Here is a 40,769-nt window from a genome sequence, read left to right as displayed (position 1 = left end):
TACGCTGACGGCAGATGAAGTGACAGCGGGTAAAGCCGAAGTGACTATTCCGGCAGATAAAGTGACGGCTGACGGTAACTATTCTGTTACGGCTGAAATCACCGATCCTGCGGGTAATACCAGTGGAAAAGGTCAGCCAACCGACTTTACGGTCGACACTCAAATTCCAGGCGACACTGACGGTGACGGCGTGGTAGATACTACTCCGGTGGTGACTATTCCAGAAGCAGCTGATGGCGTGAATGCCGACGAGCTAAAAGATGGCGTACAAACCGAAGTGACCGTGCCAGCAGGCAGTGCGGAAGGGGATAAACTCACCCTGACGATCACCAAACCTGATGGTAGCACTGACACTGTTGAACATACGCTGACGGCAGATGAAGTCACTGCGGGTAAAGCCGAAGTGACTATCCCTGCGGATAAAGCAACTCCGGATGGCAATTATTCTGTGAAAGCAGAAATTACCGATCCTGCGGGCAACACGAGTGGTGAGGGTAAGGCAACAGACTTTATGGTCGATACAGTTGCACCATCAGCACCAGTATTAAATGCGGAAGATAATGGTTCTGTTTCCGTTGAACTGCCGGGGGATGCAAATAAAGGTGATACCGTAGAAATTACCTTTGAGGATGAAAATGGTGATAAACAGACTGTAACAATGGAGAAAGGGGATAATGGCTGGACATCTAGTGATCCTAATTTGATCCCAGACAGTCAGGGTAATAACACTACTATTCCATCTGATAATGTAAAAGATAACAGTGAAGTGACCGCAGTTGCTAAAGATCCAAGTGGTAATGAAAGTGATCCGGCAACAGCAACATCTAAAACAGATGTGTTACCGACAGTGAGTATCAGTGTTGATACAACATCAACGGATAGCAAAGGGGATAAGATTAGTGCAGATGCCTCTGTTTCCGGTGAAGTAACTGAAGTTCCTGCAACCGTTGAAGACACAGATGGTACTACCGGATTAGTGTATACCGTTGCTTTGGATTCTGTTGCAGCACAAGATGTGACTGTGACAATAACCTTAACAAATGGTGTGGGTCATGCCAGTGCGCCAGATTATTCAACGCTTGCAGGTTCTCAGCACGACGGAAAAATTGTCCTGCATGGTGACACAGGCAAAGTAACGTATGATGGTGCATCAACAGTAACGGTTGTTATTCCTGCTGGCTCTAAGAGTGTTTCATTTATGGTTGATCCAACAATGGAAGCTAACCAAAATGCATTTAATGCCGAGGGTATGGAAAAAGTGGTTGCAACCATTACGGGAACATCTGACAACGCTACAGCCGCAACAGATATAGTAAATAATGCGGGTGCTTCAGCAACGGGTGTTATTTATGATGGTAACCCGATTTCATTACGTAATCTGGATGGTGATTTTACGCTGAAATATTCGTTATCCTCATCTAAAGCGGGAACAAACGATTTTGGATATACCATCGGTGTTAACAGCGGTGATGCTGATCCTATGTTAACAACTGATTATAACGATACAATTTATGTTGGTTATTATCAGGATGGTAGCGAAACTTCATCATACAGCAATGTGGCTAACTCTTCAGATAATGGACCTGATGGTACAAAAACAGATGGTAATCAAAGTATTACAACTGTTGATTTAGGGGCTGGTGATGATCTGATGGTGGTTCGCGGTAATATGTTAGCCAATACCCGAGTCTATGCTGGTGAAGGTAATGATACTTTTACTATGGATGGTATGAATACGGCGTTGCGTGTTATGTATGCTGGCAGTTATCTCTTTATGGAATCTGGTGATGACACCGTTACGATTAAACGTACAGGGGTAACAAATGCTGGCCAAATCTATCTTGGCTCAGGCAGTGATACTTTTACCCAAGGTGATGCTAATTCTCAAAATAATACTGAATTATCTGGTTTATTAGATCTGGGGAGTGGTACTCAAGCTAAGTCAAATCTGCCAAAAGAGTATCTTTCTGTTTATCAGGATGGTGGCAATTTCAGTCTGGGTAATGACAATAATATTGACGCGGTTACGGATGTTAATACTGTCACTATTTATGGTTCTGTATCTGGTGAAATTCTAGGTGGATACGGTAGTGATAATATCACTATCACTAAAAACCTAACTGGTAATGTTTCTGTTGGTGATAATGCTGATACCTTAACTGCTGGGTGGATTTATGGTGGTGCTACTGTTTCTATGGGGGACGGCAATGATACTGTTACCGTTACTGAGGGAGCATATAACACAACTATTTCACTAGGGGCAGGAGATGATGTATTTGATTCCACTGGTGCAACTTTAGGTTCAGCTGCGACGACCATTGATGGTGGTGACGGGAATGACACAATCAAAATAGGCACTATTTCAAATGGTAAAATAACCATTGATGCGGGTGCTGGTGATGATATCGTTGTTCTGACAAAAGACTATGATCCTAAACCTATTGGTAATCAGGGTTATATTAATGGTGGAGAAGGTAGTGATACTCTGGTTCTGACAGGGACTATTTCTGTCAATCTGGCGACAGGGAAAGATGAAGGTATTGCTGGCTTCGAGAAAGTTGATATGACTGTTGGCAGTGATCTGAAAGTAGATAATGCATCTCAAACCGTCAAATTAACAGCATCGGATGTATTGGGAATGAATGCAAATTCAACGATTTATATTTCCGGTGATGCTAATGATAAAGTTGATTTAGGGGCTGACGGAGTTAACACCTTAGGGACATTTACCGCTACAGCCACAACAACTAAAGCAACTGCATTAGATGGCACTGAGCATACTTATACGCTTTACAGTAGTGCAAGTGGTGCTAATGTCTATATCGATAATAATATTATTGATAATGGAGGTGTTTTCTAATTATCTGTTTTAATTAAATCTAAGGCTGCTCGTTCGAGCAGCCTTATTATCCAATCATAAATTTCTATATTTAGATTGTATTTTTTATTAGAGGTAATATCTGTGTTTTCTATAAATAAACTCAAAATAATAACGTTTGTTATTTTTGGAGGCGTATTATTTAATTCACATGCGAATTCTTTAAAATATATATTAAATAACTCATTAAATAATGCGCCCGAATTATTAGAAGCTAAAGCCGATATAGATATAGCGGTTGCAAGAGTTAATCAGGCTAGGGCTCAACATTTTCCCGTAATAAGCGTCACTGGAAATAAATTATTAGGACAATATCATCGTGATGAAAGTGATTATGATAATAATAGTTTTACTCCAGGACTAAGAGGAGAATTAAATCTCTATTCTTTTGGTGGAATAGAAAATGATGTTGAACGTAATGAAAAAGAACAGCTCTATTATCAATTTAAATATAGCGAAACGAAAGAAAATGTCGCTTACACCATATCAGATCTCTATTTAAAAGCATTGTTAGCCAAAGAATCTATTGCGGTAAAGAAAAAAAGCTTAGATAGGCATAATAGAATTATCTCTGAATTAAATGTGATAGCCCGTAATGATGAAGGGCGTATTTCTGAATATGTTCAGGCAGAAGCAAGAAAAATATTAGTAGAGCAAGATATTAACTATTATGAAAAAGAATTAATGACAACGCTGAGTACGTTATCAAAATATACAGGGTTTCCGGTTGGAGAGAGTGATCTTGTCAATCCTTTTGATGGAATGACAGTCAGTGATATGTATAGAGAATTCACTGCGGAAAATAATAATCAAAATCCGGCCTATCTTGTGAGCCAAGCCGATATAGACGCTAAAAAAATGGGCGTTAAAGTTGAAAATAAAAAACAATTACCAAGAATTAATTTAACTGGAAATATGACTAAAGATGATCGTCAGATAGGTATTGATGTGACATGGGATATTATTAATTTTTCATCATTATATTCTGTTGATGAAAAAGTAAGTCAGTTAAATGCGGCTCAACAGAGAATGGATAGGGTTATTCGAGACATTGAAGAAGCAAGACGTTTATCGGTAATTAATATCCAAAAAAGTACTCAAAAATTAAAGATATTAGATGCACAAATTTTATCATCGACAAAAGTAGTCGATTTTTATCAATTACAATTTAATGTTGCACGCCGTTCTTTGTTAGATGTTTTGAATGCAGAAAAAGAGTTATCTGATGTTGAATTATCTTACGCCACAACATTGGGCGATCTCAGACACGGGATGCTTGATTATTTGTATGCACAAGGAACACTTTCTCGCTGGGCACTTAATTCACTCACACACTAATAAATTAAGGTAAATATTGTAGTTATGAAATTGATCATAGAAGGTCTTTCTCTTACAACTCAGTTATTAGGCACACATTTATCCGTGGCTACACTAACTGCGCATACAATCCGTACCGCAAAGATGGGAATTGATTTTTCATCACTGATTGAATATCTGAAGAGTGAAGGATTTGAAAATACATTATCACAACGTTTATTAGATGATATTCCCTCTCTGGCTATGCCAGTATTATTATTATTAAAAAATGAAGAGAGTGCCGTTTTAACAGAAATTTCATTTGATGAAACTGGGCAACGTAAATATAAAATTCAGCAAGTCGATGGTTTATCTGTTTGGTTAACTCAATCAGAATTAAATGAAAAGTATTTAGGTTATTGTTGGTTTATTAAGCCTCGTATCGCAACAGATGTACGTTCAGAATTGCCCGAATATACGATGCCTAAGGCATGGTTTTTTAAAGTTATTTGGCGCTTTAAAAAATATTATTATCAAATTATTCTCGCCACTTTTGTGATTAATTTTCTAGCACTTGTTAGTTCATTATATGTCATGAATGTTTATGACAGAGTGATACCAAATAAGTCATATCAAACTCTCTGGGTTTTAAGTATTGGTGTAATTCTTGCAATATTATTTGAATTTACAGCAAAGATGATCCGAGGACGGTTAACTGATATTGCTGGTAAAAAAGCTGACCTAATTATCAGCTCGGCTTTATTTAGAAAGGTTACCAATCTTAAATTACAGGAAAGACCTATATCATCTGGTTCCTATGTTAATAATTTACGAGATTTCGAATCTGTCCGTGATTTTATGACGAGTGCGAGTTTATTAACATTAGTAGATATGCCTTTTTTAATTTTATTTGTATCTGTAATTGCGCTTGTTGGGGGCAATTTAGCTTTTGTACCACTTACGATAATTCCACTGGTTATTATTGTTGGGCTTTTAGCTCAAATACCTTTATCAAAATATATTAATGAATCGATGAAGGAATCATCTCAAAGACAAGGATTAGCAGTAGAAGCTATTGAAGGTATAGAAACGTTAAAAACGAATAATGCAATGAGTTGGGCACAAAAGCGTTGGGATTATTACACGGCAAAAACAGCTTCTTCATCAATGAAAGTTAAAAATATCAGTAATTTTGTTATTTATTTTGCTGTTATGATGCAACAGTTAAATACGATATTTTTAGTTATTATCGGTACTTATTTAATTCATAGTGATGATCCCGCAAATAAAATTACGATGGGGGCTTTAATTGCAACAGTTATTTTATCCGGTAGAGCATTATCACCATTAGGGCAAATTGCGGGTTTAGCTATACGTTTTCAACAGGCTTGGGTCGCATTAAAAGGTGTAAACGGCATCGTTGAAAGACCTTCAGAACGTGAACCTGATAGGAAATATATTACGTTAAAACAAATGAATGGAAATATAAAATTCCAAAATGTTTCATTTGCTTATAATCAAGATAGTAGCAGTGTAGTGAAAAATTTATCATTTGAAATAAAGCCGGGTGAAAAAGTTGGAATACTTGGGCGTATTGGCAGTGGTAAATCAACGACTTTAAAATTAGCAGCTGGGTTATATCCGACGGAACAAGGGAACATCACACTAGATGATGTCGATATTCGCCAAATAGATCCTCATTATTTGCGTAATCAGGTGTTGTTATTAGAGCAGGAACCAAGGCTATTTTTAGGTAGCTTAAGAGAGAATCTTGATTTAGCTCGTATGGATGGTTTTTCTAGTGATCAAGATTTGATTGTAGCACTAAAGCGATTTGGTTTAGATAAAGTCATTAAAAAGCATCCAAGAGGCTTAGATATGTCCTTGGGGGAGAATGGGTTAGGTCTTTCTGGTGGGCAAAAACAAATTGTTGCTTTGGCTAGAATGACGATGAGAAATCCAAAAGTTGTCTTACTTGATGAACCAACAACGGGACTTGATCAATATTCAGAAATTCAGGCATTAAATGCCATTTCAGCATGGTGTCGCACAAGAACATTATTAGTTGTTACTCATCGACCTCAGGTTCTGAGTATCGTCAACCGAATAATTGTTGTTGATAACGGTAAAGTTGTGATGGATGGCCATAGAGATGCGGTTTTACAGCAGTTAGCTAAAAATGAAAAAGAAAAACAAATGACTGTTCACTCAAAAGCCAAAATAGATAAGTAAGATTGAGAACGTTGAAATGAATGAATTAAATAAAAAACAAGTGACGCCTCCAAGTCATTCTAAAGAAGCTTTTTCTAATAAGGATTTAGCACTTCTAAATGACTTACATGCAGCACTTCAGCACGAAAAACATCATAAGAGCTTTATGATGATCACAATGTTGCTGATTTTTTTGATTATTTTTGTTATTTGGGCATGGAACAGTAGTCTTGAAGAAGTTACTCGTGGGCAGGGTAGTATTATTCCCAGCAGCCGGGAACAGATCATTCAGACACTGGATGCCGGAATATTAAAAAGCATGGAAGTCAAGGAAGGGGATATTGTTGAAAAAGGACAGGTATTGCTGACTCTGGATGATACCCGTTCCTCGGCTATTTTGAGAGAGAGTGAAGCGAAAGTTGATAATCTTGAAGCCATCCGAGCAAGACTTAAAGCGGAGGCATATTCTACTGAACTAAAATTCCCTGAGGGATTAGCCGCTGATTTAGTGGCGCGTGAAACAACGGTATACAATATACGTAAAGAGGCGCTGGGATCAGGGGTAAATAATTTACAAAAAAGCAAAGCTTTATTAGACAGAGAGATCGCAATAACAAGACCTATTGTTGCACAAGGTGCGATGTCTGCCGTGGAATTGTTGCGAATGGAGCGACAGTCAGCCGATATTCAATCTCAGATAAATGAAAAGAAAAATAAATATCTAACGGAAGCAAGTGCTGAATTAGTTAAAACGGAAGCAGAATTAGCTCAGGCAAGGGAAAATATGGCAGGGCGTGCTGATCCGGTCGAACGAGCATTAATACGGGCTCCATTAAGAGGTATAGTCAAAAATATACGTATTAATACTGTTGGCGGAGTAATTTCAGCAGGGCAGGATATTATGGAAATTGTCCCATTGGAAGACCAACTATTAGTTGAGGCTTATATCAGCCCGAGAGATGTTGCTTATGTCCGTACAGGAATGCCTGCATTAGTCAAACTAACTGCTTATGATTACGCTATTTATGGTGGATTGGAAGGTATTGTTACTTTAGTTAGCCCAGATACATTGCATGATCAAAAGAGACCTAGTGATTTAAAACTCAATCAAGATGAAGCTTTTTATCGTGTGTTAGTCACTACACAGAGTAGTCATCTTACTGACAAAAACGGAAAGGAATTACCTGTCATTCCAGGGATGATTGCTGGTGTGGATATTAAGACGGGTGAAAAAACAGTATTTCAATATTTGATTAAGCCAATAACTAGGATGAAACAAGCATTACAAGAAAGATAATTCTATTTTTAATATTATGCAGTCTTGTTCATATAATAAGGCTGCATTAGAAATAATATTTTAAGAGAACAAGAAAAGTCATAATGCAATAAAGGGATTGTCTCGTTTGAAAAGAGATATTGAAAATTATGAAGAGTAGAAAGCAAAAAACCAGCCCTAAGGCTGGTTTTTCTAAAGATGGTGCCCGAACTCGGAATCGAACCAAGGACACGGGGATTTTCAATCCCCTGCTCTACCGACTGAGCTATTCGGGCTAACGAGGCGCATTAAACCGTATTCAGCGTGATGCGTCAACGTCTTTTTAATAAAAAATGCAAAAATAAGTTTGTTTGCTTTCTTTTTACTCTATTCGAGTTTAAATTTTCATCATAAGCTATTTTTTAGTAAAAAATGCTTAAATAACAATCAGTAAAGATATTCACTTTTTTGCATATCAAAGAGAAAACCTTCTCTTTTTTTGATGATTAAATTTGTTTTTTGCTACTCTACAGATAGAAATTGAGTACAAACAAAAAAACAGATCATTTGTCTCGTTTTCTAACGCTTACAACTAACTTAATGCACCATTTTTTCGGCATTGAGCAATCTTAAGAATATCTTCTGCCAATAATTTTGCTGTAATAATATCATCAGCATGATGATTCACCATTAAACGGCTTAAACAGCCTTCTAAGATGAGCTCCATCTGTTTGGCAACTAACTCGCTATCTTCGATATCAAGCTCGCGTAGTAGCGTTCTAGAGTAATCAAATGAGCTTTGTTTTTGACGTTGGCTTAATTGGTGGATTTGAGAGTGCTCATCAGGATATGCGCTACAAGCAGCAACAAATAAACAACCTGGGAATCGGTTTTTTTCTAAACGCATAGCGAGTTGATCGTAACGTGCCAGTAGTTTTTGTTCGATAGTGAGTTCTTCATCTAACATTACTTGGCGTTGCCAAATATCAATTTGCTGTCCGTGGTGGCGAAGACAATCAAAAATCAATGCATCTCTATCAGGCCAGAAAGGGTGAAGATCAGATTCGTTGATACCCGAATCTTGAAGAAGCTCAGGTAAGGTTGCAGCTAAGCCGTATTGCTCTAATTGGATAAGTACGTGGTCTAATAACGCTTCACGTTGCACGGAAATCTCCTTAAATCACGTTGTCGCGAGAACATCATAATTAGCAGACTTTAGCTAAAAATGAAAGCGAGGAGCGATAAGCTAAAATGAAAATACCCCATCTTGCGACAGGGTATTTTCTTATTTTTTATTTCTTTTAAGTGCTAAGCACTTTTTTGCAATGTTTTAATTTTTTACTTCAAACTACAAAATCATACCGCCGAAGAGGAAACCAAATCCGACAGCTAATACCACACCAATAGTACCTGGGATAAAGAATGGGTGGTTGAAGACTAATTTACCGATACGAGTTGTACCTGTGTCATCCATTTGAACTGCTGCAACCAATGTTGGGTAAGTTGGCAGAATGAACAGACCAGAAACCGCAGAGAAAGAAGCAATTGCAGTTAATGGAGTTACACCTAATGCTAAAGCCATTGGCATTAACGCTTTCGCTGTTGCTGCTTGAGAATATAACAGAGCAGAACAGAAGAAGAAGATAACTGCTAATAACCAAGGATGGCCAGTGATTAAGTCACCCGCAGTCAGTTTGATCCAATCGATGTTACTTGAAACGAAAGTATCACCTAACCATGCAACACCCAGAATACAGATACATGCACTCATACCTGCTTTAAAGGTGCTTGAGTTTAGGATGTTGTCAGTTTTCACTTTACAGAAAACTGTGATTAAGGTTGCAACACTCAGCATGATGATAAGAATGGCGTTAGTGGTGTTCATTAACGGTTCTTTCACGATACCTAAGCTTGGGCTGTTGATAATTGCATAAGTTACAACACAGACAACACCCAGTAAGAACAGCATTACAGATGATTTAGCACCTGATAATGTTTCTCTACGTTCTTGGCTACCACGTAATTCAACCAGACCTTGTTCTAAACGCTCACGATAGACAGCATCATCAGACAGTTTTGAGTTAAATACCCAAGACACGATAAATGACATCAGAATGATAGCAAGGAAAGTTGCTGGTAATAAGATAGACAGCAGAGTGATATAACTTACAGTGTTACCTTCACCCACCATTGCAGGGTTTTCCATGACAGAAGCCATGTAAACAACAGCCGCAGAGATAGGAGATGCAGTAATACCGATTTGAGCTGCAACAACACCGGTTGATAAAGGACGGCAAGGTTTGATGCCTTGTTCTTTTGCAACTTCAGCGATAACTGGCAGTGTTGCTAAAGAGATGTTCCCTGTACCTGCAAATAGAGTTAAGAAATAAGTCACAATAGGCGCAAGAATTGTGATGTATTTTGGATTGCGTCTTAACAGTTTTTCAGTTTGGCCAACAAGATAATCCAAACCACCAGCAACCTGCATCGCAGAGATTGCGGCAATAACAGCCATAATGATGGAGATAACATCAAAAGGGATTGAACCAGGTTTAACACCGATAGCAGCTAAAACTAAAACCCCTAAACCACCGGCAAACCCGATACCAATTCCCCCAAGTCTCGCACCGAGGAAAATGGCCAGCAGAACGATAATCAATTCTACGGCTAACATAGCGTTTACTCCTTGAGATAATTAAAAAAATGAGAAAGATAAGTTAAATTTTTGTTTTTACAATCAAGTAAAAAGGCACGTCCCTTAAAGAGTCCGTGCCTTGTATTTTTAAGAGCTCATTCTTATGTTTAACATGGTTATGTTATGAAACATAATTATTAATCATCAAAGCGTTTTGCTTTGTAAGCCGGGTTTTTTAAGTTCTCAACAGAGAAGATATCATCCAGTTGTTCTTCGGTTAATAAACCACGTTCTAGAACAACTTCACGTACACTCTTACCTGTTTCTGCACAAATCTTACCAACGATGTCGCCGTTATGGTGACCAATGAATGGGTTCAGATAAGTAACGATACCGATTGAGTTAAATACGAAGTGTTCACAGATTTCTTTGTTCGCAGTGATACCATCAACACATTTTTCTACTAAGTTACGGCAAGCGTTGCTTAACAGAGAAATTGATTCGAACATTGCTTGACCAATTGCAGGTTCCATTACGTTTAATTGTAATTGACCAGCTTCAGCTGCCATAGTGACACAAGTGTCATTACCGATAACTTTAAAGCAAGCTTGGTTAACAACTTCTGGAATAACTGGGTTTACTTTAGCTGGCATGATTGAAGAACCTGCTTGTAGTTCTGGAAGATTGATTTCTTTCAGACCTGCACGAGGACCAGAGGACAGTAAACGTAAGTCATTACAGATTTTAGACATTTTCACAGCTAAGCGTTTTAATGCACCGTGAACCATGACATAAGCACCACAGTCAGAAGTTGCTTCAATTAAGTCTTCTGCTGGAACACAAGCTAAACCAGTTACTTCTGCTAATTTTTTAACAGACAGTTCTTGGTAACCAGGCGCTGTATTCAGACCAGTACCGATAGCTGTTGCACCTAAGTTCATTTCTAACAGTAACTCAGCAGTGCGTTTCAGGTTTTTGATTTCTTCTTTCATCAGTACAGAGAAAGCGTGGAATTCTTGACCTAAAGTCATTGGTACAGCATCTTGTAATTGAGTACGACCCATTTTCAGGATGTCTTTGAACTCAACTGCTTTTCTATCAAAACCTGCTTTCAGCAGTTCGATAGATTCTGTTAATTTGATAATAGAGTTATAAACCGCTACACGGAAACCACAAGGATAAGCGTCGTTTGTTGATTGGCTCTTATTGACGTGGTCATTTGGGTTCAGGTATTGGTATTCACCTTTTTGATGGCCCATTAATTCCAGACCGATGTTTGCGATAACTTCATTGGTATTCATATTTAATGAAGTACCTGCACCGCCTTGGAATACATCAACTGGGAATTGATCCATGTGTTTACCTGTTTCTAATACTACGTCACAGGCTTTGATAATCGTATCAGCGATTTCACGAGGAATAGTGTGAAGCTCTTTGTTTGCTAATGCAGCAGCTTTTTTCACCATTACCATACCGCGAATGAATTCTGGAACATCATTGATGGTACGATCACTGATGTAGAAGTTTTCAATTGCACGTAAAGTGTGGACGCCGTAGTAAGCATCAGCAGGAACTTCTCTTTTACCTAACAGGTCTTCTTCGATACGAGTTTTATTTGACATGAGAACCTTCTTATTAAAATTTTAACTGTCTAGTTATGCGCTTGTTAATAAAATATATCGTTAACGGTTAATAATGTAATATAACTTACCGTTTTGCTTGGTACTGACACGATCATATTCGGGTTGTGAACAAATACCTTTAAGCTGGATCACTTTATACGTAAATAACCTCTAAATATTTTCTTTTTGTGATCTATCTCATGGATTTTGCAGTTCTACTTCTCTTTTTAACGCCCCTTGAAAAGGAGTGTTAGGCTCCCCATTATTATGTAGATAAACTAAGAAAAAGCGAGTTCGTAAACCATCACCTTAGATGTAGTTCACACTCCTTTCTATTAATAATATGAATCTTTTTTTATAAAAAGGAGAACCAAGTGCGTTGGCTCCCATTAATTGTTATCTGCCTTCTTATCTATATAGAAGCCGTTATTTTCGTCAATGTGGCATCTTCTATTGGCGTTCTTACAACACTATTCCTTGTGGTGCTGACTTCTTGTGTTGGTGTCTCACTGGTAAAAAATCAGGGCGTAAAAAATATTGCTTCAATGCAACAAAAACTTGCAGTGGGTGAAGTGCCAGCAGCAGAAATGGTGAAAAGCGTTTCATTAATACTGGCAGGTATTTTACTGTTGATCCCAGGCTTTTTTACAGATTTCTTGGGCTTGCTGTTGTTATTACCACCATTGCAAGCACTATTAGTGACGAAACTGATCTCTCGAATTCAAATTTATTCAGCAGGTCATGGTCAAAGTGGATTTTCTTCTAATCAGAATGGATCAACCTTTGAAGGCGAGTTTCAGCGTAAAGAGGATTCTCCGAGTAACCAACTGAATAATAAGACGGAAGATCAGGATAACGACCATTTTTCTGACAAAAAATAATTAGCCCAAAGCATAATCAACTGAAATGGGGAAAATTTGAAAAAAAATCACACTTCTCCCCTTGAAGTTTTACTGGATGCCCCCACCTGTATCGTCATGGTACTGGTTCATCTTGGGCACTGGTATCAACCTTAATCCTGATATGGACTTTTTTATAGGAGCACTATTAATGAAGATTCGTCCATTACATGACCGTGTTATTGTTAAACGTAAAGAAGTCGAAGCTAAATCAGCAGGCGGTATCGTACTGACTGGCACTGCGGCGGGTAAATCAACTCGTGGCGAAATTTTAGCCGTAGGTCAAGGCCGTATTATGGAAAACGGCGACGTTAAACCACTGGATGTTAAAGTTGGCGATATCGTAATTTTTAACGACGGTTATGGCGTTAAAACAGAAAAAATTGATAACGAAGACGTGCTTATCATGTCTGAAAGCGACATTTTAGCAATTGTAGAAGAATAATTTTTCTCTTTTAAGATCTTCTTAAACTGAACGAATTCAAAGGAAATATACGATGGCAGCTAAAGACGTCAAATTCGGTGTAGATGCTCGTAATAAAATGTTACGTGGTGTTAATGTTCTTGCAGATGCAGTTAAAGTAACTTTAGGTCCTAAAGGTCGTAATGTTGTTTTAGATAAATCTTTCGGCGCACCTGTTATTACTAAAGATGGTGTATCTGTTGCTCGCGAAATTGAACTCGAAGATAAATTCGAGAACATGGGCGCACAGATGGTGAAAGAAGTTGCTTCTAAAGCCAATGATGCGGCAGGTGATGGTACTACAACTGCAACAGTATTAGCACAATCAATCATTGCCGAAGGCTTAAAAGCAGTTGCCGCTGGCATGAACCCTATGGATCTGAAACGCGGTATCGACAAAGCTGTTCTTGCAGCAGTCGAAGAACTGAAAAAACTGTCTGTTCCATGTTCAGATACTAAGGCGATTGCTCAAGTTGGTACAATTTCTGCTAACTCTGATGAAACCGTTGGTACTCTGATCGCGCAAGCGATGGATAAAGTGGGTAAAGAAGGTGTTATCACCGTTGAAGAAGGTACTGGCTTAGAAGACGAGCTAGACGTTGTTGAAGGTATGCAGTTTGACCGTGGTTATCTGTCTCCTTACTTCATCAACAAACCTGAAACGGGTACAGCAGAATTAGAAAACCCATTCATTCTGTTAGTTGATAAAAAAGTTTCTAACATCCGTGAATTACTGCCTGTCTTAGAAGGTGTTGCTAAAGCTAACAAACCTCTGCTTATCATTGCAGAAGACGTTGAAGGTGAAGCACTGGCAACATTAGTTGTGAACAACATGCGTGGTATCGTTAAAGTTGCTGCTGTTAAAGCACCTGGCTTTGGTGATCGTCGTAAAGCAATGTTGCAAGATATCGCAACATTAACTAACGGTGCTGTGATTTCTGAAGAAATCGGCATGGAGTTAGAAAAAGCAACATTAGAAGACTTAGGTCAAGCAAAACGTGTTGTTATCAACAAAGATACAACCACTATTATTGATGGTTTAGGTGATCAAGACGCTATCAGCGGTCGTGTATCTCAAATCCGTCAACAAATCGAAGATGCAACTTCAGATTATGACCGTGAAAAATTACAAGAACGCGTTGCTAAATTAGCTGGCGGTGTTGCAGTAATTAAAGTAGGTGCAGCAACTGAAGTTGAAATGAAAGAAAAACGTGCTCGTGTTGACGATGCTCTGCATGCAACTCGTGCAGCGGTTGAAGAAGGCGTTGTTGCGGGTGGTGGTACTGCGCTGGTTCGTGTTGCTAACGCTCTGCGTGATATGGTTGGTGATAACGAAGAACAAACAGTGGGTATCCGCGTTGCATTACGTGCAATGGAATCTCCAATGCGTCAAATCGTTGCTAACGCAGGTGAAGAGCCATCTGTTGTTGTAAACAACGTGAAAGCGGGTGAAGGTAACTACGGTTATAACGCGGCAACTGATGTTTACGGCGATATGATTGATATGGGTATCTTAGATCCAACTAAAGTTACTCGTTCTGCACTGCAATTTGCAGCATCTATCGCAGGTCTGATGATCACAACAGAAGCAATGATCACAGATTCACCTAAAGATGACAAAATGGATTTAGGTGGCGCTGGCGGTATGGGCGGCATGGGTGGAATGGGCGGCATGATGTAATTCATCAGCTTACCGTTTTACAGAGAAAACCCGAGCTTAGGCTCGGGTTTTTTTATGTCTAAATACGATCGAGATTTGAAAATCACTATTGTAAATTAATACTTAGTGGGCAAAGAATTTCGAAAACCTTCAAAAAAATATTTGATATTTTCTCGTCAAATCCGATATTGGGCACGAATTGTCACTTCTGGAGTTTGGATCAGATCCTGTATATCTTATTATTAGTATACATAATATCCCCTTTTTGGGGGGGTATTTGTTAACATAATTCGCATATCATACCTTTAGTACACAAAATCACCCCTTATAAAGGGTGGTTTCGTTTGAGGTAACACTATGGATTTAATAACCGCTGTTAATACTTTTGAAAAATTTGCTAATCAAGGCAGAAATATTTTTCTCACCAGAGATTTAGAAATACTCTTTCCTGATGAGTCCCAAAAGACACTGCAAAAATCAGTCGATCGATTGGTCTCTGCTAATGTGTTGAAGCGAGCGTCAAAAGGTGTATACATCTATTCGCATGGCTCGTTAGGACCTTATCCTTTGGAGCGCTTAGCCGAAAATATTAGACGAGGCCATTACAACTATGTCAGCCTTGAATCAGCTTTGTCTCAGTATGGTGTTATTTCACAGATTCCCATCGATAGATTAACCATTATGTCAACGGGGCGTTCAGGTGAGTTTAAAACCCCTTGGGGAGTTATTGAAATTACTCATACGAAAAAGAAACCGTTTGAAATCATCAATACAACCATAAAAGGAAGAGGGCCGATGAGGATCGCGACGAAGGAAACGGCTGTTAAAGACTTGATACGGGTTGGTAGAAACACACACCTCATTCAACCAGAGGAACTTTATAATGACTGACCTCGTTGATTTTAACAAATTGGTTGATGATATTGTCATGCAAAAAGGCTATGTCTCCAATAGACCTGTCGTAGAAAAGGAATTGTTTTACTATGACATTATTTTTGCTTTATCTTCGGCAGGTCTTTTAAAGAGTCTTACATTTCAAGGTGGTACATCACTCAGGCTTTGCTATAACTCAAACAGGTTTAGTGAAGATCTGGATTTTGCTGGTGGTCGTGACTTTTGTTCAGAGCAGATGCTTGAAATTAAAGGCTGCATTGAAAAGTATGTTGGTGAACGTTATGGATTAGAGGTCGTTGTTAAAGAACCTAAAGAATTGAGAAAGGAGCCGGAATACGCTGATGTTAAAGTTGATAAATGGCAAATTTCAGTGACGACCAATCAGGGTAAAAATGATTTGCCGAAACAGAAAATCAAAATAGAAATAGCCAATATCCCAGCGTACACACAAAGTATAAAAACACTTGTTTCAAACTATGAGCAGCTCCCAAGTGGATACTCTGATCTCATTATTCGCGTGGAAGAACTCACAGAAATTATGGCTGATAAATTGGTATCTTTCCCAGCAACGACAAGTCATATTCGATATCGAGATATGTGGGATTTGGTATGGTTACATCAGCAAGGTGCAAAACCTGACGCTGAATTGGTCATGAAAAAGATTGCTGATTATAAACTGAATGATGAATTTGAAGGGGTGTTACAGGAAAAGATTGGCTCTTTACCCATACTGGTGAAAAGTGCCAGATTTGAAGGTGAAATGAAACGCTTTTTACCCGTATCCGTAGTAGAGAGAACCATCAATCAGCCGGATTTTCTGATATTTCTACAATCAACCCTTCACGAATTGCTGATTACTATCCAAACAGATATCTATGGTAGCAAAGAGCCGAAATCAGAGAAAAAATTTGAAATGTAGATAACAATTTAAGCCCAGATCTAGATAATGAAGTGACCCTAATGACTAAGGTCACTTCGTAGACTCGGGTCTTTTTATGCCGTTTTATTTCAGAATTATCAGATAATTCATTTTATATATAATTAGAAACAACTTATTTCTTTACAATTAGGCAACAGATCGTTTTTACTGCACCGCTTAAAAAATATTAAATAAATTGGGGTGCTCACCATGTCTGTCGTCGCAATTGTACTTATCTTTCTTTTTGCCGTGATTGTGAGTGTGTTTATCTCACGATTACTGTCAGAAAAAATTCCTTTGCCATTAATCCAAATTGCGGTTGGCGCATGTTTGTCGATCTTTGGCTTTGAAGTGGCGTTTGATCCACATCTTTTCTTGTTCCTCTTTATTCCTCCATTGCTGTTTTTAGATGGTTGGCGTATTCCCAAAGAGGCGTTGTTCCAAGAGATTAAACCGATTATGTCGTTAGCGATCGGTTTAGTTGTTGTTACCGTAATTGGGATGGGCTTTTTTATTCATTGGCTTATTCCTTCTATTTCGCTTGCGATTGCTTTTGCATTAGCCGCGATTTTATCGCCAACCGATCCTGTTTCTGTGTCTGCAATGACAGTCAATTCGCCACTTCCTTCACGTATGACACATATTTTAGAAGGCGAGTCGTTGCTTAATGACGCTACAGGCTTAGTCTGTTTTAGCTTTGCGGTCGCAGCAGCATTAACAGGTTCTTTTTCTATTGCTTCAGCAACGGGGCAATTTTTATTAGTTGCTTTAGGTGGTGCTACGATTGGTTTGATTGTGGCTGGCGTGATTGGGCGATTAAATCAGTTTTTGGTTAAACGTACTGGTGAAGATCCAGCTATCCAAATCTTGATCAGCTTATTGATGCCGTTTATTGCTTATTTATTAGCGGAGCATTTCCATGTATCTGGGATCTTAGCAGCGGTTGTTGCTGGTATTGCAATGCACTACGAAAAAATCGTGGGTCGTATGCAAGCAGCGACACGTATGCAAAGTAAAGCGGTTTGGGATACGGTTCAGGTTGCACTTAATGGCATGATTTTTATTCTATTAGGCGAACAACTTCCTGCAATGTGGAAAATTTTACCTGAAGTGACGCAATCGGCGGGTGCAACTAATCCTTGGGCAGTTGTAGGTTATATTATCGTTATTACAATCGGACTTGCTGTACTGCGTTTTTCGTGGGTATGGGTATCGATGTCGCTGACGGTATTCCGTTCTCCTAATAAACGTTTATCTCGTCATGATCTGCGCTTAATGGCGATTATGGCAACAGCGGGTGTTAGAGGTGCGATTACACTAGCAGGTATCTTAACCCTTCCTTTATTAATGACAGATGGTTCACCTTTCCCAACACGAGATCTCGCCATCTTTATTTCCATGGGCGTTATTCTCTGTTCATTATTGATAGCCACAATTGCATTGCCGATTTTAACTAAAGGGCTATCAGAAGATTTACCTTATGAAAATGATGAAATTCGTACGCGTTTGGCGTTAAACGAAGCGGCGATTGCGCATATTAATGAGCTAATGAACCAACCTTGTGAAGATCTTGATGAGATGTCACTACGCAATGAGGCAGGTTCACATTTATTAGAAATTTATAGCCGTCGTCTTGATAGTGAAGACAGTGTGCAAGAAGGGGCGCTTGATCTGAAACGCTTGTTTAGCATGGAGCGTCAGTTGTCTCGCAGTGCATTAAAAATAGAGCGCGATACATTACAGCAGTTACGTAAATCACGTCATATTAGCGAACATATTTTTCATCGTTTACGCCATGAATTAGATTTAAAAGAAGAAGCGTTGAATCATCATTTGAGTTAATTTGTTCAATATTATCTTCAGATAGCGGTTTGCTGTCTGAAGATTTTTAAAAAAATGAACTAATTGTGTGTTCATTCTCGCACTGTGTAGGCTGAAAATAGGTCAGATCGTTTTAAAAGCATAAAAGCGGTGTAGAATAGGGGCATTATTGCTTTGTCTATCTCAAAGCCGAATTTGTACGTTAAAATAAGTTTGAAGCGAAAATAATATCTTAAGGCTATTGGCTAATGTGAGATAGTGATGATGATTTATTTTTGCGCATAAGAGAGATGACAAGGTATATTGTTGTCATTACTAAACGGACACTCACATAAATGAGGGGATCATGCGAATTAAATTGTTATTGGGAGCTGCTGCTGCGTTGTTACTAGCAGGCTGTTCTGCAACAAACACATTAAGCACTGCGGGCTCACAGGTACAAATCACTGATACGCAACCAGGCAGTGAATGCCAATTATTAGGAACAGTGACAGGTGTTCAAAATAACTGGTTATCAGGTTCCCGTACTGAAAGCCAATCACTGCGAGGTGCTGCTAACGATCTACGTAATAAAGCAGCCGCAATGGGTGGTAACGTTATTTTTAATGTTGGTACTGGCGCAGGTAGCTTTGTTGATAGCTTTGCACCATTAGATAGCAAAATGAGTGGACAAGTTTATAAATGCCAATAAGGGCATTTTATTTATTCACTATTTATTAGTCTGCTAATAGATAAAAAGCTGTAGTCACTTCATCTATTTGAATTGAGCTACAGCTTTTTTGTTTTTGTGATATGGATTATTGCTGGCGTAATCCAAGATCTAACAACGTCTTACTAGGTTCACCACCAATTTCACGCGTGAGTTTAGGTACCATATAACCTGAAACTAAGCTCATTAGTGCTTTCATGATCTCTCTTGCTTCACTGTCTGGCACCATAAAGTGAGCAGCACCTTGCACTTTATCTAGAACATGTAAGTAATACGGCATAACGCCGGCATCAAATAGTGTGCGACTTAAATCCGCAAGGACTTCAGCACTGTCATTGACACCTCGTAATAACACACCTTGATTCAATAAAGTGACGTTGGCATTTTTTAGCTTTGAACAAGCTTCTCTCAATGCGTCATCAATCTCATTGGCGTGATTGATGTGCAATACCATGATATTTTGCAAACGTGATTGTTGCAGGCGTTTGCATAGCGTATCCGTAATACGTGCAGGGATAACCACAGGTAAGCGAGAGTGGATACGTAAGCGCTTAAGATGAGGAATAGCCTCTAATTGTGTTATCAACCAATCAAGCTCATCATCTTTCGCCATAAGGGGATCTCCCCCTGAGAAGATGATTTCATCGAGTTTTGAGTTATTTTTGATATACTCAATTGCTTTTTGCCAATTCGCTTTGTTTCCTTTGTTATCTTCGTAAGGAAAATGACGACGAAAACAGTAGCGGCAATTGACAGCGCAACCACCTTTGACCAGAAGCAATGCACGATTCTGATATTTATGTAATAAACCTGGCACCGCATTTTGTTGCTCATCTAACGGATCCGTAGAAAATCCTGGTGTTATGGTAAATTCAGCATTTGCAGTTAATACTTGTAAAAGTAATGGATCGTTAGGATCGCCTTTTTTCATGCGTGCAACGAATTCACGGGGAACCCGTAGCGGAAAAAGCCGTCGCGCCTGAGCCCCTTTTTGGAGATCAGCGTGATGTTCCAACGCTAAAAGTTGGAGTAATTCAACAGGATCACTGATTGCCTGCGCGAGTTGTGTTAACCAGACTTCTCTGGTGGGGTGATTATGAGTTACAATGTGTGCCATTTTTTGGCTATGCCATTTTAAATTAAAAAAGTTAGAGGATATTCATGGCTTCTTATAATACCAACGATTTTCGTTCAGGTCTTAAAATCATGTTAGATGGCGAGCCAGCCGTCATTACTGAATGTGAATTTGTTAAACCAGGTAAAGGTCAGGCATTTGCTCGTGTGCGTCTGCGTAAACTGATTTCTAACAAATTACTGGAAAAAACATTTAAATCTACTGATTCAGCAGATGGTGCTGATGTCATGGATATCAACTTAACTTACCTGTACAACGACGGTGAGTTCTGGCATTTCATGAACAACGAAACCTTCGAACAATTAGCAGCAGACGAGAAAGCTGTTGGCGAAAATGCTAAATGGCTGATTGACCAAGCTGAGTGTATCGTAACACTGTGGGATGGTCGTCCTATCGCTGTTGTTCCACCAAACTTTGTTGAATTAGAAATCGTTGATACTGATCCAGGCCTGAAAGGTGACACCGCAGGTACAGGTGGTAAACCAGCAACATTAAGCACTGGTGCGGTTGTTAAAGTTCCACTGTTTGTACAAATCGGTGAAGTTATCAAAGTTGATACTCGTTCAGGTGAATACGTATCGCGCGTAAAATAATCGCATAGATTATTTTACTGAGCGAAACGATAAGCACAATAAATAATTACCGCAGATAATGTTAAATATCTGCGGTATTTTTTTATTTTAATTTATAAATATTGATTAATAGGTAGTATTTTCTTTCTAAAAATTTGAGTGATTTGTATTACTGCATTATTTAATTTTATGTGTTATTATTTTGTTTCTAACTTATTTACCCCTTCATTATTCCTGATGCCAAAATAGAATGTGATATTCAATATTGGAATTGGTAAAAAATAACCATTTTTTTAAAATAAGCGTGTAGGTTGTTTTGGTAAAGACAATCCACAGCAATATTTATTTAAGTTATTTTGACTTTCCTTTAAGAGATATTGAAGAGTATAGATAAAAACATTAATCCTGTAATATTATTGATCTTTATTTTATATTTTAGTTGTACTAGGGAAACCCTTTCAATATAGACATTTACTTTGATATATCTCTTTTATTTTTTTCTTCTTTTCTTTTATTCTGTGATTAATATTAACTAAATTAGGTTTTTTAAATAAAATCTCATTTCTTTTCATCTCTCTTTTATTATTAATTTTCTATCCCTAAATAACGATAATTGAATCATTAACTAGATTATTATTTAGTTTAAAATAATCATTTTCGGTTAATGCTTTTAACTCTGAAATAAAATAATTGCTAACACTAAATAAAAACTCTATCAAATATTATGGTATTTGAGTAATAACGCCAATTAAGCAGAAAAAATCGATTTTTATCTGTCTCATTTCATTTCTTACACTCTAGTTAAGTGTCAACGTCATTATTGTCGATACGTCATTCTTAGTTCCTTCTTGTGTTTCTATCTTAATGATTTTTATCATAAATAAATTAAATCCTCTCTTGGCATGAAATATGCTTTATCTAAAGAAAAATTGACGACAGTAATGCTGTTAAACGTTTTTCTCGGAGGATGTGGCGAATGAATCGCTTTGTAATTGCAGAGCCACAACGATGCATAGGGTGTAATACCTGTATGGCAGCTTGCTCAGAAGTTCACCAAGCTGTGGGTTTACAGGCGCATCCGCGTCTTACAGTGGTAAAAGTGGAGGATCAGACAGCACCGATGCTTTGTCGGCACTGTGAGGATGCTCCTTGTGCTCGCGTGTGCCCAGTCAATGCCATCACTCATGAAGATAATATGATCTTTCTTAATGAGAGCCTGTGTATTGGCTGTAAGTTGTGTGGTCTAGTTTGTCCTTTTGGTGCAATTACACCATCAGGTAGTAAACCCGTTAACTTACCGGCTGTTTTTGAACACTTTGTGCCTGAAGAAATGTTGGCAGATGTGCCAGCAAGTCTTCCAACAACCAACCCATTCCTTGCATGGAATGCAGGTATCCGCGCAATCGCAGTGAAATGTGATTTATGTGCTTTCTCTGATGAAGGCCCTGCTTGTGTCAACGTATGTCCAACCGATGCATTGCATTTAGTTGAAGAAGACAAACTTGAAGAGCAGATGAAAACGCGTCGCTTAGGCTCTGTGATGGAACCCATTACGAATCTTGACGATTTATCTACTTTGACACAGGAGCGGAAGTAATATGGAACCTCTTCAGTTACTGCTGTGGTCAGTCATCCTGTATGTTGTTGGTGGCGTTATTGCACTGTTTTTAAAAAAACAGGAAGGGTTGGCAATCCTTATTTCAGGGATCAGCGCAATCATTGGTGGTGTCTTAGGTATTTTAAGTGCATTACCGGTTATTTTTGGTGGTGAAATCGCTACTTTTACCGCCGCAGGGCCTTTCGATTTTGCCGCCTTTGTGGTGCGCATGGATATGTTAGGCGCCTTTATGGTGTTCGTCATTTCATTACTGGTCAGCGTGTGTGCGCTTTATTCTCTTGCTTATGTGCAAGAATATAAAGGACGCGGCGCTTGGAGCATGGGATTCTTTATGAATCTGTTTATTGCTTCTATGGTTGGCTTAGTGGTGATGGATAATGCGTTCTACTTTATTATCCTGTTCGAAATGATGTCACTGGCTTCTTGGTTCTTAGTTATTGCTGACCAAGATGACGAATCTATTCACGCAGGTTTACTCTACTTCTTTATTGCTCACGCAGGCTCCGTGTTAATCATGATTGCCTTCTTCTTGATGTGGCGTGAAAGTGGTAGCCTTGATTTTGATTCATTCCGTCAACTCTCTCTTTCTCCTGCGATGGCCTCTGTGGTGTTCTTACTGGGCTTCTTTGGTTTTGGTGCCAAAGCCGGTATGTTGCCATTACACAGTTGGTTACCAAAAGCTCACCCCGCAGCACCTTCTCATGCATCGGCATTAATGTCAGGTGTAATGGTTAAAATTGGTATCTTCGGGATAATTAAAGTCGGTATCGATTTGTTGGGTGCTACTGAAATGTGGTGGGGAATTGTCGTCCTCGCATTCGGTGCGGTTTCTTCTGTATTGGGTGTTATGTACGCATTAGCAGAACACGATTTAAAACGTTTACTTGCATGGCATACCGTTGAAAATATCGGCATCATTTTAATGGGTGTTGGTGTCGGTATGGTAGGAATGGCAACAGATCATCCTGTTATTGCCGCACTTGGCCTGTTAGGTGCTTTATATCACTTATTAAACCATGCGGTGTTTAAAGGATTATTATTCCTCGGAGCTGGCGCCATTATTAATCAAATTCACACTCGTGATATGGACAAAATGGGTGGGTTAGCCAAACTGATGCCTTACACTGCAACGGCATTCTTAATTGGTTGTATGGCGATTTCAGCGTTACCACCATTAAACGGTTTTGTTAGTGAATGGTATACCTATCAGTCTCTATTTACGATGAGTTACGAAGGTAACTTTGTGATGCGCTTAAGTGGTCCTATTGCCATTATTATGCTGGCAATTACAGGGGCATTAGCGGCAATGTGTTTCGTTAAAGTCTATGGTGTTAGCTTCTGTGGCGGTCCTCGTAGTGAGCAAGCAACAAAAGCAAAAGAAGTACCACTACCAATGACGATTGCGATGGGTTTATTAGCACTTTTCTGTGTTGTGTTAGGTGTGGGAGCTGCTTTTGTTGCACCAATCATTGCCAATATTGCAATGTCTCTTAGCGAAACCAGCGCATTAACTGTGGCTCAAGGCTCAATGCTTGTTCCTGATACTGCATCACAAGCAATGTTCTCTCCAGCATTAACATTTGTTTTATTAATTGCTCTACCGCTTATCCCATTCCTGATTTACCTCGGCCTAAAAGGCAATCAACCTGCGTTTCGTCGTAAAGGTAATCCTTGGGCGTGTGGTTATGTGTGGGAAAAAGATATGGCAGTGTCAGCAGGTGGCTTTACTCAAGCATTACGCAGCATGTTTGCACCACTTTATCGTATGCGTAAACAACTTGATCCATCTCCATTGCTGTCTCGTGGTTTTAATAAAACACAGCTCGGTGCTGAAAAGGTCGAACCATTCTGGGATGAACGCATTATTTATCCTCTGGTTCGTGGTATCCAACGTTTTGCAAAACGTATCCAATGCCTACAAGGCGGGGATTTCAGACTCTATTGTCTATACGTTGTTGCAGCGCTGGTCATCTTGCTTTTAGTCATCGCAGCGTAAGGAGAGGGACTTATGACTTTCCAAGAAGCACCTACGTTAATGATGGGTATATTCGCACTAATACAAGCACTCTTTTTATTGGCGATAACCCCATTATGTACAGGTATTTCGCGCACAATTCGCGCCAAGATGCATTCGCGTCAAGGCCCTGGGATTTTGCAAGATTATCGAGATATCTTTAAGTTATTTAAACGTCAATCAGTAGCACCTGAGCAATCTGGCGTGATCTTCCAAGTGATGCCTTATGTACTACTTGGCAGCATGCTGGTGGTTGCAATGGCACTGCCTGTCTTTACCGCAACGTCACTGTTTGCGGGTGCAGCCGATCTTATCGCACTGATTTATCTGTTTGCACTTTATCGTTTCTTCTTCTCTTTATCGGGTCTGGATTCAGGAAGCCCATTTGCTGGTATTGGTGCTAGCCGTGAATTAACTCTGGGTGTGTTAGTAGAGCCTATCTTAGTGTTATCACTGATTGTGGTGGCTTTAATTGTGGGTTCAACCAACGTCGGCACTATTAGTGCAACACTTGCTCAAGGGTGGGTATCACCAACTGCCACACTGTTAGCCTTATTAGCTTGTGCTTTTGCTGCATTTATCGAAATGGGAAAAATGCCATTCGACGTTGCAGAAGCTGAGCAAGAGTTACAAGAAGGACCATTAACTGAATATTCAGGCTCTGGTTTTGCCATGGTGAAACTGGGTCTTGGGTTAAAACAAGTGGTAGTGGCTGAACTGTTCTTAGCCATATTTATTCCTTTTGGTAAAGCAACAGAATTCACCTTTATTGCACTGATCATTGCGTTAGTTTTAATGGCAGTAAAATTGTTAGTGGTGTTTGTATTAGCGTCATTGGTTGAAAACAGTTTAGCGCGTGGTCGCTTCTTACTGACTCACCATGTGACATGGTTAGGATTCGGTGTTGCGGCACTGGCTCTTGTTTTCTATTTAACCGGTCTATAAGGAGCGATGATTACAATGGAAAATATAGCTCTTGCGACCTTACTCATCCCATTTGCGGGGGCGTTGATTACGTCCTTAATGCCAAATCGGATGGCGAAGTGGTTATGTACACTGTTCGCTTTATTAGCCACATTAGGAACGGTTGTTTTAGGTTGGCAGTTCCTCGCTGAAGGTAAAGTCGATACCACAATTACGCTAGTACAATATGGCGATGTTGCGCTCTTTGGTTTTACCATTGATCGTGTCAGTACATTGATTGCTTTCGCTGTTGTGTTCTTAGGATTGTTGGTGAGTTTTTACTCCACTGGCTATCTAACCAATGGCAACCGCGAGCATCCACATGATGGTACTCGTCGCTATTATGCCTTTTTGTTGATTTTTATTGGTGCAATGGCGGGGTTAGTCCTTTCATCGACTATTCTGGGGCAACTCCTGTTTTTCGAAATCACCGGGGGATGTTCTTGGGGATTAATCGGTTACTACCAATCTGAAAAATCGCTCCGTTCAGCAATGAAAGCGTTGTTGATCACTCACGTTGCTTCAATCGGTCTTTATCTCGCAGCTGCAACTCTGTTTGTGAGTACGGGGACATTTGAATTAACCGCAATTGCAACCTTAGATGAGCCAACCAAACTGATTGTATTTGGTGGAATTCTCTTTGCTGCTTGGGGTAAATCAGCGCAATTACCACTGCAAGCTTGGTTACCTGATGCGATGGAAGCACCAACTCCTGTGAGTGCTTACTTACACGCCGCGTCAATGGTAAAAGTCGGTGTTTACATCTTTGCTCGTGCGATTATGTCAGCAGATGGTGATGTTCCTCACCTTATTGGTTGGGTGGGTATTACCATGGCGGTTATCACGTTGATTTATGGCTTTATGATGTATCTGCCACAAAAAGATATGAAACGCTTGTTAGCATGGTCAACTATCACTCAGCTCTCTTATATCTTCCTTGCATTATCTATTTCAATCTTTGGACCGCGCGAAGCGTTTGAAGGTGGTATTGCTTATATCTTTAACCATGCCTTCGCTAAAAGTTTGTTCTTCTTAGTTGCTGGTGCATTGAGTTATAGCTGTGGTACTCGTATGTTGCCGCGCTTAAAAGGGTTAATTAATAAATATCCATTATTGGGTGTGGGTTTCTGTGTTGCTGCGCTGGCAATCGCAGGTGTTCCACCAATGAATGGCTTCTTTAGTAAATTCCCAATTTTTGCCGCAGGTTTTGAACTGTCGAGTGTTTTCTGGGTGATGACACCAATTATGGTGCTAGTACTGATTGAATCTGTTGCTAGCTTCACTTGGTTTATCTACTGGTTTGGTCGTGTCGTTCCTGGCAAACCAAGTACAGAAGTTGAGGAAGGACAGCCTGTTCCTATGGCAATGCAAATTGTAATTGGAATACTGATTATTATGTCCTTTGCATCCAGTGTTATCGCAGTCACTTGGCTAGGATAAGGGAGATAAATCATGACTGGAGCACTTATCGTAAACAATCTGGCGGGGTTAATGATGATCACCTCGCTACTGGTAATTGGCGCGAAAAAGCCAATTGCATCCTGTTGGTTCTATGCATTGCAATCTTTCGTTTTAGTGATGATTTTCGTCACTTTAGCCAATACATTAGATGCACACCAACTCACACTTTGGGCCATTACCGCTTTCTTCACTAAAGTTCTGCTTGTACCACTTATTCTAGGATTTGCATTCCGTAAGTTATCCGATCCTAGTGCGAATGCTGGCGTTATCAGCCCAGCAATATTAATGCTGCTAGCCGCAGTGATTGTGGTCTTAAGCTGGTTCGTCGTCGAGCCAATTCAAATACCAATGGTCGTTGATTTGAAACCTGCACTCGCAGTTTCTCTGGGACATTTTATGTTGGGTCTGCTGTGTATCGTGACTCAGCGAAATATCCTAAAACAAGCTTTTGGTTATTGTTTAATGGAAAACGGCTCTCACTTAACACTGGCATTATTGGCGTGGAGAGCACCAGAACTGGTCGAAATCGGGATCGCCACTGACGCCATCTTCGCTGTGATTGTGATGGCAGTGTTGGCTCGTAAGATTTACCGCACGCTCAACACACTGAACGTGGATCAACTGACCGCGCTGAAGGGGTGAGGAGATGAACCAAACAACCATGTTAACGATTTTAATGTTTTCACCGTTGGTATTTTCAATACTGGCGTTTCTAAGTCCGTTATTAAAAGCCGGTGCGCGCCCTATTGTGACGGGTATTCATGCTATTGGTATCACCGTATTGTTAATCGCTGCATTAGGGACTGTGGCAGATGTCATGTCTCATGGCGAAATATTGGCTGCTGCTAATTGGGTTCATGTGGATAGCCTCGGCGCATTATTTCTCGCCATTTTAGGTATTATCGGCTTTTTAACGGGGCTTTATTCTATTGGCTATATGAATCATGAAGTGGATGAGGGCGAAATCTCAGTACGCACTTTGTGTAATTACTATGGTTTCTTCCACCTCTTTTTGTTCACCATGTTATTGGCAATCACCAGTAATAACTTGATCTTAATGTGGGCGGCAATTGAAGCAACAACCTTAAGCTCTGCATTCTTAGTCGGAATTTATGGTCAGCGTTCTTCTCTGGAAGCTGCGTGGAAGTACATCATCATTTGTAGTGTGGGTGTGGCATTTGGTCTTTTCGGGACTATTTTGGTTTATGCCAATGCCGCGAGCTTTATGCCTGATCCAGATCAGGCTATCTTCTGGACTGAAGTGTTGAAATATACAGACCAGTTAGATCCAACACTGATGCATTTAGCTTTTGTCTTTATTTTAATCGGTTTCGGTACCAAAACGGGTTTATTCCCAATGCACGCATGGTTACCAGATGCACACAGTGAAGCACCAAGTCCTGTCAGTGCGTTGTTATCAGCGGTTTTACTGAATTGTGCGCTGTTAATCATCATTCGTTACTACATCATTATTGATGCGGCAATTGGTACTGAATTTACACGTAACTTATTGTTAATCTTTGGTTTCCTCTCTGTTGCTATCGCGGCGTTCTTTATTCTTATTCAGCGTGATATGAAACGTCTTTTAGCGTATTCCAGTGTGGAAAACATGGGATTAATTGCCGTCGCATTAGGGATTGGCGGACCAATTGGTATTTTGGCTGCTTTATTCCACACCTTAAACCACAGCTTAGCGAAAGCACTGTTGTTCTGTGGTTCAGGTAACGTGTTATTGAAATACGGTACTCGTGATTTAAATGTCGTGAAAGGCATGTTTAAAGTGATGCCATTAAGTGCCGCTCTTTTTGCTGGTGGCGCTTTAGCGCTAGGTGGTATGCCGCCTTTCAACGTCTTTATTAGTGAATTTATGATTGTTGTGGCAGGTTTAGCTTCTCAGCACATTGGCTTAACTATCCTACTATTATTGTTATTGACCGTAGTATTAGGTGGTCTAGTTCGTATGGTGGCTAAAACTGTCTTTGGTCCAAAACCTGATGTTGTTGCTAAAGGTGAACTGGGAATTTTAACCACATTACCAATGGTCATTCTGATTGCACTTATGCTGTTAATGGGAACTCACATTCCTAAGCCTGTCAGCGAGCTGTTAGAAAATGCCGCTAATATCGTGATGAATATTGATAAAAGTGAGTCACCTACTTATGCATGGCCAACGGCTTTAATCAGCAATCCATCCACATCGGTTCAGGAGATGTAACGTGAGCTACCAAAATTATGTCAGTAGAAAAGAGGGAAAAGAACTAGGCGGAGATTACGTTGCCAAGGTTCGTGAGAAATTCCCATCAGCCGTTCTTGATGAAGAGCGACAAACCGCTGATCAATTGACGATAACAGTAAAAACGGAATCACTCCCTGAAGTGGTGGAATATCTGTATTACGGCTTAGGCGGTTGGTTACCTGTTTTATTCGGTAATGACGAACGTAGTTTAAACGGGGACTATGCTGTTTATTACGCATTATCAATGGAAGAGGGTGAAAAATGCTGGGTTGTTGTAAAAGCCCATGTTAGCCCAATCACTTTAGAGTTTCCGTCAGTGACACCGCGTGTACCAGCCGCAGTGTGGGGTGAACGTGAAATCCGTGATATGTATGGTCTTATCCCTGTTGGTTTACCTGATGAACGTCGTTTAGTGCTTCCAGATGACTGGCCTGAAGAGATGTATCCACTGCGTAAAGATGCGATGGATTATCGCCAACGTCCAGCACCCTCAACTGAAGTTGAAACTTATCCCTTCTTGAACGAAGGTAAGCAAGATGCACGCGTTGTGCCAATTGGTCCAATGCACATTACTTCGGATGAACCAGGACACTTCCGCTTATTTGTAGACGGTGAAAACATTGTCGATGCCGATTACCGCATGTTCTATGTTCATCGTGGTATGGAAAAACTGGCAGAAACCCGTATGGGTTATAACGAAGTGACATTCTTATCAGACCGCGTGTGTGGTATCTGTGGTTTTACTCACAGTGTGGCGTATGTGACTTCTGTTGAAAATGCGTTAGGCATTGAAGTACCACGTCGTGCGCATACTATTCGTTCTATCTTATTAGAAGTTGAACGTCTTCATAGCCATTTATTAAACATTGGTTTAGCTAGTCACTTTACAGGCTTTGATACTGGCTTTATGCAATTTTTCCGTATTCGTGAAAAATCAATGCAGATTGCAGAGATGCTCACCGGTGCGCGTAAAACGTATGGCTTGAACTTAATTGGGGGTATCCGTCGCGATATCTTAAAAGATCAGCGTCTGAAGACTATCCAACTTGTTAGAGAAATGCGCAAAGAAGTTACTGAATTAGTGGATATATTGCTATCAGCGCCGAATATGGAACAACGTACTGTTGGTGTTGGTATCTTAGATAAGAAAGTGGCTCGTGATTTTAGCCCAGTAGGTCCAATGATAAGAGCGAGTGGTTTTAAACGTGACGTGCGTTTTGACCACCCATTTGCAGATTATGGCAATCTTCCACTGACGCTCTTTAGTTATGAAGGTGGCGACGTATTTTCCCGTGTGATGGTACGTATTAAAGAAGTCTTGGATTCAATGGCAATGATTGAATATGCCTTAGATAACTTGCCAGAAGGTCCATTATTAACCGAAGGCTTTACTTATCAGCCATATAAATTTGCTCTGGGCTTTACTGAAGCACCACGCGGTGAAGATGTTCACTGGAGTATGTTGGGTGATAACCAAAAATTATTCCGCTGGCGTTGCCGTGCTGCAACTTATGCTAACTGGCCAGTATTACGTTATATGTTGCAAGGAAATACCGTTTCTGATGCGCCGTTAATTATCGGTAGTCTTGACCCTTGTTATTCCTGTACTGACAGGGTAACGCTCGTCGATGTGAAAAAACGTAAATCTAAAACAGTTTCTTATAAAGAAATTGAACGTTACAGCATCGAACGTAAAAATTCGCCGCTCAAGTGAGGGAATGAACGATGTTAAAATTGTTTAAAACCATAATCAAAACAGGCGAAGCAACGACCAAATATCCGTTTAAGCCTCTGGATTTACCTGATGGTTTCAGAGGAAAGCCTGAATATGATGCACAGCAATGCATTGTCTGTGGTGCCTGCACCTCAGCATGTCCTGCTAATGCGTTAACGATGGAAACGAATTTGGAAACAGGCGAGCGTCATTGGCAATTATTCATTGGCCGCTGTATTTATTGCGGTCGTTGTGAAGAAGTTTGCCCAACAAGAGCGATTGTTTTATCCGATATGTTTGAAACGGCAGTGACTAAAAAGTCAGATCTTTATATTAAAGGCACTTTTAAATTATTGAATTGCCGTGAATGCCATCAACCATTTACGCCTAGAAAATCAGTTGAATATGCGATGGAACTATTAGTGCAATCAGGCTGGGATGAGCAAACCGTAGAAGCGATGCGCCCACAATTTGAAACTTGCCCTGAATGTAAGCGTAAACATAACTTGTTATCTGATGGTCGTGAAAATATTAGTGTGGGCGAAATTGGGAGTACAATAAAATGAGTCTACCAGAAATTCCCATTAATCATCATGTTAGCCAGCCTATCACCCTTGATGATCAGGTTAAAAAGCTAAAGCAGACATTGTTGAAAGATATTCAGCGTTCAGCTTATGTTTATCGTGTTGACTGTGGTGGTTGTAATGGTTGTGAGATTGAAATTTTCTCCGCAATTACACCGGTTTTTGATGCTGAACGTTTTGGTATCAAAGTGGTAGCCTCGCCTCGTCACGCTGATATTTTATTATTCACTGGCGCAGTAACGCGCCAGATGCGTGTTCCTGCATTACGTGCTTATGAATCAGCGCCTGATCCAAAAATCTGTATCTCTTATGGCGCTTGTGGCTGTGGTGGTGGGATTTTCCACGATCTTTATTGTGTATGGGGTGGTAGTGAATCTATCGTGCCTATTGATGTGTGGATCCCAGGTTGTCCTCCAACACCTGCGGCGACGATTTATGGATTTGCTGTTGCACTGGGCTTGTTAGACCAAAAATTAAAAGGCGAATCGCACATTGAAGTAGAGAATGAAAAAGCCTCTCTAATTCTGCCTTCGATTCCTTTAGATGCTCGCGTGATGATTGAGCGTGAAGCGCGCCGTCTTGCTGGCTATTATCAGGGAAGACAAATCAGTGATCATTTCCTCACCTTATTAGAAGGCGCTACTATTCAGGAAGTCAGCGGACGTGTAGATGAATGGCTACGACAAGCGAATGATCCTCGTTTATCTGAGATTGTAAAACGCCTTGTTTATTCATTAAGCCAAGGGGGGATTTATGCCTGATGATGCTAACGTTTACTTTTGGTCATTAAGACAAAAGTTTGTTGATAGCGATGATGATATTCCTGCGGAAGCGCAACAGGTCATGTATTACTCACTCGCGATTGGTCACCATGTGGGTATGATTGATTGCTTAAAAACAGAGCTAGTCTGCCCTTTAGAAAAATATAAAGCATGGATTGACTTATTACCTGAAGGTGAAGCCAAACGCAAAATGCAAGGATTGCTAACATTTGGCGAAATCAATATTAACTCTGAGCATACTCACTTATTAGCGTTAGCATTTGATCCTATTATCAAAAATGAAGATCCCATTTTTAGTGAGTGGAGTCAAACGCTGATTAAATTACTGGGTGAGATCCACGCAGAGCCTGCTATTTATTTGATTGTGAAGAGAAAGCCATGAGTAAAGCAATGACAGCACCTAAAGTGGTATTAACAGTCGGCAACAGTATGATGGGCGATGATGGTGCAGGCCCTCTGCTTGCTGAGTTAATGGAAGCAAACCCTATTGATGGATGGATTGTTATCAACGGAGGAAGTGCGCCTGAAAATGTCTCTTATCAAGTAAGAGAGTTACAACCTCAATGTGTTGTCATTGTTGATGCCGCAGATATTGGTTTAAACCCTGGTGAGATTAGGGTGATAGATCCTGACTACATAGCGGAAATGTTTATTATGAGCACTCATAATATGCCGCTGAATTTTCTTATCGATCAATTAAAAGATGATATTCCAGATATTACTTTCTTAGGGATACAACCCGATCTCGTTGGTTTTTATTATCCAATGACCGAAGCGGTAAAAAATGCCGTTGATGAAGTGTATCAAGGGATCAAGTCTTGGAGAGTTGATTACTTTCCAGCGCTTGAAGTCTGCGATGAAGAAGATATTGAAGAATAAAAGTACAACAAGTATCCACCGATTTTTGATATAAATAAAAAAGAAAAACATCCGCTTTGCGGATGTTTTTCATTAATGAGTGATATAAGTGTCATTAGTTATAAAAAAAGTGTTTTTTGTAACTTATATTACGCATTGTTAAATTGAATGCCTGCTAATAACATTTATTCTCCACGCTAACCTTAATTTTCCCTTTAGTTATCTCTTTTAAAAAACAAACCACCTTAACCCTTTCTTCATAAGAGATAAAAAGAAGTTAATTATACTTATCTTCATTAAATATCATTTTCACCTTTAGTTAGTTAAAAATTAAGTTTTCATTAAGAATGAATTAAGGGTAATTAACTCTGTGAATTACTCTGTTTGCTTGTTTTCAATACTAACTATTTAAGGAGAAATTCTTTTCTTAGCTAAGAATATAAAAGGTGGGTTATGTCTTCTTCTATACCTCAACTGAGTATCGTCGTCGCCATTTATAATGGTGAGAGATTTTTATCTCAATTTTTCAATGAATTACAATCTATTAAATTAAATGATTGGGAACTCATTTTAGTTAATGATGGCTCTAGAGATAATTCACTTAAAATATTGCAAAAATGGAAAGAAAGATTTCCTCGAGTCACTATTATTGATCAGGAAAACCAAGGTGTATCTGTTGCTCGTAATGTTGGATTTAATATTTCAAAAGGTCAATATATTGTTTTTCCTGATATTGATGATGTAATTCATCCTAATATGTATGACAGAATGCTTAATGTAGCTAAAGATGATAATTTGGATATTTTAACCTGTAATGGTAATTATGTTTATACAGATGGGCGTCCTTCACGACCTATATTTCCATCTAATCGCTTGCAGACAACGGGCGTTTTAACGGGGCCGCAATGGCTAGAAATTGCATTAAACTCTAAAAAATTCTTACATGTGACTTGGCTAAATATTTATCGTCGTGAATTTTTACTTGATCATGGTTATTATTTTGAACCAGGTTTACATCATCAAGATATTCCGTGGACAACTGAAGTGTTATTAACAGCGCGACGGGTTAAATATATCGATGAACGCTATTACGATTACTTGATTCATTCCGGATCGGTTTCTCATGCAACACCTAATGACAGTATTCATGTTAGAACAATTCATAATTACATGAAAATATTAGAAATGCTTGATGCTATTAATCAAAAACATAAGAAAGTGGCTCAAAATATTAATGCGTGTTATTGGCAAATCGCAAAAGAGGGTTTGGGAATTATTCACTCAATTGTTGCTATTCAATCTATTGAAATTAAAAAACAAATTATTAAAGAATTTTTTGATAGAGGGATATGGACGCTGATCTGGAAAAATGCGAAAGATCTAAGATTACGTTGGCGTTTAGGTCGACGCTATTTTAAATTAAAAAGAATATTAAATTCATGATCACAAGAGGGCACAATAATGTGCCTTTTTTATTTTCAATGTATATTAAATAAAAGGAAATAATCTAATTTCGTTAAAAATTCATTTTATTTCGTTTTGCGCTCACTAATAAATTCAATGATAAATATATAACTTATTTATTAGAAAAATACTGTGCACTTGCTAGAATTTTGCCATAATGAGTATTACTCCTTAATAAAAGTTTATGTAAAATCAATAAACTGGCGAATATTATTCGAGTAGTTGAATAAAAAAACTTATTATGATGCCACAGGTTTAGCCTTTATCTGCATCAAGTTGCAGAGCATCACAATTACCATTGTTATTTATCTTGCTTCAGCCTCTTCATCTTATTTAGATAGAGATTGATGATAAGTCGTATCTAAAAAATCGGAGAATGTTTTATGTCTATTCGGTTTGGTTGGCGTCAATCATTAGCAACCTTAACTTGCTTAGCCGCGTTAAGCGTCCCTTTTGCTGCATCTGCTCAAACGTTAAAATTAGCTATTGGTGAAGAGCCAACAGAAGGCTTCGACCCAATGCTGGGCTGGAGTCATGGCAGTTATTTACTTCTCCATAGTCCATTGTTAAAGCAAAATGCGGATCTCTCTTGGTATAGCAATATGTTAAGTGACTATCAACCAAGTGAAGATGGTAAAACATGGAAATTAACGTTAAAGCGAGATTTAAAATTCTCTGATGGCTTACCGCTTACAGCAAAAGATATCGTATTTACTTATAACAAGGCGGCTGCCAGTGGCGGTAAAGTTGATATGGGTAACTTCCTCTCTGCAAAAGCAGATGATGATTTGCATGTCACTATCACGCTAAAAGCACCACAAAGTACTTTCGTAAACGTGCTCGGCTCTTTAGGTATTGTTTCTGCCGATAAGTATGATGAAAAAACCTACGCACAAAAGCCAATTGGTGCAGGTCCTTATCGCATGGTCAGTTTCCAACCAGGTCAGCAATTAATTGTTGAAGCAAACCCTTACTATGCGGGACAGAAAAATGATTTTGAAAAATTGATTTTCGTTTTTCTTGATGAAGATGCCGCTTTTGCTGCTGCGCAAAGTGGGCAATTAGGTATTGTGCGTATTCCACCCGCAACGGCTGCAATTGCTAAGAATTTACCAAATACTAAATTGTGGGAAAGAGCGAGTGTTGAAAATCGCGGTATTGTTTTCCCAATGGTAAAATCAGGTGAGAAAAACGCCCAAGGCTATGATATTGGTAATGATATCACCGCTGATATCGCTATTCGTAAAGCCATTAACTACGCGCTAGATCGTAAGTTGCTTTCAGAACAAGTCCTTGATGGTTATGCCGTTCCTGCATATACCGGCGTAAAAGGCTTACCTTGGGATCAAACCGAAGCTGCCTTCAAAGATGGCGATATTGTAAAAGCAAAACAAATTCTTGAAGATGCAGGCTGGAAGCTGAATAAAAACGGTATTCGTGAAAAAGACGGTTTAGAAGCAAAACTCACTTTATGGTATACCAGCGGTGATGCAACACGTCGTGATTTAGCTGAGTCAATTCGTGCGTTAGTGCAACCTCTTGGTATTCAAATGGATCTTAAATCAGGAAGTTGGGATACCGTAGAGCGCTATATGCACTCAAATCCAACTTTATTTGGTTGGGGTAGCCTTGATCCGATGGAGTTATATCATCACTACAGTGCTAATGCCGCGGGTGTTGGTTATTATAACCCAGGTTATTACAAAAACCCTGAAGTCGAAAAACATCTACAAGCCGCGCTTGATGCTCATACATGGCAAGAAGCCGTTCCTCATTGGAAAGCGGTAGAGTGGGATGGTAAAAACGGTGTGGGTGTAAAAGGTGATGCTGCTTGGGCTTGGCTGATGAATGTGCAACACACTTACTTAACTAATCCTTGTGTTGATCTGGGTACAGGAACACCTGAAATCCATGGTTCATGGTCATTATTAAATAGCGTAGATACTTGGAAGTGGACTTGTCAGTAATACGTCAAAGTGCAGGTTTTTTCCTGCGATTACTCTGCCTGCTGTTGGTGACAACAGCAGGTGTTTTTATTTTATTAAGTTTTTCACCAATCGATCCCATTAAGGCTTATATCGGTAGTGATCTACTGAATGTTCCTCCTGAACAATATCCTTTAATTGCAGCGCGTTGGGGAATTGACCAACCTTTATGGATGCGATTTTGGCTTTGGTTTAGCCAAATCTTTCAAGGGGATTTTGGCTATTCTATGTTGTATAACATGCCTGTTATTGATGTTATTCGTGAACGTGCAGGGCCTTCGTTTATTTTGCTTTTTTCAGCGTGGGTATTTTCCGGTGTTATTGGTGTTGCGATGGGATTAGTCGCGGGTCGATACCTTAATCGCTGGCCAGATAGAATTATCTCTACTTTATCTTATTTATTAGCCGCGTTACCGACATTCTGGGTAGGATTACTGTTGTTATCTCTGTTTTCTGTCACTTTACATTGGGCGCCAATTTGTTGTGCGTGGCCAATGGGAAGTAGTGCCGAGACCGCAACGTTAAGCCAGCGTTTTTCTCATCTTATCTTACCTATGATTGCGCTTGGTTTATTAGGAACAGGGAATATCGCACTGCATACTCGGGCTAAAGTTGCGGAAGTAATGGGAAGTGAGTTTATCCATTTTGCTAAAGCGCAAGGTGATAAAGGTTGGGCTATGATGATATTTCATGTTCTACGTCATGCCATTACGCCTGCACTTTGCTTACAGTTTGCATCCATTGGTGAACTGCTCGGTGGCTCTCTCTTAGCAGAGAAAGTATTTGCTTATCCGGGATTAGGACAGGCAACCGTTGATGCGGGGTTACGAGGTGATATTCCTCTGTTAATGGGTATTGTGGTTTTCAGCACTATTTTGATTTTCTTCGGTAATAGCATTTCTAACGGTCTATTACGGCGTATTAATAAAGGAATTTTGCGAGACTCATGATTTACGATCCGAACAAGCCATTGTTGCGACTTTTGTTAGTTACCCTCGCGTTAATTGGGTTAGTGGCGTATGGCTTTTCTGTTTCTCATACTGATATCGCAATGGATTTTCTGGCTAGGAATCAAGCCCCATCAGGTCAATATTGGTTTGGGACGGATAACTTAGGTCGTTCATTATGGCTACGTTGTTTTCAAGGCATGTTAAGTAGCTTAAATATTGGTGTAACAAGTGCGGTTGTGAGTGGCACGATTGCGTTGATTTTTGCGGGAATTTCTTCCATTAATCGCTATTGCGATTTTTTTGTAAGAGGTGTTGTTGATGCGCTCTTAGCTCTACCTCATTTATTACTGCTGATTTTGATCTGTTTTACGTTAGGTGGTGGGCAACAAGGGGTGATTTGGGCAGTGGCATTAACTCACTGGCCTAAACTTGCATTGATTTTACGAGGTGAAATACAGCGTATCCGTGAAGCGGATTATGTGATGTTATCGCGTCGTATTGGCAATTCACCTTTTGAGTGCGTAAAAAAACACTATATTCCAATGCTATTACCTCAGTGGATCGTGGGAACCTTGTTAATGTTCCCTCATGCAGTATTGCATAGCGCAGCGTTAAGTTTCCTCGGTTTTGGTCAGGCTGCGCATGAACCTTCACTCGGCTTATTACTGGCAGATGCACTACGCTATTTAAGTACTGGCTCTTGGTGGATGGTGGTGTTTCCGGGGTTAATTTTGATGTGCTTAGTATTGATTTTCGATCAATTTGCTAAAGCAATGCAGCAATTATGGCTAAGAGGGGCAGGATGTTAAGTTTTGAACAGCTTTCCATTGATATCGCACAGTTTCGTTGGTTAGGAAAACGAAATTGGCAGCCGTTGCTAAAATCAATCTCATTGGATATTAAACCCAGAAAGATGCTGGCATTAGTGGGCGGCAGTGGTGAAGGTAAAAGTCTGTTATTACAAAGTGCGCTAGGACTTTTGCCTGCCAATATGCGAGTTCGTGGTGCGATTAAACTGAATGGGCATACATTAAGTGAACGAGAGCTTATTGCTTATCGTGGCAATACTTTTTGTTATATTCCACAAGGTGTGACGGCATTAAATCCATTGATTTGTATCGGTGAGCAGCTTAGCCGTTCTGCGCGTTTAAGTGGTGCTGATATCACAACCGAAGATATTGTCGAGCAACTCGGGCTTTACCATCTTTCTAGCTCATTAGTAAAAACCTATCCAGCAAAACTGTCTGGTGGAATGGCAAAACGAGTATTAGCCTGTAATGCAACACTCTCTAATGCACAATATATTTTGGCTGATGAAATCACCTCGTGGCTTGATGATGAACATGCGTGTTTGTTATTAGGGCATTTAAGAGCGTTATGCAATCAAGGTAAATCAGTGCTTTGGGTTACACATGATTTAGCTTTAGCTGCACGGTTTGCGGATACGATAGCGGTGCTTAATCAGGGAGAGGTTAACGAAATTATTCCCGCTAATGTGCTTAATCGTCATGAAGGTAGTGAGTGGTTGAAGACACTCTGGAGTGCATTACCTGAACAACAATTTATAAATACAAAAGAAACATCACTTAACCCATTATAATATTGTGTTCTTAAGTCTTATTTTTATACATTTCATCTGTTATTTCTGGAGTTATCTTTATGCCACTTTTAGAGTTAAAACAATTATCTGTGGAACAAGCAGGTAAGGTGTTATGGCAAGATCTCTCCTTTTCGTTAAATGCGGGAGACCGACTTGGTATTTCAGCGCCAAGTGGCACAGGAAAAACAACCTTAGGTCGTGTTTTAGCACAGTGGCAAGCACCCACTCAAGGTTCAATTCTTGTTAATGGCAACCCATTGCCTAAAAAGGGTTATTGCCCCATTCAATTAGTTCCTCAACATCCTGATAAGTGTTTTAATCCTTTTCGAACAACAGGGGATAGCCTCCGAGATGCTTGGACGCCTGATGAAAGTTGGTTTGAGAAATTACGGATAAAGCAAGAGTGGTTAACGCGTAGGCCTAATGAATTATCGGGTGGAGAGCTGGCGCGTATTGCTTTATTAAGAGCGTTAGATCCTCGCACTCAAATATTGATTGCGGATGAAGTAACGGCACAATTGGATGCCCAAATTCAAGCTGAAATTTGGAAAGTTTTAATTGATGAAAGCCAAAAAAGACCTTTAAGCTTGATTATCTTTAGTCACAATAAGGCGTTACTTGAAAAAGTCTCGACTAAAGTGTGGTGGGTTGATACGGAAAAAAGTATTTCTACTATTAAAAATAACGGACTATCTTAATCCGTTAGTGAAAAAAATGGCTTCCTATATTTTTATAGGAAGCCAAATATTACTGCTAAACGTAACAATATGGAATTAGAAACGATAGGTGTAGTTAATACCAAATTGCATATCGTGATTGCGATACGTGGTCATTTCCCAATTTGCTTTAGTACCAATAGATGAGTGTTTATCCACTTGATACGTTAATCCAATATGAGCAAATGGGCGTTGTTTTAACTGCTTTTTATTTTCTGAATAATCAATATCCTGTTGACCTAAATAATCAATATGGCTACGAAAATCACCTTGATGATGTGATAGGTTCCATAATAAACCCGCTTTAGTGTTTAGTATGAAAGATGAACCCAATAAATGATCCATGCCTAATCCCATTTTGGCTAACAATGAGTGTGCGTTAAGCGCATCATAGTGTACGGCAAATTGTGCATTTTGAGTTTCACTATAAGCTGAACGTGAGATTTGATTAAAAGTAAGCCCAGCAAAGGGTGTCAGTAATAAATCATCGTTTATTGAATAAGGGTAGTAACCTTGTAACTCAATGTGATAACCAGAAATCTTAGCATTACCTTTACCCGCTTCAGTATCTTCTAATACCAGTCTTTCGATAGAAACTTTTCGATTTAAATAAGCCCCTTTTAATGACAGATGTAATGTATTGCTATTTAATTCTGCATTGAGTGATGGCATTAAATCTAGGCTAAAACCAATTAAAGGTAATGCATAACCTTGATATTGATACCCTTTAGGTAATGAGGAATAGACATCAGTATCAATGGCAAGTCCGACAACGAATGGAATAGCGTTGATATCAAAACGATAAGCACCACTTAATCCCGTTTGTGTTGCATTGGCTTTATTTATGTTTTGGTA

The 40,769-nt window shown here is 39.5% G+C and carries 34 protein-coding genes and 1 tRNA gene (1 of these 35 cut by a window edge); 29 read left to right on the top strand and 6 right to left on the bottom strand.

Going from position 1 to position 40,769, the window contains the following annotated elements:
* The 4 genes from ACNARN_RS12305 to ACNARN_RS12290 all read left to right on the top strand — a co-directional run.
* Positions 1-2,860, top strand: a 2,860-nt coding sequence (locus tag ACNARN_RS12305) for an Ig-like domain-containing protein (RefSeq protein ID WP_416304509.1), incomplete at its 5' end; no start/stop codon positions are given.
* 102 nt (positions 2,861-2,962) lie between these two features.
* Complete coding sequence (locus ACNARN_RS12300) at positions 2,963-4,216, top strand: TolC family protein (RefSeq protein ID WP_198621027.1); 1,254 nt, start codon at positions 2,963-2,965, stop codon at positions 4,214-4,216.
* Between the two features lie 24 nt (positions 4,217-4,240).
* Positions 4,241-6,406 (top strand): type I secretion system permease/ATPase, encoded by a 2,166-nt coding sequence (locus ACNARN_RS12295; RefSeq protein WP_198621028.1) that lies wholly within the window; start codon positions 4,241-4,243, stop codon positions 6,404-6,406.
* A gap of 16 nt (positions 6,407-6,422) precedes the next feature.
* Positions 6,423-7,682 carry an HlyD family type I secretion periplasmic adaptor subunit gene (locus tag ACNARN_RS12290; protein ID WP_198621029.1) on the top strand — a complete coding sequence of 420 codons (1,260 nt, stop codon included), beginning with the start codon at positions 6,423-6,425 and terminating at the stop codon, positions 7,680-7,682.
* Positions 7,683-7,860: 178 nt separating this feature from the next.
* Here the strand turns inward: ACNARN_RS12290 and ACNARN_RS12285 are convergent.
* From ACNARN_RS12285 to aspA, 4 genes are all read right to left on the bottom strand, one after another.
* Positions 7,861-7,936: transfer RNA gene (locus tag ACNARN_RS12285), tRNA-Phe, on the bottom strand.
* Positions 7,937-8,232: 296 nt separating this feature from the next.
* The gene (gene dicD, locus ACNARN_RS12280; RefSeq protein ID WP_099074569.1) at positions 8,233-8,805 is read right to left on the bottom strand and encodes a division control transcriptional repressor DicD; all 573 of its coding nucleotides are present in this window, start codon (positions 8,803-8,805) and stop codon (positions 8,233-8,235) included.
* Between the two features lie 183 nt (positions 8,806-8,988).
* Positions 8,989-10,314, bottom strand: coding sequence for an anaerobic C4-dicarboxylate transporter (locus tag ACNARN_RS12275; protein WP_198621030.1), 1,326 nt, complete (start codon positions 10,312-10,314; stop codon positions 8,989-8,991).
* A gap of 158 nt (positions 10,315-10,472) precedes the next feature.
* Positions 10,473-11,897 carry an aspartate ammonia-lyase gene (aspA, locus tag ACNARN_RS12270; RefSeq protein ID WP_109374261.1) on the bottom strand — a complete coding sequence of 475 codons (1,425 nt, stop codon included), beginning with the start codon at positions 11,895-11,897 and terminating at the stop codon, positions 10,473-10,475.
* A 374-nt stretch (positions 11,898-12,271) separates the two neighbouring features.
* On the opposite strand from aspA, the gene ACNARN_RS12265 reads away from it, so the two are divergent.
* The 7 genes from ACNARN_RS12265 (at position 12,272) to ACNARN_RS12235 (ending at position 19,244) form a co-directional block, all read left to right on the top strand.
* Entirely contained in the window at positions 12,272-12,778 is a 507-nt protein-coding gene (locus ACNARN_RS12265) for an FxsA family protein (RefSeq protein WP_198621031.1), read from the top strand.
* A gap of 169 nt (positions 12,779-12,947) precedes the next feature.
* The gene (locus ACNARN_RS12260) at positions 12,948-13,241 is read left to right on the top strand and encodes a co-chaperone GroES (protein ID WP_036914050.1); all 294 of its coding nucleotides are present in this window, start codon (positions 12,948-12,950) and stop codon (positions 13,239-13,241) included.
* 52 nt (positions 13,242-13,293) lie between these two features.
* On the top strand, positions 13,294-14,940 hold the full coding sequence (gene groL / locus ACNARN_RS12255; protein ID WP_198621032.1) for a chaperonin GroEL: 1,647 nt from the start codon (positions 13,294-13,296) through the stop codon (positions 14,938-14,940).
* 336 nt (positions 14,941-15,276) lie between these two features.
* Positions 15,277-15,810, top strand: coding sequence for a type IV toxin-antitoxin system AbiEi family antitoxin (abiEi, locus tag ACNARN_RS12250; RefSeq protein ID WP_198621033.1), 534 nt, complete (start codon positions 15,277-15,279; stop codon positions 15,808-15,810).
* Positions 15,803-16,732 (top strand): nucleotidyl transferase AbiEii/AbiGii toxin family protein, encoded by a 930-nt coding sequence (locus ACNARN_RS12245; RefSeq protein ID WP_416304508.1) that lies wholly within the window; start codon positions 15,803-15,805, stop codon positions 16,730-16,732. The genes abiEi and ACNARN_RS12245 overlap by 8 nt, the downstream gene beginning before the upstream one ends.
* Positions 16,733-16,942: 210 nt before the next feature.
* A complete protein-coding gene (locus ACNARN_RS12240; protein WP_416304507.1) occupies positions 16,943-18,574 on the top strand; it encodes a Na+/H+ antiporter in 1,632 nt (543 codons plus the stop codon).
* Between the two features lie 325 nt (positions 18,575-18,899).
* Complete coding sequence (locus ACNARN_RS12235; protein WP_023582946.1) at positions 18,900-19,244, top strand: DUF4156 domain-containing protein; 345 nt, start codon at positions 18,900-18,902, stop codon at positions 19,242-19,244.
* Between the two features lie 106 nt (positions 19,245-19,350).
* Here ACNARN_RS12235 and epmB read toward each other — a convergent pair whose 3' ends face one another.
* A complete protein-coding gene (gene epmB, locus ACNARN_RS12230) occupies positions 19,351-20,379 on the bottom strand; it encodes an EF-P beta-lysylation protein EpmB (RefSeq protein WP_416304506.1) in 1,029 nt (342 codons plus the stop codon).
* A gap of 44 nt (positions 20,380-20,423) precedes the next feature.
* Here epmB and efp point away from each other — a divergent pair, with 44 nt between their 5' ends.
* From efp to ACNARN_RS12140, 18 genes are all read left to right on the top strand, one after another.
* Positions 20,424-20,990, top strand: coding sequence for an elongation factor P (gene efp, locus ACNARN_RS12225; protein WP_088494539.1), 567 nt, complete (start codon positions 20,424-20,426; stop codon positions 20,988-20,990).
* Positions 20,991-21,945: 955 nt separating this feature from the next.
* Complete coding sequence (locus ACNARN_RS12220; RefSeq protein ID WP_198621036.1) at positions 21,946-22,566, top strand: 4Fe-4S dicluster domain-containing protein; 621 nt, start codon at positions 21,946-21,948, stop codon at positions 22,564-22,566.
* A gap of 1 nt (position 22,567) precedes the next feature.
* Entirely contained in the window at positions 22,568-24,583 is a 2,016-nt protein-coding gene (gene hyfB / locus ACNARN_RS12215; RefSeq protein WP_198621037.1) for a hydrogenase 4 subunit B, read from the top strand.
* A 12-nt stretch (positions 24,584-24,595) separates the two neighbouring features.
* Positions 24,596-25,546 carry a respiratory chain complex I subunit 1 family protein gene (locus ACNARN_RS12210; RefSeq protein ID WP_006536164.1) on the top strand — a complete coding sequence of 317 codons (951 nt, stop codon included), beginning with the start codon at positions 24,596-24,598 and terminating at the stop codon, positions 25,544-25,546.
* A 6-nt stretch (positions 25,547-25,552) separates the two neighbouring features.
* Positions 25,553-27,004 (top strand): hydrogenase 4 subunit D, encoded by a 1,452-nt coding sequence (locus tag ACNARN_RS12205; RefSeq protein WP_109374268.1) that lies wholly within the window; start codon positions 25,553-25,555, stop codon positions 27,002-27,004.
* A gap of 12 nt (positions 27,005-27,016) precedes the next feature.
* Positions 27,017-27,667: a hydrogenase 4 membrane subunit gene (hyfE, locus tag ACNARN_RS12200; RefSeq protein ID WP_109374269.1), complete on the top strand. Its 651-nt coding sequence runs from the start codon at positions 27,017-27,019 to the stop codon at positions 27,665-27,667.
* Positions 27,668-27,671: 4 nt separating this feature from the next.
* Entirely contained in the window at positions 27,672-29,240 is a 1,569-nt protein-coding gene (locus tag ACNARN_RS12195) for a hydrogenase 4 subunit F (protein WP_198621038.1), read from the top strand.
* 1 nt (position 29,241) lies between these two features.
* Complete coding sequence (locus ACNARN_RS12190) at positions 29,242-30,975, top strand: NADH-quinone oxidoreductase subunit C (protein WP_109374271.1); 1,734 nt, start codon at positions 29,242-29,244, stop codon at positions 30,973-30,975.
* An 11-nt stretch (positions 30,976-30,986) separates the two neighbouring features.
* The gene (gene hyfH / locus ACNARN_RS12185) at positions 30,987-31,541 is read left to right on the top strand and encodes a hydrogenase 4 subunit H (RefSeq protein WP_151436131.1); all 555 of its coding nucleotides are present in this window, start codon (positions 30,987-30,989) and stop codon (positions 31,539-31,541) included.
* Positions 31,538-32,320, top strand: coding sequence for an NADH-quinone oxidoreductase subunit B family protein (locus ACNARN_RS12180; RefSeq protein WP_072064386.1), 783 nt, complete (start codon positions 31,538-31,540; stop codon positions 32,318-32,320). Before hyfH ends, ACNARN_RS12180 begins: the two co-directional genes overlap by 4 nt.
* Entirely contained in the window at positions 32,313-32,723 is a 411-nt protein-coding gene (locus ACNARN_RS12175) for a formate hydrogenlyase maturation HycH family protein (protein ID WP_198621039.1), read from the top strand. The genes ACNARN_RS12180 and ACNARN_RS12175 overlap by 8 nt, the downstream gene beginning before the upstream one ends.
* Positions 32,720-33,220 (top strand): hydrogenase maturation peptidase HycI, encoded by a 501-nt coding sequence (gene hycI / locus ACNARN_RS12170; RefSeq protein WP_198621040.1) that lies wholly within the window; start codon positions 32,720-32,722, stop codon positions 33,218-33,220. Before ACNARN_RS12175 ends, hycI begins: the two co-directional genes overlap by 4 nt.
* Before the next feature lie 432 nt (positions 33,221-33,652).
* A complete protein-coding gene (locus ACNARN_RS12165; protein WP_416304505.1) occupies positions 33,653-34,642 on the top strand; it encodes a glycosyltransferase in 990 nt (329 codons plus the stop codon).
* A gap of 404 nt (positions 34,643-35,046) precedes the next feature.
* The gene (locus ACNARN_RS12160; protein ID WP_416304504.1) at positions 35,047-36,630 is read left to right on the top strand and encodes an ABC transporter substrate-binding protein; all 1,584 of its coding nucleotides are present in this window, start codon (positions 35,047-35,049) and stop codon (positions 36,628-36,630) included.
* The gene (locus ACNARN_RS12155; RefSeq protein WP_416303606.1) at positions 36,615-37,598 is read left to right on the top strand and encodes an ABC transporter permease; all 984 of its coding nucleotides are present in this window, start codon (positions 36,615-36,617) and stop codon (positions 37,596-37,598) included. The genes ACNARN_RS12160 and ACNARN_RS12155 overlap by 16 nt, the downstream gene beginning before the upstream one ends.
* Positions 37,595-38,407, top strand: a complete 813-nt coding sequence (locus tag ACNARN_RS12150; protein ID WP_198626234.1) for an ABC transporter permease — start codon at positions 37,595-37,597, stop codon at positions 38,405-38,407. The genes ACNARN_RS12155 and ACNARN_RS12150 overlap by 4 nt, the downstream gene beginning before the upstream one ends.
* Entirely contained in the window at positions 38,401-39,198 is a 798-nt protein-coding gene (locus tag ACNARN_RS12145; RefSeq protein WP_416304503.1) for an ATP-binding cassette domain-containing protein, read from the top strand. The genes ACNARN_RS12150 and ACNARN_RS12145 overlap by 7 nt, the downstream gene beginning before the upstream one ends.
* 59 nt (positions 39,199-39,257) lie before the next feature.
* Complete coding sequence (locus ACNARN_RS12140) at positions 39,258-39,896, top strand: ATP-binding cassette domain-containing protein (RefSeq protein WP_198626233.1); 639 nt, start codon at positions 39,258-39,260, stop codon at positions 39,894-39,896.
* A 75-nt stretch (positions 39,897-39,971) separates the two neighbouring features.
* Here the strand turns inward: ACNARN_RS12140 and ACNARN_RS12135 are convergent, their stop codons facing one another.
* On the bottom strand, positions 39,972-40,769 hold the 3' portion of the coding sequence (locus ACNARN_RS12135; protein WP_416304502.1) for an autotransporter outer membrane beta-barrel domain-containing protein. Its footprint extends 90 nt past the window's final position; 798 of the gene's 888 nt are visible here — the last part of the coding sequence; its start codon lies beyond the right edge, outside the window — the gene reads right to left on this strand; its stop codon occupies positions 39,972-39,974.

Origin of the sequence: Proteus sp. TSJ240517, from assembly GCF_047921575.1 — a bacterium.
Lineage (GTDB): Bacteria > Pseudomonadota > Gammaproteobacteria > Enterobacterales > Enterobacteriaceae > Proteus.
The sequence above is the reverse complement of the archived record's forward strand: the minus strand, read 5'-3'. Positions and strand labels throughout refer to the sequence as shown.

Excerpts from the sequence above, each read along its gene's own strand:
- ACNARN_RS12295 (WP_198621028.1), top strand. The coding sequence starts at position 4,241 with ATGAAATTGATCATAGAAGGTCTTTCTCTTACAACTCAGTTATTAGGC.
- ACNARN_RS12290 (WP_198621029.1), top strand. The coding sequence starts at position 6,423 with ATGAATGAATTAAATAAAAAACAAGTGACGCCTCCAAGTCATTCTAAA.
- ACNARN_RS12275 (WP_198621030.1), bottom strand. The coding sequence starts at position 10,314 with ATGTTAGCCGTAGAATTGATTATCGTTCTGCTGGCCATTTTCCTCGGT.
- aspA (WP_109374261.1), bottom strand. The coding sequence starts at position 11,897 with ATGTCAAATAAAACTCGTATCGAAGAAGACCTGTTAGGTAAAAGAGAA.
- ACNARN_RS12260 (WP_036914050.1), top strand. The coding sequence starts at position 12,948 with ATGAAGATTCGTCCATTACATGACCGTGTTATTGTTAAACGTAAAGAA.
- groL (WP_198621032.1), top strand. The coding sequence starts at position 13,294 with ATGGCAGCTAAAGACGTCAAATTCGGTGTAGATGCTCGTAATAAAATG.
- abiEi (WP_198621033.1), top strand. The coding sequence starts at position 15,277 with ATGGATTTAATAACCGCTGTTAATACTTTTGAAAAATTTGCTAATCAA.
- ACNARN_RS12245 (WP_416304508.1), top strand. The coding sequence starts at position 15,803 with ATGACTGACCTCGTTGATTTTAACAAATTGGTTGATGATATTGTCATG.
- ACNARN_RS12240 (WP_416304507.1), top strand. The coding sequence starts at position 16,943 with ATGTCTGTCGTCGCAATTGTACTTATCTTTCTTTTTGCCGTGATTGTG.
- ACNARN_RS12235 (WP_023582946.1), top strand. The coding sequence starts at position 18,900 with ATGCGAATTAAATTGTTATTGGGAGCTGCTGCTGCGTTGTTACTAGCA.
- epmB (WP_416304506.1), bottom strand. The coding sequence starts at position 20,379 with ATGGCACACATTGTAACTCATAATCACCCCACCAGAGAAGTCTGGTTA.
- efp (WP_088494539.1), top strand. The coding sequence starts at position 20,424 with ATGGCTTCTTATAATACCAACGATTTTCGTTCAGGTCTTAAAATCATG.
- ACNARN_RS12220 (WP_198621036.1), top strand. The coding sequence starts at position 21,946 with ATGAATCGCTTTGTAATTGCAGAGCCACAACGATGCATAGGGTGTAAT.
- hyfB (WP_198621037.1), top strand. The coding sequence starts at position 22,568 with ATGGAACCTCTTCAGTTACTGCTGTGGTCAGTCATCCTGTATGTTGTT.
- ACNARN_RS12210 (WP_006536164.1), top strand. The coding sequence starts at position 24,596 with ATGACTTTCCAAGAAGCACCTACGTTAATGATGGGTATATTCGCACTA.
- ACNARN_RS12205 (WP_109374268.1), top strand. The coding sequence starts at position 25,553 with ATGATTACAATGGAAAATATAGCTCTTGCGACCTTACTCATCCCATTT.
- hyfE (WP_109374269.1), top strand. The coding sequence starts at position 27,017 with ATGACTGGAGCACTTATCGTAAACAATCTGGCGGGGTTAATGATGATC.
- ACNARN_RS12195 (WP_198621038.1), top strand. The coding sequence starts at position 27,672 with ATGAACCAAACAACCATGTTAACGATTTTAATGTTTTCACCGTTGGTA.
- hyfH (WP_151436131.1), top strand. The coding sequence starts at position 30,987 with ATGTTAAAATTGTTTAAAACCATAATCAAAACAGGCGAAGCAACGACC.
- ACNARN_RS12180 (WP_072064386.1), top strand. The coding sequence starts at position 31,538 with ATGAGTCTACCAGAAATTCCCATTAATCATCATGTTAGCCAGCCTATC.
- ACNARN_RS12175 (WP_198621039.1), top strand. The coding sequence starts at position 32,313 with ATGCCTGATGATGCTAACGTTTACTTTTGGTCATTAAGACAAAAGTTT.
- hycI (WP_198621040.1), top strand. The coding sequence starts at position 32,720 with ATGAGTAAAGCAATGACAGCACCTAAAGTGGTATTAACAGTCGGCAAC.
- ACNARN_RS12165 (WP_416304505.1), top strand. The coding sequence starts at position 33,653 with ATGTCTTCTTCTATACCTCAACTGAGTATCGTCGTCGCCATTTATAAT.
- ACNARN_RS12160 (WP_416304504.1), top strand. The coding sequence starts at position 35,047 with ATGTCTATTCGGTTTGGTTGGCGTCAATCATTAGCAACCTTAACTTGC.
- ACNARN_RS12150 (WP_198626234.1), top strand. The coding sequence starts at position 37,595 with ATGATTTACGATCCGAACAAGCCATTGTTGCGACTTTTGTTAGTTACC.
- ACNARN_RS12145 (WP_416304503.1), top strand. The coding sequence starts at position 38,401 with ATGTTAAGTTTTGAACAGCTTTCCATTGATATCGCACAGTTTCGTTGG.
- ACNARN_RS12140 (WP_198626233.1), top strand. The coding sequence starts at position 39,258 with ATGCCACTTTTAGAGTTAAAACAATTATCTGTGGAACAAGCAGGTAAG.